This window comes from Ruegeria sp. H7 (assembly GCF_056532945.1).
The window spans coordinates 1-43,463 of record NZ_JBQFNZ010000014.1 but is presented as its reverse complement, the minus strand read 5'-3'; the positions used below and the strand labels follow the sequence as shown (position 1 = coordinate 43,463).

44 protein-coding genes are annotated in these 43,463 nt (G+C 60.6%); 29 read left to right on the top strand and 15 right to left on the bottom strand.

Features of this window, described 5'->3' with window-relative positions; all coding sequences use genetic code 11:
* Positions 1-199, bottom strand: a 199-nt coding sequence (locus ACR0AC_RS20455; protein ID WP_480875754.1) for a DUF4345 family protein, incomplete at its 3' end; no start/stop codon positions are given.
* A 126-nt stretch (positions 200-325) separates the two neighbouring features.
* A complete protein-coding gene (locus ACR0AC_RS20450; protein WP_480875751.1) occupies positions 326-1,888 on the bottom strand; it encodes an arylsulfatase in 1,563 nt (520 codons plus the stop codon).
* A 233-nt stretch (positions 1,889-2,121) separates the two neighbouring features.
* Here ACR0AC_RS20450 and ACR0AC_RS20445 point away from each other — a divergent pair, with 233 nt between their 5' ends.
* The 4 genes from ACR0AC_RS20445 (at position 2,122) to ACR0AC_RS20430 (ending at position 4,755) form a co-directional block, all read left to right on the top strand.
* Positions 2,122-2,910, top strand: coding sequence for an exodeoxyribonuclease III (locus tag ACR0AC_RS20445; protein ID WP_480780955.1), 789 nt, complete (start codon positions 2,122-2,124; stop codon positions 2,908-2,910).
* Between the two features lie 76 nt (positions 2,911-2,986).
* Positions 2,987-3,904: a thioredoxin gene (trxA, locus tag ACR0AC_RS20440; RefSeq protein WP_170455217.1), complete on the top strand. Its 918-nt coding sequence runs from the start codon at positions 2,987-2,989 to the stop codon at positions 3,902-3,904.
* Between the two features lie 27 nt (positions 3,905-3,931).
* Positions 3,932-4,573: an LON peptidase substrate-binding domain-containing protein gene (locus ACR0AC_RS20435; RefSeq protein ID WP_170455215.1), complete on the top strand. Its 642-nt coding sequence runs from the start codon at positions 3,932-3,934 to the stop codon at positions 4,571-4,573.
* Positions 4,570-4,755 carry a Trm112 family protein gene (locus ACR0AC_RS20430; RefSeq protein WP_170455213.1) on the top strand — a complete coding sequence of 62 codons (186 nt, stop codon included), beginning with the start codon at positions 4,570-4,572 and terminating at the stop codon, positions 4,753-4,755. The genes ACR0AC_RS20435 and ACR0AC_RS20430 overlap by 4 nt, the downstream gene beginning before the upstream one ends.
* Here ACR0AC_RS20430 and ACR0AC_RS20425 read toward each other — a convergent pair.
* Positions 4,752-6,014 carry an FAD-dependent monooxygenase gene (locus ACR0AC_RS20425; protein WP_480780954.1) on the bottom strand — a complete coding sequence of 421 codons (1,263 nt, stop codon included), beginning with the start codon at positions 6,012-6,014 and terminating at the stop codon, positions 4,752-4,754. The two genes, ACR0AC_RS20430 and ACR0AC_RS20425, sit on opposite strands and share 4 nt — an antisense overlap.
* Before the next feature lie 52 nt (positions 6,015-6,066).
* Between ACR0AC_RS20425 and ACR0AC_RS20420 the strand changes: the two genes are divergently transcribed.
* The 4 genes from ACR0AC_RS20420 to ACR0AC_RS20405 all read left to right on the top strand — a co-directional run bounded on the left by ACR0AC_RS20420 (position 6,067) and on the right by ACR0AC_RS20405 (position 12,225).
* The gene (locus ACR0AC_RS20420) at positions 6,067-7,395 is read left to right on the top strand and encodes an amidase family protein (RefSeq protein ID WP_170624591.1); all 1,329 of its coding nucleotides are present in this window, start codon (positions 6,067-6,069) and stop codon (positions 7,393-7,395) included.
* 109 nt (positions 7,396-7,504) lie between these two features.
* Entirely contained in the window at positions 7,505-8,686 is a 1,182-nt protein-coding gene (locus ACR0AC_RS20415; protein ID WP_480875745.1) for an aminotransferase class I/II-fold pyridoxal phosphate-dependent enzyme, read from the top strand.
* Positions 8,687-8,700: 14 nt separating this feature from the next.
* The gene (locus ACR0AC_RS20410) at positions 8,701-11,589 is read left to right on the top strand and encodes a DNA translocase FtsK (RefSeq protein WP_480875742.1); all 2,889 of its coding nucleotides are present in this window, start codon (positions 8,701-8,703) and stop codon (positions 11,587-11,589) included.
* A 39-nt stretch (positions 11,590-11,628) separates the two neighbouring features.
* The gene (locus ACR0AC_RS20405) at positions 11,629-12,225 is read left to right on the top strand and encodes an outer membrane lipoprotein carrier protein LolA (protein ID WP_170455204.1); all 597 of its coding nucleotides are present in this window, start codon (positions 11,629-11,631) and stop codon (positions 12,223-12,225) included.
* 10 nt (positions 12,226-12,235) lie between these two features.
* Here the strand turns inward: ACR0AC_RS20405 and ACR0AC_RS20400 are convergent, their stop codons facing one another.
* Both ACR0AC_RS20400 and ACR0AC_RS20395 read right to left on the bottom strand, forming a co-directional pair.
* Positions 12,236-12,817 (bottom strand): transglycosylase SLT domain-containing protein, encoded by a 582-nt coding sequence (locus ACR0AC_RS20400; RefSeq protein ID WP_170455203.1) that lies wholly within the window; start codon positions 12,815-12,817, stop codon positions 12,236-12,238.
* Between the two features lie 61 nt (positions 12,818-12,878).
* A complete protein-coding gene (locus ACR0AC_RS20395; RefSeq protein WP_480586321.1) occupies positions 12,879-13,760 on the bottom strand; it encodes an AEC family transporter in 882 nt (293 codons plus the stop codon).
* A gap of 80 nt (positions 13,761-13,840) precedes the next feature.
* On the opposite strand from ACR0AC_RS20395, the gene hspQ reads away from it, so the two are divergent.
* On the top strand, positions 13,841-14,167 hold the full coding sequence (gene hspQ / locus ACR0AC_RS20390; RefSeq protein WP_170455199.1) for a heat shock protein HspQ: 327 nt from the start codon (positions 13,841-13,843) through the stop codon (positions 14,165-14,167).
* Positions 14,168-14,202: 35 nt separating this feature from the next.
* Here the strand turns inward: hspQ and ACR0AC_RS20385 are convergent, their stop codons facing one another.
* The 3 genes from ACR0AC_RS20385 to ACR0AC_RS20375 form a co-directional block, all read right to left on the bottom strand.
* Entirely contained in the window at positions 14,203-15,780 is a 1,578-nt protein-coding gene (locus tag ACR0AC_RS20385; protein WP_480875737.1) for a gamma-glutamyltransferase family protein, read from the bottom strand.
* 215 nt (positions 15,781-15,995) lie between these two features.
* Positions 15,996-16,445, bottom strand: coding sequence for an ATP-binding protein (locus tag ACR0AC_RS20380; RefSeq protein WP_480875734.1), 450 nt, complete (start codon positions 16,443-16,445; stop codon positions 15,996-15,998).
* Positions 16,446-16,464: 19 nt separating this feature from the next.
* Positions 16,465-16,803 (bottom strand): STAS domain-containing protein, encoded by a 339-nt coding sequence (locus tag ACR0AC_RS20375; protein ID WP_170624586.1) that lies wholly within the window; start codon positions 16,801-16,803, stop codon positions 16,465-16,467.
* A gap of 104 nt (positions 16,804-16,907) precedes the next feature.
* Here ACR0AC_RS20375 and ACR0AC_RS20370 point away from each other — a divergent pair, with 104 nt between their 5' ends.
* The 13 genes from ACR0AC_RS20370 (at position 16,908) to rarD (ending at position 31,716) form a co-directional block, all read left to right on the top strand.
* The gene (locus ACR0AC_RS20370) at positions 16,908-18,080 is read left to right on the top strand and encodes an acetyl-CoA C-acyltransferase (RefSeq protein ID WP_480627130.1); all 1,173 of its coding nucleotides are present in this window, start codon (positions 16,908-16,910) and stop codon (positions 18,078-18,080) included.
* Between the two features lie 93 nt (positions 18,081-18,173).
* On the top strand, positions 18,174-18,623 hold the full coding sequence (locus ACR0AC_RS20365) for a GAF domain-containing protein (protein ID WP_170455191.1): 450 nt from the start codon (positions 18,174-18,176) through the stop codon (positions 18,621-18,623).
* A 226-nt stretch (positions 18,624-18,849) separates the two neighbouring features.
* Positions 18,850-20,334: a peroxidase family protein gene (locus ACR0AC_RS20360; protein ID WP_480780949.1), complete on the top strand. Its 1,485-nt coding sequence runs from the start codon at positions 18,850-18,852 to the stop codon at positions 20,332-20,334.
* Between the two features lie 155 nt (positions 20,335-20,489).
* Complete coding sequence (locus ACR0AC_RS20355) at positions 20,490-21,059, top strand: helix-turn-helix domain-containing protein (RefSeq protein WP_480875730.1); 570 nt, start codon at positions 20,490-20,492, stop codon at positions 21,057-21,059.
* Between the two features lie 13 nt (positions 21,060-21,072).
* Complete coding sequence (locus ACR0AC_RS20350) at positions 21,073-21,696, top strand: LysE family translocator (RefSeq protein ID WP_480586338.1); 624 nt, start codon at positions 21,073-21,075, stop codon at positions 21,694-21,696.
* A gap of 4 nt (positions 21,697-21,700) precedes the next feature.
* Positions 21,701-22,081 carry a GFA family protein gene (locus ACR0AC_RS20345; protein WP_170455183.1) on the top strand — a complete coding sequence of 127 codons (381 nt, stop codon included), beginning with the start codon at positions 21,701-21,703 and terminating at the stop codon, positions 22,079-22,081.
* Between the two features lie 15 nt (positions 22,082-22,096).
* Positions 22,097-24,544, top strand: a complete 2,448-nt coding sequence (locus ACR0AC_RS20340; protein ID WP_480875725.1) for a GcvT family protein — start codon at positions 22,097-22,099, stop codon at positions 24,542-24,544.
* Positions 24,545-24,561: 17 nt separating this feature from the next.
* A complete protein-coding gene (locus ACR0AC_RS20335) occupies positions 24,562-25,038 on the top strand; it encodes a cupin domain-containing protein (RefSeq protein WP_480875723.1) in 477 nt (158 codons plus the stop codon).
* A gap of 3 nt (positions 25,039-25,041) precedes the next feature.
* Positions 25,042-26,094, top strand: coding sequence for a zinc-binding dehydrogenase (locus ACR0AC_RS20330; RefSeq protein ID WP_480875720.1), 1,053 nt, complete (start codon positions 25,042-25,044; stop codon positions 26,092-26,094).
* A gap of 12 nt (positions 26,095-26,106) precedes the next feature.
* Entirely contained in the window at positions 26,107-27,000 is an 894-nt protein-coding gene (locus ACR0AC_RS20325) for a homocysteine S-methyltransferase family protein (protein WP_170455177.1), read from the top strand.
* A gap of 16 nt (positions 27,001-27,016) precedes the next feature.
* Positions 27,017-28,000 carry a helix-turn-helix domain-containing protein gene (locus ACR0AC_RS20320; protein ID WP_170455175.1) on the top strand — a complete coding sequence of 328 codons (984 nt, stop codon included), beginning with the start codon at positions 27,017-27,019 and terminating at the stop codon, positions 27,998-28,000.
* Positions 28,001-28,089: 89 nt separating this feature from the next.
* Entirely contained in the window at positions 28,090-30,543 is a 2,454-nt protein-coding gene (locus tag ACR0AC_RS20315; protein WP_480875716.1) for a GcvT family protein, read from the top strand.
* A 267-nt stretch (positions 30,544-30,810) separates the two neighbouring features.
* On the top strand, positions 30,811-31,716 hold the full coding sequence (gene rarD, locus ACR0AC_RS20310; RefSeq protein ID WP_480875714.1) for an EamA family transporter RarD: 906 nt from the start codon (positions 30,811-30,813) through the stop codon (positions 31,714-31,716).
* Here the strand turns inward: rarD and ACR0AC_RS20305 are convergent.
* Positions 31,707-32,417 (bottom strand): SGNH/GDSL hydrolase family protein, encoded by a 711-nt coding sequence (locus ACR0AC_RS20305; RefSeq protein ID WP_170455169.1) that lies wholly within the window; start codon positions 32,415-32,417, stop codon positions 31,707-31,709. The two genes, rarD and ACR0AC_RS20305, sit on opposite strands and share 10 nt — an antisense overlap.
* A gap of 2 nt (positions 32,418-32,419) precedes the next feature.
* Positions 32,420-32,830: a nuclear transport factor 2 family protein gene (locus ACR0AC_RS20300; protein WP_170455167.1), complete on the bottom strand. Its 411-nt coding sequence runs from the start codon at positions 32,828-32,830 to the stop codon at positions 32,420-32,422.
* 60 nt (positions 32,831-32,890) lie between these two features.
* Between ACR0AC_RS20300 and ACR0AC_RS20295 the strand changes: the two genes are divergently transcribed.
* Positions 32,891-33,574 (top strand): RluA family pseudouridine synthase, encoded by a 684-nt coding sequence (locus tag ACR0AC_RS20295; RefSeq protein ID WP_480586363.1) that lies wholly within the window; start codon positions 32,891-32,893, stop codon positions 33,572-33,574.
* 2 nt (positions 33,575-33,576) lie between these two features.
* On the opposite strand, the gene ACR0AC_RS20290 is transcribed toward ACR0AC_RS20295, so the two are convergent.
* The gene (locus tag ACR0AC_RS20290) at positions 33,577-33,768 is read right to left on the bottom strand and encodes a hypothetical protein (RefSeq protein WP_170455163.1); all 192 of its coding nucleotides are present in this window, start codon (positions 33,766-33,768) and stop codon (positions 33,577-33,579) included.
* 103 nt (positions 33,769-33,871) lie between these two features.
* On the opposite strand from ACR0AC_RS20290, the gene ACR0AC_RS20285 reads away from it, so the two are divergent.
* From ACR0AC_RS20285 to ACR0AC_RS20275, 3 genes are all read left to right on the top strand, one after another.
* The gene (locus ACR0AC_RS20285) at positions 33,872-34,555 is read left to right on the top strand and encodes a helix-turn-helix transcriptional regulator (protein WP_170455161.1); all 684 of its coding nucleotides are present in this window, start codon (positions 33,872-33,874) and stop codon (positions 34,553-34,555) included.
* A 125-nt stretch (positions 34,556-34,680) separates the two neighbouring features.
* A complete protein-coding gene (locus ACR0AC_RS20280; RefSeq protein ID WP_170455159.1) occupies positions 34,681-35,352 on the top strand; it encodes a YiaD family glycine zipper/OmpA-like lipoprotein in 672 nt (223 codons plus the stop codon).
* 87 nt (positions 35,353-35,439) lie between these two features.
* A complete protein-coding gene (locus ACR0AC_RS20275) occupies positions 35,440-35,979 on the top strand; it encodes an NAD(P)H-dependent oxidoreductase (protein ID WP_170455157.1) in 540 nt (179 codons plus the stop codon).
* Between the two features lie 36 nt (positions 35,980-36,015).
* Here ACR0AC_RS20275 and ACR0AC_RS20270 read toward each other — a convergent pair whose 3' ends face one another.
* The gene (locus ACR0AC_RS20270) at positions 36,016-37,050 is read right to left on the bottom strand and encodes an NAD(P)/FAD-dependent oxidoreductase (protein WP_480875711.1); all 1,035 of its coding nucleotides are present in this window, start codon (positions 37,048-37,050) and stop codon (positions 36,016-36,018) included.
* A gap of 55 nt (positions 37,051-37,105) precedes the next feature.
* Between ACR0AC_RS20270 and mnmC2 the strand changes: the two genes are divergently transcribed.
* Positions 37,106-37,771: a tRNA (5-methylaminomethyl-2-thiouridine)(34)-methyltransferase MnmC2 gene (gene mnmC2, locus ACR0AC_RS20265; RefSeq protein ID WP_170523951.1), complete on the top strand. Its 666-nt coding sequence runs from the start codon at positions 37,106-37,108 to the stop codon at positions 37,769-37,771.
* A complete protein-coding gene (locus tag ACR0AC_RS20260; protein ID WP_170523954.1) occupies positions 37,768-38,637 on the top strand; it encodes a DMT family transporter in 870 nt (289 codons plus the stop codon). Before mnmC2 ends, ACR0AC_RS20260 begins: the two co-directional genes overlap by 4 nt.
* Here the strand turns inward: ACR0AC_RS20260 and ACR0AC_RS20255 are convergent.
* Positions 38,611-40,584: a lytic transglycosylase domain-containing protein gene (locus ACR0AC_RS20255; RefSeq protein ID WP_480875709.1), complete on the bottom strand. Its 1,974-nt coding sequence runs from the start codon at positions 40,582-40,584 to the stop codon at positions 38,611-38,613. The genes ACR0AC_RS20260 and ACR0AC_RS20255 overlap by 27 nt on opposite strands.
* Before the next feature lie 135 nt (positions 40,585-40,719).
* Here ACR0AC_RS20255 and dapA point away from each other — a divergent pair, with 135 nt between their 5' ends.
* A complete protein-coding gene (gene dapA, locus ACR0AC_RS20250; protein WP_480875707.1) occupies positions 40,720-41,592 on the top strand; it encodes a 4-hydroxy-tetrahydrodipicolinate synthase in 873 nt (290 codons plus the stop codon).
* A gap of 146 nt (positions 41,593-41,738) precedes the next feature.
* On the opposite strand, the gene ACR0AC_RS20245 is transcribed toward dapA, so the two are convergent.
* Positions 41,739-42,626: a dimethyl sulfoxide reductase anchor subunit family protein gene (locus ACR0AC_RS20245; RefSeq protein ID WP_480586377.1), complete on the bottom strand. Its 888-nt coding sequence runs from the start codon at positions 42,624-42,626 to the stop codon at positions 41,739-41,741.
* Positions 42,626-43,390 (bottom strand): 4Fe-4S dicluster domain-containing protein, encoded by a 765-nt coding sequence (locus ACR0AC_RS20240; RefSeq protein WP_170455142.1) that lies wholly within the window; start codon positions 43,388-43,390, stop codon positions 42,626-42,628. The genes ACR0AC_RS20245 and ACR0AC_RS20240 overlap by 1 nt, the downstream gene beginning before the upstream one ends.
* Positions 43,391-43,463 lie beyond the last annotated feature (73 nt).

The following is a 43,463-nucleotide window of genomic DNA, read 5'->3' as shown; positions in this document are numbered from 1 at the left end:
GTTTCGAAGCAGCTGCCAACCAAAACAGCGCGTTTGCCATGTAAAGACCCATAATCGCTCGGAAGACATGAGTCTGGTTCGTCCCTTCCACTGGAAATCCCAGCAAAACTGGGATCGAACGGCCGGGCATCAGACCGTATGACAACGCAATTGGCACGAGGCCGACGGCAGCAAGCAGAAGGACTAATCTAGCACTCATGGAGGACTCCTTCACGTAGAGGTTTCGCTTTTTGCGAAATTCCTAGTCGGTTATTTTGGGCATCCGATGATCCGAGCCGGATGCCCACGCTGCGGTGAGAAAGGCGTATTGGTTGCCTCGCTTCCTCTACTGAGAGATGCCGCCTTCGGTTGATGTTTGTTCTTCAACATGGTCTTGATTGGCGACCGGCTTCCCGCGCGGAGGGAACTCCTCGAAAGTAGCGAGATGTGCCTGCACTAACCGGGCGGCTGGGCCGAATGCCCACATTTTCTCACCCATCCAGCGGACGTACATACCGCTTTCCTCCGCAGCTTTTTCGTAGGGATCGCGGCGGAGGTTGAAAAGCAAGGGGGCGACCAATTCTTCCTTCGGGCCTGACCAGCCGTGGTTTTGAACGACAAAGTGCGCTTTCCAATCGTTGTAGCGTACTGCTTGGAGGTCCGTACCCTGATAGTAAATCAGCTCGCGGCGATTGCTCTCTTCATCCTCACCCGTCAGGTAAGATAGTTGATTGTAGCCATCGAGATGCACTTTATAGCCTTCATATCCCTCCAGGAGCTTTTCTCTTAGATCTGTCGGACCTCCAGCCGCAGCTACAAATGTTGGCATCCAGTCCATTCCACTGAAGATGCCATTCAAGACTTGACCTTCTGGAATTTTGCCCGGCCAGCGAATAATCGCAGGAACTCTAAAGCCACCTTCCCAAGTAGTACCCTTTTCCCCATGAAACGGAGTCGTACCACCATCGGGCCACGTCAGTGTTTCCGGGCCATTGTCGGCGGTGAACATCACTATTGTATTATCGGCAACTCCCAGATCCTCAAGGTGGCTGAGAACGTTACCAACGTTGTTGTCCAACTCCTTCATGACAACATCCTGAAGTCCGCGCCCATTGCCCAACATAGCTTCGTATTCGGGGCTGAGATGGGTCCAGACGTGTGCACGGGCAGGAGCCATCCAGACAAAAAACGGAGTGTCCGACTCTACTGCACGGGAAATGAAGTCCTTCGTGTAAGATGTCACTTCGTCATCCAAAGTCTTTTGGCGCTCCGGAGGCGCAGGCCCATCATCAATAATGCGCTGCTTCCCGACTTTTCCAAATCGCGGGTCGACTGTTTCGTCTACTTCCTCTGTTGCAAATGAATGAATGATGTTGCGAGGCGCAAATTGCGCGTTGAATTCTGGGTCGTCTGGCCAATCCGGATCAGACGTATATTCCATAGCATTCAAGTGATAGAGCCAACCCCAATACTCGTCGAAACCTTTTGTAGTCGGTAGGAACTCATTGAGATCGCCCAGGTGGTTTTTTCCGAATTGCCCCGTCGTGTACCCCAACTTTTTCAAGAACATCGGAAGCGTTGGGTCTTCTGGGTTTAAACCTATCGGATCGCCGGGAAGTCCTACAGTGTGCATCCCAGTCCTAATGGGCAATTGTCCAGTCATGAAAGCTGATCGACCAGCAGTACAACTTGGCTCGGCATAATAATCTGTGAGACGAGCACCCTCAGAGGAGAGGCGATCCAAGTTCGGCGTCTCGATGCTTTTGACACCTCCGTGGTAAACGCCGACGCTCGCCCAACCTACGTCGTCTGCCATGATGACAAGAATGTTGGGCGGGGTATGATCGTCGGCCCAAGCTCCAGTGAAAGCAAAGCAGACCGCGCCCGCTACTGAGACAAGTTTGTTCATTAAGACCTCCCAAAACGCTATTTCTCACCAACGATAGGAAAAACATCGGCTTGGAGGAACAGTCTAATTTGTTAACTTTTTGGGCACAGCACCTTGGTGCAAGAAATGTCTTCGGCCGCAAAGTCCGCTTAACTGCGATTCAGGTAACGAAGTTGTTCCGCGGCCTTTTCTCATGGCACCTGGTTCTATGTCGCGCTAACCTCCGCCCAATCGCGACAGAGGAATCCCGACCCATGCCCTTCACCCTTGCCACCTGGAACATCAACTCGGTCCGCCTGCGCGAGCCTATCGTGCTGAAATTGTTGCAGGAAGAGGCTCCGGATGTGCTGTGTTTGCAGGAATGCAAGTCTCCGGTCGAAAAGATCCCGACCGAAGGGTTTGCGGAACTGGGGTATACCCACATGGTTGCCCGTGGCCAAAAGGGCTATAACGGCGTCGCCATTCTGTCGCGCCTGCCGATGGAAGAGGTGGGCGACAAGGATTTCGCCGGTCTCGGCCATGCCCGTCACATTGCAGGGCGGTTGGAAAATGGCGTGACGATCCACAATTTTTACGTCCCGGCAGGCGGGGATGTGCCGGATCGTGAGGTGAATGAGAAGTTCGGGCAGAAGCTCGATTACCTTACTGATATGCGCGACTGGTTCCATGCGGAGAAGCCCGAGAAGTCCATTCTGGTGGGCGATCTGAACATCGCCCCGCGCGAAGATGATGTCTGGTCGCATAAGCAACTGCTCAAGGTGGTCTCACATACTCCGATCGAGGTTGACCAACTGGCGGAAACGCAAGATGCGGGCGGTTGGGTCGATATCACCCGGCAGGATATCCCTGAAGGCCAGTTGTATAGCTGGTGGTCGTATCGTGCCCGGGATTGGGACGCGGCAGACAAGGGGCGGCGGCTGGATCACGTCTGGGCGACGCCGGATATCTCGAACGCGGGCCATTCCAGCCGTATCCTGCGCGCGGCGCGCGGATGGGAAAAGCCCAGCGATCACGCGCCCGTCTTTGCAAGTTTCGATCTGTAACCGGCAAACTCAGCCCTTGGTTTCTGCGCCAAGCGGTTGCATATAGGGCGCAAGTTCGAACGAAAGAGTATTTGCCATGGACCTTCTGAACCCGTCAGACAGCACCCCCGCCACCGATCTGATCAAGAACGGCTCTGAGGCCACGTTCATGGCCGATGTGGTCGAGGCGTCGCAGGACATCCCGGTGATCGTGGATTTCTGGGCGCCGTGGTGCGGCCCGTGCAAAACGTTGGGGCCATTGCTGGAAGAGGCCGTAACCGCCGCCAAAGGTGCGGTGAAGATGGTCAAGATCAACGTGGACGAGGCGCAGATGATTGCGTCTCAGTTGCGGATCCAGTCGATCCCAACCGTTTACGCCTTCTTCAAGGGTCAGCCGGTTGACGGGTTTCAGGGCGCGCTGCCGGGGTCCGAGATCAAGGCCTTTGTGGACCGCGTGATCGAAGCTGCAGGCGGCGAAAGCCCCGGTGGCCAGTTGGAGGAGGCCGTTCAGGCCGCCGAAGAAATGCTGGCCGAAGGGGCCGCCGTAGATGCGGCGCAGACCTTTGCCGCCATTCTGGGCGAAGACCCCAACCATGCAGCGGCCTATGGCGGGCTGGTGCGCGCGCATATCGCATCCGACGATCTGGAACAGGCCGAGGCGATCCTGAACGGTGCCCCGGCCGAGATTTCCAACGCGCCCGAACTGGAAGCGGCGCATGCACAATTGGAATTGGCGAAACAGGCGGCAGATGCGGGCCCGGTGGCTGAACTGACCGCTGCGGTCGAGGCCGAGCCCGACAACCATCAGGCGCGTTTCGATCTGGCGCAGGCGCTGCACGCCAACGGCGATGTGGAAGACGCCGTGGCGCAATTGCTGGAATTGTTCCGCCGGGATCGCGAATGGAATGACGGTGCGGCCAAGGCTCAGTTGTTCACGATTTTCGACGCGCTCAAGCCCAATGATCCGATTGTTCTGAACGGGCGGCGCAAGCTCAGCTCGATGATATTTGCCTAATTCCTGATCAGAGCTACACTCGGGTACATGATGCATCCCGCCGACCTGCCGGAAACGGTATCCGTTTTCCCATTGCCCGGGGCGCTGCTGCTGCCCCGTTCTCCCCTGCCGCTGCATATTTTTGAGCCGCGCTACCTGCAAATGGTGGATGACGCGCTGAAGACCAAGGAACGGCTGATTGCGATGGTCCAGCCGAACCCCTCGGCCAACGATGACACCAAGCTGCACCGCATCGGATGCGCCGGGCGCATCACCCAGTTTTCCGAAACCGAAGATGGCCGGTACCTGATCACATTGACTGGCATTTCCCGGTTCCGCATCAAATCCGAACTGGACGCCTTCACCCCGTATCGCCGGTGCGAGGTGTCATGGGATGGGTTTGATCGCGATCTGGGCAAGTCCGAGAACGATGATGGGTTCAATCGGACACGGTTTCTGACCCTTTTGGAACGGTTCTTCGTATCCCGCCAATTGTCCACCGACTGGGGTTCGCTGAAGGATGCCGATGATGAGCTTTTGGTGAATTCCCTGTCGATGCTGATGGATTTCGACCCGGAAGACAAACAAGCCCTGCTAGAAGCTCCGTGCCTGCGCACACGGCGCGAAACCCTTGTGACATTGATCGAATTCGCCCTGCGTGGCGGATCAAATGAGGAAACACTGCAATGAGTGATCCAGCAAACGCGTTCGACCGCCATATGCTTGAGGCGCTGATTTGCCCGCAGACGCATACAACATTGCACTATGACGCGGAAAAGCAGGAACTGGTGTCCAAAACCGCAGGGCTGGCCTTTCCGATCCGCAACGGGATTCCGGTGATGCTGGTGGATGAGGCGCGTCCGCTGGACTAAATCGGGCGGCCTTGCAGCAGTTTCGGCAGATCGCCAGTCAGACCTGCCGCTTCACGCACGAATCCGCGCCGCAATCCGGGCAAGGATCCGACGATCCCCATTCCGATATCGCGACCGATCCGCAGCAGCGGATTGTCGTTTGAAAACAGCTTGTTGAACACATCCGTCGCCATCGCAAGCGAGGCTGTGTCAAAGCGCCGCCACTCCTGATACCGCTGCAATACAAGGGTCGAGCCGATCTCTTCACCCCGCCGTCCGGCCAGTGTCAGCACTTCGGCCAGCGCGCCCACGTCGCGCAGACCGGCGTTCAGGCCTTGCCCGGCAATCGGGTGCATCCCATGCGCCGCATCCCCAACCAAGGCCAAGTGATCCGAGATAAAGGAATTGGCGATGGTCAGGTTCAGCGGATAGGTGAAGCGGTCGCCTTGCAGGCGGATGTCACCCAGAAAATCTCCGAATCTGGGCCGCAGAACCTGTAGGTACTCGGCCTCGGGCAGCGCGTTGATGCGATAGGCGGTGTCGGTGCGTTCGCTCCAGACGATGGAACTGCGATTGCCGGTCAGTGGCAGAATCGCCAGTGGCCCGGGGGGCATGAAGAACTGATGCGCGACGCCGTGATGGGGCAGGTCGTGCTCGATGGCGCAGACAAGGGCGGTTTGACCATAATCCCACCCGCTGCGCTTGATGCCCGCCCGCGCCGCCGTACCGCTGCGCCGACCGTCGCACCCGACGACCAGTTGCCCTGCAACCGTGCTGCCGTCATCCAATGTCAGGGTGACGCCGGATGTACCCGTTTCCTGCGCCACAACGGTCTTGCCGCTGATCTGGGTGATGCGCTTTTCCTCTGCCATCGCCTCAAGAAAGGCGCGGCGCAGGTGGCGATCCTCGACCATATAGCCCATCGGGCCTTCTTCGATCTCGGCATGGTCGAAATGCATGAAAAAGGGCGACGGGCCGGAACCGGCATGGCCGTCGGTCACCTTGATCTCAAGCATCGGCTGGGCGTGGTCCGCGACCCGCTCCCACACACCAATCGCGTCCAGCAACCGTTTCGAGGCCAGCGCCAGCGCATAAGACCGCCCGTCAAAGTCTGCGTCTGTACGGACCGTCTCGGCCAGAGAATCAATCACGCTGACCGCATGACCGGTTTGCGCCAAGGCCAGTGCCAGGGCGGGGCCATTCAGGCCGCCGCCAACGATCAGGATATCCGATGCCCGTGTCATGCCCTGCAGTATGCGCGCCCTTTCGGGATTGTCCATGTGCGGTCCTGTCGCTACCGTCCCGTTCAGGCAGAAAAGAAGGAGGGGTGAGATGCAGGAATGGCTAACCATGACGGCCTGTGATCTGGGTCGGGGCATCGGCATGGGGCAGATCGACCCTGTGGACCTGACCGAGACCTACCTGAGCGCCATTGACGCCCACCCTCATCGCGACCGTATCTTTGCCCGCGTCACCCATGACCGCGCGCGGGCCGAGGCGAAGGCCGCAAAAGACCGCGCTGCTTTGGGTCTGCGCCGGTCCCTGCTGGATGGTGTTCCGATCAGTTGGAAGGACCTCTTTGATACGGCCGGTATCGGCACCGAGGCTGGATCGGCCCTGTTGAAAGGCCGTGTTCCGGATGCGGACGCCGTGGTTGTGCGCAACGCCACGTCCATGGGGGCGGTTTGTCTGGGCAAAACCCATATGAGCGAGTTGGCCTTTTCCGGTCTTGGCCTGAACCCGATCACCGGGACCCCGCCCTGTATCGATGATGAAGAGGCTGTGCCGGGCGGCTCATCCTCGGGCGCCGGGGCCAGTGTTGCCTGGGGTTTGGCCGCCTGTGGGATTGGGTCGGATACCGGCGGGTCGGTGCGTATCCCGTCGGCGTGGAACAATCTTGTGGGTCTGAAAACCACCGCGGGCCGGGTCAGCCTTGAAGGCACCGTACCGTTATGTCTGCGGTTTGACACGGTCGGCCCCTTGGCCCGGTCGGTCGAGGATGCGGCCCATGTTCTGGCGCTGCTGGAAGGCGGTACCCCCGCCGATTTGCGCGGCGCGTCTTTGGCGGGTCGTCGTTTTGCGGATCTGCAGAATGTCGCGAAGGACGATCTGCGAGACGCCCCGCGCGCGGCCTATGAGGATGCGCTGGCCCGTCTGGCCGATGCAGGGGCAGAGATCGTCCCGCTGGACGTGCCCGAGCTGAATGACGCGATGGGCCTGACCGGAGTGCTTTATACAACCGAGGCTTATGGCTTGTGGAAGGACGTTATCGAGGCCAACCCCGAGGCAATGTACCCCGAGATTTTGGAACGGTTCCGCATGGGTCAGGCTTTTTCAGGCCCCGACTATGTTGCGGCCTGGTCCAGACTCAAAGCCTGCCGTGCCGCATGGGATGCGGCCACTGCCGGATTTGATGCCGTTCTGGCCCCGACCGCACCGATCCTGCCGCCAAATCTGGACCGACTGCTGAGCGATCACGACTATTACGTGACCGAGAATCTGCTGGCCCTGCGCAACACCCGCATTGGCAACCTGATGGGGCTGGCGGCTTTGACTTTGCCGACCCAGACACCCGGTTGCGGGCTGATGATGCTGGGTTATCCGGGGTCCGAAGAGGCCCTGTTGCGGCTGGGCTCAGCGGCGGAAACCGCATTGGCGTGAATGCCACAATCCCCTGATTCGGCACCTCTTTGTCTGGACGGGGCGGGGTCTGATCTGTAATCTGCCAAAAAAGACGGGGCGAAATGACCCCGATATTGAGGCAGTAGTTATGATTTTCCCCGAGCGGTTTTCGAACCTACCGGAATATGCATTCCCGCGTCTGCGCACCCTGTTGGACCATCACCAGCCGGGGGGTGACGTGATTCACATGACCATCGGCGCGCCAATGCACGACTTCCCCGCTTGGGTGACGGATGTGATCACCGAAAATGCGGCTGGATTTCAGGGCTATCCACCGAATGAAGGCTCGCCCGAGTTACGTGGGGCAATCACCGACTGGATCAAACGCCGTTATGGCGTGAGTATGGACCCCGACACCAACGTCATGGCGCTGAACGGCACCCGAGAGGGGCTGTACAACGCGGCCATGGCGTTGTGCCCGGAACAGAAGAACGGCCAAAAGCCGGTCGTTCTGTGCCCGAACCCGTTTTATCAGGTCTATATGGTCGCCTCGATCTCGGTCGCAGCCGAGCCTGTTTTTGTCCCTGCCACAGCGGCCACCGGACATTTGCCCGACTATGCGGGCCTGCCCGAAGACGTGCTGAACCGCACCGCCATTGCCTATATCTGCTCGCCCGCCAACCCGCAGGGGGCCGTGGCATCGCGCGATTATTGGGCCGAACTGATCGCCCTGGCCGAGAAATACGATTTCCGCATCTTCGCCGATGAATGCTATTCCGAGATTTACCGGGATGAAGCCCCCACGGGCGTGCTGACCGTCGCGCAAGAGATGGGGGCAGATCCCGAACGGATCACGCTGTTCAACTCACTGTCGAAGCGGTCCAATCTGGCGGGTCTGCGGTCCGGTCTGATCGCGGGTGGACCCGAAACGATCAAACGTGTCAAACAGTTGCGCAACTATGCCGGTTCGCCTTTGCCTTTGCCATTGCAGGCTGCTGCTGCCAGGGTTTGGGCTGATGAGGCGCATGTTGTCGAAAACCGCGCGCTCTATCAGGAAAAATACGCCATTGCGGATGGGGTCTTTGCCGGTGTGCAGGGTTATATGCCGCCCGAGGCTGGGTTTTTCCTGTGGCTGCCCGTTGAAAACGGCGAGGAGACCGCATTGAAGCTGTGGCTGGAGACCGGAGTGCGGGTCCTGCCGGGCGCATATCTTTCTCAAGGCGATCCGGGGCAAAACCCGGGCGAGCACTTTATCCGGGCCGCTATGGTGGCCCCAAAAACAGAGTTGCAGCGCGGGCTGATTACGCTCCGCGACTGCATCTATTCGTGAGGTACGAGGGCAAAATGGCATCATTGAACGCGCGCAACCGCGATCCGCTACTGGACAGCACGACTCAGGCCGCGATCGAGCGGCGCAGCAAGGAATTGATCGGGATCGCCCTAATCCTGCTGGGCTTTGCCGCCGCGGCGATGATCTGGTCCTACACGCCGGACGATCCGAACTGGATGGTCTCGACCGACGCGCCGGTGCAGAACTGGATGGGGCGGATTGGGGCTTCGATTGCCGCGCCGTTGTTCATGATCGTTGGCTGGGGCAGTTGGGGTATTGCGCTGGTGCTGATCGGTTGGGGTGTGCGATTTGCCGGTCATTTCGGTGAAGATCGTGCCGTTGCCCGTTTGATCTTTGCCCCGATCTGGATCGCAATTGTCTCGGTCTACGCCGCGACTCTGGTGCCCGGTGCCGAATGGCGCGCGACCCACAGCTATGGGCTGGGCGGGCTGTTTGGCGACACCGTAATGGGGGCGTTGCTGACCCTTCTGCCGATTTCCTCGCATTTCCTGGTCAAGCTGATGTCGCTGGCCATGGCCGTCGGGATGATCGCGCTGGGTGTCTTTGTGCTGGGCTTCACCAAGGTTGACGTGCGCCGCGGAACGCGTGCTTTCCTGCTGGGTCTGGTGATGGCCTACGATCTGTTGATGAACCTGCTGGGCCGTGGGGCCTCGGCCACTGCGCAGGCCGCGCGGGATCGCCGGGCGCAGTGGAAAGAACACCGCGCCGCGCGGGTTGAGCCGGTTTTGAATGATGAGATTGCCTTTGGGGATCCCGTCTTTGAAGACCTGGAAGAGGAAGCGCCGGAACCTGCCCCAAAAACCGGCCTGCTGGCCCGTATGCCCGCCCTGATCCGCCGCCCTGATCCGATGCCCGAACCCGAACTGGTTGAGCCCATGCCGGTCGAAGGCTTCGATGAAATGCCGGGTGAGGATCGCATCCGCTCGAAAATCTCGGCCGCTGTGCGCAACCGCAAGGTGGCAACCGGTGAGGTGACGCCCGAGCCCGATCCGAACCTGCCGCTGACCAAAGGCCGTGGTCGCGGGCCGGACCCGTTGATCCTGAACGCAGGGCCAACAGGTGGCCTGCCGCCTGAACCGCCTATGACCGCGCCCGAGTTGCCACCGGAACCGATGCTGACGGCTGACCCCGCGCCCGAGTGGCAGGAGCCTCTGCATCAGGACTTCGCGCCCGAGCCGGATTTTGACGATGACGCCGTGTTCGAGGACTCCCCCGAACCCGCGCCGCAATCGCGCCCGGCGATGAAAATCCCGGTGGCCGAGCCGCGCAAGCCGGTGGTCGCACAGCCGGTGCGCCGCGCGCCGCAACCATCCCGCCGCGCGCAGGCCGAGGCGCAACCGGCCCTGTCTTTCGAAGAACGGCATTCCGATTTCGAACTGCCGCCGCTGGGCCTGTTGTCGAACCCGGCCAGCATTCAGCGCCATCACCTGAGCGATGAGGCGCTGGAGGAAAACGCGCGGATGCTTGAAAACGTGCTGGATGACTATGGCGTCAAGGGTGAGATCGTCAGCGTCCGCCCCGGCCCGGTTGTCACCATGTATGAACTGGAACCGGCCCCGGGCTTGAAAGCCAGCCGGGTGATCGGTTTGGCCGACGATATCGCACGCTCGATGTCGGCGCTGTCGGCGCGGGTTTCGACCCTGCCGGGCCGTTCGGTGATCGGGATCGAACTGCCCAATGAAAACCGCGAGATGGTGGTGCTGCGCGAAATCCTCGCCAGCCGTGATTTCGGCGATGGCAACCACGCGCTGCCGCTGGCATTGGGCAAGGATATCGGCGGTGAGTCCGTCGTGGCGAACCTTGCGAAGATGCCTCACCTTCTGATCGCGGGGACCACGGGTTCGGGTAAGTCGGTGGCGATCAACACGATGATCCTGTCGCTGCTCTATAAGCTGACGCCGGATGAATGCCGCCTGATTATGATCGATCCCAAGATGCTGGAACTGTCGGTCTATGACGGCATCCCGCACCTGCTGTCGCCCGTTGTGACCGACCCGAAAAAGGCGGTTGTCGCCCTGAAATGGGTCGTGGGCGAGATGGAGGATCGCTATCGCAAGATGTCCAAGATGGGCGTGCGTAATATCGCCGGTTACAATGGCCGTGTGAAGGACGCTCTGGTCAAGGGCGAGATGTTCAGCCGCACGGTGCAGACCGGGTTCGACGACGAAACCGGCGAGCCGATGTTCGAGACCGAAGAATTCGCCCCCGAAGCGATGCCCTATATCGTTGTCATCGTCGACGAGATGGCCGACCTGATGATGGTTGCGGGTAAAGAGATCGAAGCCTGCATCCAGCGCCTGGCGCAGATGGCACGGGCCTCGGGCATTCACCTGATCATGGCCACGCAGCGCCCGTCGGTTGATGTGATTACCGGCACGATCAAGGCGAACTTCCCCACCCGGATTTCGTTCCAGGTGACCTCGAAAGTCGACAGCCGCACCATTCTGGGCGAGATGGGTGCCGAGCAACTGCTGGGGCAGGGCGACATGCTGTATATGGCGGGTGGTGCCAAGATCACCCGCTGCCATGGGCCGTTTGTCTCGGACGAAGAGGTCGAGGAAATCGTTAACCACCTGAAACAATTCGGCCCGCCGGATTACATGAGTGGCGTGGTCGATGGTCCGGCCGAGGAAAAAGCCGACAATATCGACGCCGTTCTGGGCTTGAACACCGGTGGCAACACCAACGGCGAAGACGCTCTGTACGATCAGGCGGTGGCGATTGTGATCAAGGATCGCAAATGCTCGACCTCGTATATCCAGCGGAAACTTGCCATCGGCTACAACAAAGCCGCGCGGCTGGTTGAGCAGATGGAGGACGAAGGCGTTGTTTCGGCGGCAAATCACGTCGGCAAACGCGAAATCCTCGTCCCCGAGCAATAGGATATTTAATAACAAGGGCAGAGCGCATATCTGTGAAGCATGAAACAGATTGCTTTTGCCCTTGCTTTGACACTGGCCGCGCCTGCGGCCTGGGCTGCTGATAAGCTGCCGCTGTCGGAAATCTCAAATTACCTGAACCAGCTGAAAACGGTTCAGACCAGTTTCACTCAGGTCAACGATGATGGCTCGCTGAGTACCGGCAAGCTGTGGATGCAGCGACCCGGTAAAATGCGGTTCGAATATGACCCGCCGGACAGCGCCGTGGTGCTGGCACGGTCCGGCAGTGTCATGATCTTTGATCCCAAATCGAACCAACCGCCCGAACAATACCCGCTAAAGCGGACACCGCTGTCTCTGGTTCTGGCGCGGAATGTAAACCTTGGTCAGGCCAATATGGTGGTAGGGCACGAGTTCGACGGCACCGCAACCGTAGTGACGGCGCAAGACCCCAAGAACCCGGACTCGGGCCGGATTGAGCTGATGTTCACCGACAACCCGGTCGAACTGCGGAAATGGGTGATCCACGACAATGCAGGCACCCAGACCACGGTGCTGCTGGGCCCGTTGACCGAGGGTGGCAGACTGAATCAGGATCTGTTCTCGAACAGCAAAAGAAGTGGGTCAGCCGACCGCTGACCCCTTCACCTCAGTACCGGCAATTTGCCAGTTGCGACTGATACAGGTTCGCGCGCGCGTCCACATCGCTGGCCACGTTCAGCAACCATGATTTCTTGTTATGGCTGCCGCGGGCAAAGCCCGTGTGACCTTCGTGATAGGCCAGATACTGATTGCGCGTGTCTGCGGGGTGGATGCCATTCCGCTCGTAGCTTTTGTTCATGTACCAGCCAATGAAATCCGACGCGTCGCGAATGCGATCCCGCTTGGCGCGGCGTTTGCCGGTTTCGCGCTGGTACTGCTCCCACGTGCCGTCCAGCGCCTGACCGTAGCCATAGGCGCTGCTTTGGCGGCCCATCGGGATCACGCCCAGAACATAGCGGTGCGGCGTGCGCGCATCGTGGCGATAGCGGCTTTCCTGATAGATCGTGGCCATCTGAACGTGAACGGGAACGCCCCATTTACGCTCGGTGCTTTTGAAAGCCCGGATATAGTCGGGCTTTTCGCGCGCAATGCTGCACGCGTCGTTCAATCTGCTGGGCGGCTGTTTCGAGCCGCCCCCACAGGATGCCAAAAGCAGCACCCCTAGGAGTACGAAAAGAATTCTGCTCATGTGCCTCGTGCCTTTTTTCAGGCATTCTAGCGCAGATTGAGCGCTGAGGAAATCACAATCGCTACAGAATCAGCGCCAGAACAAGGGGTAACGCTGCGACTGACAGCAGGGTCGAGACCATGACCATCCCCGCAACGGCATCTGCGTCGGCCTGAAACCGCTCTGCCAGCAGGTAGGATGTGACCGCGACGGGGGTGCACATCTGCAATACCAGCACGCCAAAGGCGATGGCTTCCAGGTCAAAAGCGGACGCTATGGCCCAACCGAGGGCAAAGCACACCACCACTTTCAGGATCGACAGCCAGATGGCTTGCCCCAGACTGCGGGTGGTCAGGCGCGCGATGGCAACGCCCAAAGTGACCAGCATCATCGGAACCGCCATTTGCCCTAGCAAATCCAATGTGTTGGTCAGAAACAGCGGGGTTTCCCAATCCTGCCACAGGAACAATGCCCCAAGCAGCGTTGCCCAAACCATCGGTTGCCTGATGACCTGCCCAAACGCCCCTTTGCCTGCGACAAGATAAATGCCGTAGGTAAAGGAAAACAGCGCCGTCACCGACAGGAAAATCACGGCATATCCCAGCCCCGCCTGTCCAAAGGCAAAGATGCATAACGGCAGGCCCAGATTGCCGGTATTGCCAAAGATCAAAGGCGACAGGTAAGTGCGCTGTTCCAGCCTCAGAACCCGAACGATCCCCCAGAACACGACCGCCAGACCAAGGTTGGCGACGATGGTGGCCACGGTGAATCGCGACAGGTCGCCACCCGGTATTTCGGTCTGCATCAGCGCCACGAAGATCAGGCTGGGCACCGCCAGCATCATGGCGAAACGGGTGACGAATTGCAGGCGGTATTCAAACCCCAGCTTGACCCAGGCAAATCCAATGCCCGCCAGAATAAACACCGGCGCGACAATTTCGAACACTGTCAGTAGAAGGTTCACAGACTGTTTCCCTGAATTTCAGATCAATGATTGGATTTTCCGCCCGGAAAGAGGTAGTAACTGCTTTGGGGGCTGAAACAATGCTAAAGACACATGCCAAGTACGGCTTGGGACAAGTAGTGCGACATAAAAAACATCCCTTCCGAGGGGTGATTTTTGACGTGGACGCGGAATTTTCCAACACCGAGGAATGGTACGAAGCCATCCCTGAAGACAGTCGGCCGATCAAGGATCAGCCGTTCTATCATCTGCTGGCCGAGAATGATCAGTCCTTCTATGTGGCTTATGTTTCAGAACAAAATCTGATCGCCGATCAATCGGGCGAGCCGGTAGAGCATCCCGATATTCCCAATATGTTCGGGCCGTTCGAGGACGGGTCCTACCCGCTGCACTTCCATCTGAACTGATCCACCGGGCCAACCCGGCCCGGACGCTGATGTCCCTAATATCCCAACGCACACCCGTCTTTGCGCGGATCGCTTGCGCCCTCTAACACGCCGTCGTTTCGGATTCGGATTGCCTGCGCGCCGCCAAGTGGGGTTTCTGAAATCTCAACAGTGTGCCCAAGTTGCGACAATTGTTGCGCCACCTGTTCTGAGAACCCGCGTTCCAGTTTCAACACACCCCCGTCGGCAAAGGCGCGGGGGGCATCGATGCTGTCCTGTAGGCCCATGTCGAAATCCGTGAGGTTTGACAGGAAGCGGGCATGACCGGTCGGCTGATACGCGCCGCCCATGACCCCAAAGGGCATCATCACGCGGCCGTTTTCTTGCAGCATTCCGGGGATGATCGTGTGCATTGGGCGTTTGCCACCACCCAATTCATTTGGATGGCCGGTGTCCAGAGTGAAACCGGCCCCGCGGTTCTGCAGCAGAATGCCGTATTTCTGGGATGCGATGCCCGATCCGAAACTGTGGAAGATCGAATAGATCAGCGAAACTGCCATCCGGTCGCGATCGACCACCGTGAAATAAACGGTGTCCTTGTGAACGGCTTCGGTTAGCGGCGCTGCTGCTTGCATCGCGCGTTTGGGGTCGATCATGGCGGCCAGCGATGCGGCGATTTCGGGATCAAGGAACCGTTCCGCGCGGGCCATATGATCCGGGTCCGCGATAAAGCGGTTGCGGGCGTCATAGGCCAGTTTGGTGGCTTCGGCCTCGATATGAACACGCTCAGCCCCGAATGGGTCCATGCTGGCCAGATCAAAATGCTTCAGGATGTTCAGCAGCAGGATGGCCGTCGCCCCCTGACCGTTGGGCGGATGTTCGACCAGATCGATGCCCTGATAGGTGCCGCTCATCGGGTCGGTCACGGTGCATTTCGTGTTCGCGAAATCATCCGCGCCATGAACACCGCCTAGTTGGGTCAGCGCCGAAAGCATATCCTCGGCAATTTCACCGGTGTAGAAGGCGTCGCGCCCGTGCTTGGCAATCTGGCGCAGAACTTCGGCCTGACCCGGAGACCGGAAGACCTGACCGATCTCTGGGACGCCGCCGTTGATCAGATAGTGCTGCCTGGCGGCCCCGTGCAGAGTGCGCGCGCCGCGTTGCCAGTCAAAAGCGACCCGGGGCGCAACCGGTACGCCGAGTTCAGCATAGTGAATCGCCGGTTGCAGAATGGCGTCCAGTCCCAGACGACCTTCATTCTCTGAAAGATGACAGAGCGCATCCACCGCGCCGGGGATGGTGACGGCGTCAGGGCTGGTCAGAGGTACCGCAGCCAGCCCTTTGGCGCGCAAAGCCTCGGCATCTGCCTGTGCCGGGGCGCGCCCGGAACCATTCAAAGCGCGAATCCTGTCTTCACCTGCCCGGTTGAACAGCACAAAGCAATCGCCGCCCAAACCCGTCATCTGTGGTTCGCAAATGCCCAACAGGATGGCCCCGGCAATTGCGGCATCCATCGCATTGCCGCCCCGACCCAGAATATCCAGCGCCGCCTTTGCGGCCAGAGGATGCGACGTTGCACATATCCCTTCGGTTGCCAGAACTTCAGACCGGCCCGGCAGATGCAGATCCCGCATGGTATTCCTCCTCCCCATCGACGGGTCGAACCTAAGACGCGGCCTGTGTTTGTCCAGTAATATTAGGGAGAGAAGTTCCTCGGCGCCGTTCACTGGGTGGGGGCTGTGACACTTGGCGCCGAGGGAAGCTATCTGAGCTACAAGTCACTGTATGACGGGGGTTTGCGGCGCGACAATGGTTCGAAAAAGGCCTTATTATGGCTATTGCTTGCCGGTCAGTCCTGCGGTTTAAAGTCAAACCGCAGCGACAGGCGATTGCATCCGTCCCGCCTTTCATACCAGATATCGCTGGTTAGCTGGTGGATCAGAAACCAACCAAACCCGCCTTCGGGCAGGTCCTGAACGCCTGTCTCGACCGAAGCAGGAATACCGTCGGGCAGTTTGTAGCCGGGCAGGGGATTGCCGGTATCGGAAATCAGGATGTCCAGCCGGTTGTGGTCCAGCCTGCACGTCACCTGCACCTTGGCCGGGGCGATGCCTGCATAGGCATGTTCGACCACGTTGTTGATCGCCTCAGCCAGCGCGATCTTCACATCATCCGCCATATGCGCCGGCAGCCCCTGCCGCGACAGGCCGGTGCTGAGTTGCGAAATTCCCGCGCTCGCTTCGACCTCAGTGGCCGGGAAGGTCAGTTCAAGGCAGGTTTTGGTCCCTATCGGCTTCACGCAGTCCACTCCGCCCAGATCAGTCGATGGAACCGGCCAGGGCGTCATCCAGGGTGGCAAACAGATTGAACACCGTGTCCATGCGGGTCAGGCGAAACACCTTTTCGACCACCGGTTGCAGCCCGGCCAGATCCAGCCTGCGCCCGGCCCCAAGCTGCTTCATCGAGGCGACAATTGCGCCCAGCCCGCTGGAATCGATAAATTCGACCCCGCCAAGATCCAGCACCACCCGGTTGCATCCCGATTCGGTTGCGCGCCGCATGTCTTCCTTGAACTGAATGGCCATGGCGGCGTCGATCCGGTCGGTCTGGACCGTGATGATCTGAGTCTCACCGGATGTTGTAGTGGTCAGGCCCATGTTTGACCGCCCTCTTTCCTGGAATTGCTTCGTAGAAATACGCTAGACGGCAAATCTTACCATTCGGTATGCAGAAGCCGGAAAATGAACAAAGGAAGACCGTGATGAATGAGGTTGTGATCGCAGGGGCCGCCCGCACGCCGATGGGTGGATTTCAGGGCATGTTCGACGGGGTCGCAGCCGCGGATCTGGGCGGGGCCGCAATTCGCGCCGCATTGGAACAGGCAGGCACCGAAACCGTGGACGAGGTGCTGATGGGCTGCGTTCTTCCGGCAGGGCAAGGGCAAGCCCCGGCACGTCAGGCCGGTTTCGCCGCCGGTCTGGGCCAAGAGGTGCCGGCCACGACACTCAACAAGATGTGCGGATCGGGCATGAAAGCGGCCATGATGGCCTTTGACCAGATCGCACTGGGACATGCCGATCTGATGGTTGCGGGCGGAATGGAAAGCATGACGAACGCCCCCTACCTGTTGCCGAAAATGCGCGGCGGCGCGCGTATCGGGCACGGTCAGGTCGTCGATCACATGTTCCTCGACGGGCTTGAAGATGCGTATGACAAAGGCCGCCTGATGGGCACCTTCGCCGAAGACTGTGCCGAATCCTTCCAATTCACCCGCGAGGCGCAGGACGAATACGCGCTGCAATCCCTGTCCAATGCTCTGGCGGCGCAGGACAGCGGCGCGTTCGATGGCGAGATCGCCCCGGTTTCGGTACGCACCCGAAAAGGAGAGGTGATCCAATCGGCGGATGAGCAGCCAAAATCAGCCCGGCCCGAAAAGATCCCAACCCTGAAGCCGGCCTTCCGCAAGGATGGCACGGTGACCGCTGCCAATGCATCGTCGATCTCGGATGGCGCGGCGGCGCTGGTTCTGGCGTCTGCCTTGGCTGCTGAGGCACAGAATCTGTCCGTTCGTGCGCGTATCCTTGGCCACGCCAGCCACGCGCAGGCCCCGGGCCTGTTCACCACAGCCCCGGTCCCGGCTGCGCAAAAGCTGCTGGCCCGCATCGGCTGGAGCACCGAAGATGTCGACCTTTGGGAGGTGAACGAAGCCTTCGCCGTTGTCCCGATGGCCTTCATGCATGAAATGGGTCTGCCCCGGGACAAGGTGAACGTGAACGGCGGGGCCTGCGCGTTGGGCCACCCAATCGGCGCGTCTGGCGCTCGGATCATGGTTACACTGCTGAACGCATTGGAGAAGCGGGGCCTCAAACGCGGCGTCGCAGCGATCTGCATCGGCGGCGGCGAAGGAACGGCCATCGCCATAGAACGCATTTGACCCTTCTTCTTGTTTCAAATACGGCGGGGGTGAATTGAGCCAAAGGCTCAAGAGGGGGCGGCGCCCCCGCCCCTGATAGACAAAAGCGCAACCATGACCGCCGATTACGACACGCTTGCCAAAACCATCGCCGCGCTGACCGAAGGCGAGACCGATCAGGTTGCCTTGATGGCGACCATCGCCTGCGAAGTGCATCACGCCGATGATCGGTTTGACTGGACGGGTTTTTACCGTGTGACTGAGCCGGGGTTGTTGAAGATCGGCCCGTATCAGGGCGGACATGGCTGCCTGACCATCCCGTTCGATCGCGGTGTCTGCGGTGCTGCGGCGCGTACGGGAGAGGTTCAGCTGGTTCCCGACGTAGATGCGTTTCCCGGCCATATCGCCTGTGCCTCCTCTACCCGGTCCGAGCTTGTCTTGCCCGTGCGGGATGCCTCGGGCGAGGTGATTGCGGTGTTCGATATCGACAGTGACCAGCCTGATGCGTTCAACGATGCGGACGCGGATGCGCTGGGAACAATTCTGGCGCGGGTCTTTGGCTGATCGCCACATCCGGTACCGGCTGCCCCGACCCGTCTGACGCCTCTTCACCTCAGGTTCTTTAAACCTGAGCTTGTGCTGCCAAGTATCGGAAAGGTCTGAAAGACCCTTTCTCGTCGGCGGATTCGCGCGCCGTCAAATTGAGAATCTTCCCTATTTCTGCTATGAATCGACCTGTCGGATTTTTATTTTCACCGACATTTTTTATTTGTTTCAGGAGTATTTTGTTATGGCAGGTATGCATCACGGCCTTACGCGGCTTGATCAACTCACCAAGGTTTGTCTCAACGGCGCGGGCCCCTCCAGACCCTTTGTGCAGACCCTTGGGCGTCTCAAGCCACCAAACCCGGTTCATATCGTCAAGATCACCCATGCGGATGTGATCCATGCGCTGGACGACTTGTCTCAGTCCATGCGAGCCAAGGAAAACCATGATGGTCCGGCGGATGCGGGCATGACCTTTCTGGGTCAGTTCGTTGACCACGACATCACACTGGATGCGACATCGGCCCTGGGCACCCGGATCGATCCGGCCACCATCCCGAATGTCAGAACGCCCAGCCTGGACCTCGACTGCGTCTATGGTGCCGGGCCCGAGGCGTCACCGCATCTCTATGGAGCCGGGGATCAGGATCACATGCTGATGTTCGGGCGCAAGGAAAACCATCTGGATCTGGCCCGCACCTGCGCGGGCAAGGCCCTGATCGGTGATCCGCGCAACGACGAGAACATCATCGTCGCACAAGTGCAGGGCATCTTTATCGAGTTGCACAACATCCTGATGAGCAAGCTGAGCGAGGGCGGGTCCGAAGCCAAGGATATTCACGCCTGCGCCCATGAAGGGATCAGTGCCAAAATCTGGAAGGATCACGTATCCCCCGGATTAAGCAACTTTCAGGAAGTGCGGCGGTTCATTCGTCTGCATTACCAGTGGATCGTCTGGAACGAGTTGCTGCATGCCTTCGTAGAAGACAGCTGCCTGACGGCAGCGATGAAACGTCCGATCTTTGGCTGGGATGCGCCGGTCATGCCGGTTGAATTCACCGGTGCTTGTTATCGTTTCGGCCATGCAACGACGCAATTCGAATACAAGCTGAACGCGTCCGGCAGCCCCGTCAGCCTGTTCGCAACGCAAGGCTTTGGCCCAAGGGACAAGGCAGCCAATATCGACATGGACCTGTATTTCTCGATGAACGGCAAGACCGCGTCGCAAAAGGCCCGACCGGTTGGGCCCAAAATGGGCGCGCCGCTGCTGGAGCTGCCCTTCGTCACCGGCCAGATCGCGTTGGAGGATATCGGCGAGACGCTGACCGAGGCGCAATCCAAGAATCTGGCGCTGCGCAACATGATCCGCGACCGGTATACGTATCAACTTGCCAGCGGTCAGCACTTTGCCGCGCATCTGGGAACCGCCCCCGTTGCCGTGCCGCCAGAGCTTGCCGCCAAAGGGTTTCAGAAAACGCCCTTGTGGTTCTATGCGCTGCAAGAGGCTGAACAGCACGGGCACGGTAAACTCACCGGTGTTGGCGGTCTGATCGTCGCCTCGGTCTTTGCCAATCTTCTGCTGCGGGATCCGACGACCTTTGTGCACATCCCGCACTTCAAACCATGGCCGGGATTTGGTGGCCAGCCGTCCTGTATGGCCGGCATTATCGCCTATGTCGAAGCCAACCGGGGGCATATCCGCGATCCGCACAGTCTGATGTGTGGCTGAAGACGTGTGAAAACCTGTCGGGCATCCGGTGCCCGACAGGTCCAACGATACTGTTACCGGCTCGATGAAATTGCGTGAAAAAATGCTTTGAAATTTCACGAACCTCTGGCATCGTGAAAAACAGGGAGAAATTTTCACGAGATTCGGAGCGGCCAGTGAACAGCCAAGCCCCTCAGAGTGCCACATTGGGTGCCGATATTCGCGCGCTGCGAAAGGCGCGTGGGTTGACGCTGACCGAGATCGCGGCACGTTTGGATCGCTCTGTCGGGTGGCTCAGCCAGGTTGAACGCGACAAATCCGACCCGTCGATTTCCGACCTGCGCCAGATTGCGGAATCGCTGGGCGTGGCAATGTCGATGCTGTTTGCGCATTCTGCTGTTCCCAGCGACGAACAAGGCTATGTGGTGCGGGCCGGAACCCGCAGACCCATGGGATCGGGTGAAGAGGGCCTGATCGAAGAACTGCTCTCGCCCGATCTGACCGACGATTTCGAGATGGTGCATTCCACTTTCGAGCCTCGGTCGCAAATGCAGACCCCGGCCAACCGACCGACGCAGGAGGTCGGGTATATGGTATCCGGGCATCTGGACCTGACCATCGGCAGCCGCCAGTTCACGGTGGGACCGGGCGATAGTTTCCGCATCAAGCATGAACCCTATCAATGGGCGAACCCCTATGATGAGCCCGCCGTGGCGATCTGGGTCATCGCCCCGCCGGTGTATTGATGAGAGCGTATTGATGAGCTTTGAGGCCTGGACCATATTCGCGCTGTTCTGGGTGGTGTTCGTCACTACGCCCGGACCAAATGCGGTCAATTGCATCTCGAACGGTATGAGCCTGCCGTTTCCCAAGGCGATGCTGGGGGTGTTGGCGATCCTGACGCAGGCCAGCGCGTTTTTGGTCCTGTCGGCGCTCGGCATCACCGCGCTGATCACGGCGTCTCCGACCGGATTCTTCATCGCCAAACTGGTGGGGGCTGGGTTCCTGATCTGGGTCGGTATCCGTGGCTGGATGAACGCCACCAAGCCCGCGCCTGCATCTGAACGGCCCGCTCGGCATGTCTATCTGCACGCGCTGGCGGTGGCGACGATCAATCCCAAAAGTGTGGCCGGATACCTTGCCGCCTTTTCGCAATTCGTGCAGCCGGACGTGCCGATCTGGCAGCAAATGGGGGTCATCATGCCCACCGCGCTGGTCATCACCACGCTCAGCTATACCGGGTTCACCCTGCTGGGCGCGCTGATGGGCAAGGCGGCGCTGGGGGCGGTGTTCAACATCTGGGTGCGCCGGATCATGGCCGCCTGTTTCATCATCTACGGCGTGTTGCTGGGCACCAGCTCCACACCCGTTGCAAGGGGGTAATCACATGCACAAAGGTTCCTGCCTGTGCGGCGCGGTCGCCTTTACCATCGATGGGGATCTGTCGCCGACCTCGGCCTGTCATTGCGGCCAGTGCCGCAAGCAATCGGGCCATCACTGGTCCTCGACCTCGACCCATCAGGACAACCTGAGTTTCACCGCCAGCGACACGCTGCGCTGGTTCCGTGCCTCGGACATTGCCCGGCGCGGGTTCTGTGCCCAATGCGGCTCGTTCCTGTTCTGGCAGCACAATGACGAGGACACGATTTCGATTTCCATGGGGGCGTTTGATGAGCCCACCGGATTGATGCTCTCGCAGCATATCTTTGTCGCCGACAAGGGCGATTACTACGACATCACGGACGATCTGCCCCAACGGGCACAGTAACAGGGATCAAGACGAATGAGTGACTTTCCGACAAAAGCCCGCGTGGTTGTTATCGGTGGCGGTGTGGTGGGGACCTCCTCGCTGTATCATCTGGCCAAGAAAGGCTGGACCGACTGCGTTCTGCTGGAAAAGAACGAACTGACCGCCGGGTCTACATGGCACGCGGCGGGCAATGTGCCGACCTTCTCGACCTCATGGGCGATCATGAACATGCAGCGCTATTCGACCGAGCTGTATGCGCGTCTGGGCGAGGAAGTCGATTATCCGATGAACTATCACCAGACCGGGTCCATCCGTCTGGCGCATTCCAAGGAACGCGTGCAGGAGTTCGAGCGCGCCTGTGCCATGGGCCGCTATCAGGGCATCGAGATGGAGATGTGGACGCCCGAGCAGGCCAAGGAGAAATACCCGTTCCTGGAAACTCACGATCTGGAAGGCGTGCTGTTCGACCCCAGCGATGGTGATATCGACCCGGCGCAGCTGACACAGGCGCTGGCCAAGGGCGCACGCGACATGGGCGCGAAAATCCTGCGCTTTACGCCCGCAACCGGCGTGACACAGCATGAGGATGGCAGTTGGACCGTCAGCACCGAAAAGGGCGATATCGACTGCGATTACGTGGTCAACGCCGCCGGGTATTACGCGCAGCGTGTCGGTGAATGGTTCAAGCCCTATGGCGGGCGCACCGTGCCGATGATGGTGATGAGCCACCAGTATCTGCTGACCGAGGAAATCCCCGAGATTGAGGCTTGGTCGAAGCAATCCGGCCAGAAGCTGCCGCTGCTGCGCGACGTGGATGTGTCCTATTACCTGCGTCAGGAAAAGCACGGCTTTAACATCGGCCCGTATGAGCCCAACTGCCGCGCACATTGGGAAACCGATTCCGACCCGATGCCCGACGATTTTAGCTTCCAGCTCTGGTCCGACGATCTGGACCGGATCGAAGACATCGTGGCCGACGCGATGGAGCGTGTGCCACTTTCTGGTGAGGCCGGTATCTCGCGTATCATCAACGGCCCGATCCCCTATGCGCCTGACGGTCTGCCGCTGATCGGCCCGATGCCCGGTGTGAAGAACGCGTTCGAGGCCTGCGTCTTTACCTTTGGCATCGCGCAGGGCGGTGGTGCTGGCAAGGTGCTGGCGGAATGGATCGTCGATGGCCACACCGAATGGGATATGTGGTCGGTCGATCCGCGCCGTTACACCGACTACACCGATCACGATTACTGCGTGAAAAAGGGGATTGAGGTTTACGGCAACGAATACGCCATGCACTTCCCCCACCACGAATGGCCCGCCGCGCGCGACAAAAAGCTGTCGCCGGTGCATGACAAGGTCAAGGAACTGGGCGGTGTCATGGGCGCCTATAACGGCTGGGAGCGCGCCAACTGGTTCGCGATGCCGGGCGACGACACCTCGCTTGAGGCGACGCACACATGGGGCCGGTCCGGTCCGTGGGAGAGCCGCATCAAAGAAGAATGCGAGGCCGTGCGCGACCATTGCGGCGTGCTCGACCTGCCGGGCTTCTCGCGCTTCATGGTCAAAGGCGAGGGTGCCGCCGAGGCGCTGCGGGGTCTGGTCACGGGCGGCCTGCCCAAAGCGGGCCGGATGAACCTTGTCTATATCTCGGACGACCGGGGCCGCATCCTGACCGAGATGTCCTGTATCCGTCTGGGCGAAGATGAGTTCGTGATGATTACGGCGGCCACTGCGCAATGGCATGACCGCGATATCCTGCTGAAGGCGATGCCTGCCAGTGTGTCGGTCGAGGATATCACCACCACCCGCGACACGCTGATCGTGACTGGCCCGAAATCGCGCGAGATCCTGTCGGGTCTGACCGATGCGGACCTGTCCACCGGATGGTTGACCCACCAGTCCGCTACCGTCGCCGGACAACCCGCCTATCTGATCCGCGTGTCCTTTGCCGGTGAACTGGGTTGGGAGGTTCATGCCCTGAACGAGCATATGCCCGCGATCTACGGTGCGATCATCGACGCCGGGGCCAAGCCGTTTGGCATGTATGCGCTGAACAGCTTGCGTATCGAAAAGGGATACCGCGCGTGGAAAGGCGATCTGTCGACCGATTACTCGCTGCTGCAAGGCGGGTTGGAGCGGTTCGTCAAGCTGGACAAGCCGCAGGACTTCCCCGGCAAGGCCGCAATTCTGAACGAAAAGCAGCAGGGCGTGAAGAAGTCGTTCGTTACCCTGACGGTCGAGGCCGGGGATTGCGATGCGCCCTATATGTCCTGCATCTGGCAAGGTGATCAGATCGTGGGTGAGACGACCTCGGGCGCATGGGGCTATCGCGTGGGTAAATCCATTGCGCTGGGCATGATCAGGACCGAGCTTGCCAATCCCGGCACCGAGCTTGAGGTCGAAATCTACGGTCAGAAACACCGCGCTGTGGTACAAGAGGACCAGCCGCTCTGGGATCCCGCGAACGAGCGGCTGCGCGCGTAGCCCGCACGGAGACCGCCATGAGCAAACGATACGCCAAACTGGGACCCGGAGAGGGTCCCAACTATGACTGGGAAAATGACCACACCTTCGTCAAGGTGTCCGGTCAGGACACCGGTGGCGCATACGCGCTCATGGAAGACAATCTGAAGGCCAGCTTCGCGCTTGGCCTTCATCGCCACGACAGCCATGCCGAGACCTTCTATTTTCTGGAAGGTGCGGTGGATTTCTACGTCGATGGCGACTGGCATAGATGTACCCCGGGTACGACGATGCATGTCCCGCCCGGGGTGCCCCATGCCTGCCGGGTGGCCGATGCGGCCCCCGCCAGAATGCTGATGATCTTCCAACCCTCGGGCTTCGATGGCTTTCTTGCCGAACTGGCCGGGATGGATGAGGCTGACTTTGCCGATGAAGCCAAAATGGCCGCGCTCAACGCGCGGTACGACATTGTGCCGATGGGCCCGGTTCCGGCGCATCCCGATGATGCGGGCTGACAGATGACTTTGCCCGAAACCATGTCCGGCGTTTACCTGACCCGTCACGGTGGGCCAGAGGCGCTGGAATGGCGTCAGGATATTCCCGTTCCTCAACCCGGTCCGGGGCAGGTGCTGGTGCGTGTCGCGGCTGCCGGGGTCAACAACACCGATATCAACACACGGGTTGGCTGGTATTCCTCGGACGTCACAAGCGCCACAGGGGAGGTCGATCAAGATGTCGAGGCCGGTGGCTGGGGCGGTGCGCTGCGCTTCCCTCGGATACAGGGCGGTGATCTGTGTGGCATCGTCGAAATGGTTGGCGCGGGGGCCGGGTTTCAGCCGGGCCAACGTGTGACCTGCCCGATCAACCTGCCGCGCCCACGTCCGGGTCATCCGCACGGGTTCATTGCCCTGGGGTCCGAGATCGATGGCGCGTTTGCGCAATATTGTCTGGTTGAGGCGGATGATCTTTATGACGTCAGTGCCTCGCCCCTGTCAGATGAGGAAATCGCCGCCATTCCCTGCGCTTTCGGCACCGCCGAGAACCTGCTGACCCGGGCGGGTGTGACTGCGGGCCACAAGGTCCTGATCACCGGCGCATCGGGCGGCGTTGGACTGGCCGCCGTGCAACTGGCCAGCCTGCGGGGCGCGTCGGTCTGGGGCGTGACCAGCGCGGCCAAGGCGGATGTGGTGAAAGCGCAGGGTGCGGTCCAGACCTTTGACCGGGATGCGGATTTGCCCGCCGACATGTTCGATGTTGTGATCGACGTGGTCGGTGGCCCGGCTTGGGCGGCGGTGATCCTGGCGCTGAAACCCGGCGGGCATTATGCCGTTTCAGGCGCGATTGCCGGTCCGATGGTTCAGGCCGATCTGCGCGACATCTATCTGCGCGATATCACCATCCACGGCTGCACCTATCAGGCGGCCGAGGTGTTTGGGCGTTTGGTCGAGTTGATGAATGCAGGGCGTATCAAGCCGTTGATTTCCCGCACATACCCCTTAGAGGACATCATCACGGCGCAAGAGGATTTTCAATCCAAGGCGCTGCCTGGAAAACTGGTGCTGATCCCGTAAGGAGCTGGAAACATGGCCGATATCACCCTACTGGATGGCTCGATCGGGCAAGAGCTGGTGAAACGCAGTGGAAAACGCCCCACGCCATTGTGGTCGACACGGGTGATGATCGATCACCCCGAACTGGTGCACGACGTTCATGCCGAATATTTCCGGCGCGGCGCGACCGTGGCAACGACCAACACCTACGCCGTTCATCGCTCGCGTCTGGTGCGGGAAGGGATCGAGGATCAGCTTGCAACCCTGGTTGAAACAGCCGTCGCGCAGGCAAACGCCGCGCGGCAGGGTACGGCAGGGCGGGTGGCCGGATCGCTCGGCCCGCTTCTGGCAACCTACCGGCCTGATCTGAAACCTGACCCAAAGGATGCGGCACGGAAGTTCGGCGAACTGGTCTCGTTGATGGCGGACGACGTAGATTTGTTTTTGATCGAAACGGTGTCTTCAGTGCTCGAGGCCGAAGGCACCCTGCGCGGCACGGAAGGCTGCGGCAAGCCGGTGTGGCTGGCCCTGTCGGCCATGGATGATGACGGAACGCGGTTGCGCTCGGGTGAGGCTTTGGAGCTGATCGCGCCTTTGGTCGCGCAGTACCAACCGCAGGCTTTGCTGATCAACTGCACCCGGCCCGAGGCTGTTCCCGCAGCACTGGACATCCTGTCCGGTATGGGGCTGCCCTACGGGGCCTATGCCAACGGTTTCACCCATATCGCCGACGGGTTTTTGCAGGATGCGCCAACCGTTGACAGCCTTCAGCAGCGCCATGACCTTGGCCCCGACGCCTATGCAGATCACGCGATGGCTTGGGTGGAACAGGGGGCCACGATTGTTGGCGGATGCTGCGAGATCGGCCCGGACCATATCGAGGCACTGGCCCACCGCCTTGTGGCTGCCGGTCATCAGATCGTCTGAACCGAATGGGGGCTGAATGAAAAAGAAAAACAATTCAGCTTCGGCGGATCAGACCGCTGACCCGATCCATTTTGACATTCTGGTCGCGCCCGGATTTGTGCTGCTGGAACTCGCGTCACTTGTGGATGTTCTGCGCATTGCCAACCGGGTGAGTCCGACGCCACCATTCTCGTATAGCTACCGATCTCTGCGCGGCGGTGCTGTGGCCAGCAGCAGCGACGCGACAGTCGCGACCGAGGTCGTGTCGGCGCACCCCAACGCGGCTTATCTGTTCGTTATCGGCAACTCGAACCCGGACCACCCGGATCTGTCCCTGGGGCGGATCGTCTCGGACTATACCTATCGCGGCGCGCAGGTCTTCTTGCTGGCCGAAGCCGCCAGCCGGTATATCGACGAACAGGGCACTGCGGATCTGGCAACCCATTGGGAAAACGCCTCTTTCCTGCGTGAACGCGGTGCCCGGTTCGAGGCCACGTTGTCCATCGCCACCGAACGGGGCGGGGTGGTGACCTGCGCGGGCATGAGCGCGACCACCGATATCGCCCTGTCTGTGATCGGTCGCCATATCTCGGGTCCGACACAGATGACCGTGGCCGACATCATGCTGCACGAGAACATTCGCGACTTTGCGTCGATGCAGCCCTTCTCGGGCGCGAAAACCACGGCAACAGGCGATGCCAAGCTGGATCAGTGCATCAAGCTGATGCAGGCGAATATCGAAGACCCATTGCCCATCCACGAACTGGTCGATGCGCTTGGCATCTCGAACAGATCGCTTGAGCGGAAGTTCAAGGCCTTCTTCGGCACCACACCCAACGGGTTCTACCGTGAAATGCGATTGGCCAAGGCCAACAACCTGCTGCTGAACACCACCATGAGCGTCCGCGAAATCGGACTGGCCTGCGGGTTCCCGAACGGATTCTCCTCGGTATACAAAAGTTTCTTCGGCGTCACGCCCTTCGTGATGCGTCGGCAAAAGAGACAATCCGCACAAAGATGATTTTTGCGGATGCGGTGACGTTTTTGATGGATTCTGTGTCGATCTTTCGTGTCATGCAGATGAAAACCTGACAAAGCGGAGTCGTCAGAATGGTTGATCTTCCCAACAAGGCCCGCGTGGTCATCATCGGCGGTGGCGTCGTCGGATGTTCGGTCGCGTATCACCTGACCAAGAAAGGCTGGAACGATGTTGTCCTGCTTGAACGCAAGCAACTGACCAGCGGCACCACATGGCACGCGGCGGGCCTGATTGCGCAGCTGCGCGCGACGGCCAACATGACCAAGCTGGCGAAATACAGTCAGGAGCTTTACGGCGCGCTCGAGGAAGAAACCGGCGTTGCCACCGGGTTCAAGCGGGTCGGTTCGATCACCGTGGCCCTGACCGAAGACCGCAAGGAAGAGATTTACCGTCAGGCCGCCATGGCCCGCGCCTTTGGCGTTGAGGTCGAGGAAATCTCGAACGAGCGCGTGCAGGAGATGTATCCGCACCTGAACCTCGACGGTGTCACAGGTGCCGTCTACCTGCCGCTGGACGGGCAGGGCGACCCGGCAAACATCGCGCTGGCGCTGGCAAAGGGTGCGCGTCAGCGGGGCGGGATCGTCAAAGAACGGATCAAGGTCACAGATATTGTCAAAGAGGGCCGCAAGGTCACGGGTGTAGACTGGGTCGCCGATGACGGCAGCGCCTCGGGTCATATCGAATGCGACATGGTGGTGAACTGCGCAGGCATGTGGGGGCACGAGGTTGGCCGCATGGCCGGCGTGAACGTGCCGCTGCACGCGTGTGAACACTTCTACATCGTCTCGGAACCCATCGACGGTCTGACGCAATTGCCGGTGCTGCGCGTGCCGGACGAATGCGCCTATTACAAGGAAGACGCGGGCAAGATGATGCTGGGCGCGTTCGAACCCATCGCCAAGCCCTGGGCGATGGATGGCATCCCCGACAGTTTCGAGTTTGACCAACTGCCCGAGGATTTCGATCATTTCGAGCCGATCCTCGAGGCCGCCTGCGAGCGGATGCCGATGCTGGCCGAGGCGGGGATTCATACGTTCTTTAACGGCCCGGAATCCTTCACGCCCGACGACGCCTATCATCTGGGTCTTGCGCCCGAGATGGACAATGTCTGGGTCGCCGCCGGGTTCAACTCAATCGGTATCCAATCCGCTGGCGGTGCGGGTATGGCGCTGGCCGAATGGATGGACAGCGGCGAGAAACCGTTCGATCTGGGTGACGTGGATATCAGCCGGATGCAGCCGTTTCAGGGCAACAAACAGTACCTGTATGAGCGCTCGAAAGAGACGCTGGGCCTGCTTTACGCCGACCACTACCCCTATCGTCAAAAAGCAACCGCGCGCGGCGTGCGCCGGACACCGTTCCATCACCACCTGAAGGAACACGGGGCGGTATTCGGCGAAATCGCGGGTTGGGAACGCGCCAACTGGTTCGCGAATGAAGGGCAGGAACGCGAATACCAGTACAGCTGGAAACGTCAGAACTGGTTCGAAAATTCGGCTGCCGAACACCGGGCGGTGCGCGAGAATGTCGGCATGTATGACATGTCGTCCTTCGGCAAAATCCGCGTCGAAGGCCCGGATGCCGAGGCGTTCATGAACTATATCGGCGGCGGTGATTACGCGGTGCCCAATGGCAAGATCGTCTACACCCAGTTCCTGAACCGCTCGGGCGGGATTGAGGCGGACGTGACCGTCACCCGCCTGACCGAGACATCCTATCTGGTGGTCACCCCGGCGGCGACGCGTCTGGCCGATCAGACCTGGATGCAGCGCAATGCCGGTGGTTTCAACGTGGTCATCACCGACGTCACCGCAGGCGAGGGCGTGCTGGCCGTCATGGGCCCGAATGCGCGCAAGCTGCTGGAAAAAGTCTCTCCGGCCGATTTCTCGAACGCGACCAACCCGTTTGGCACCGCGCAGGAGATCGAGATCGGTATGGGCCTGGCCCGCGCCCATCGCGTGACCTATGTAGGCGAGCTTGGGTGGGAGGTATATGTTTCCTCCGATATGGCGGGGCACGTGTTCGAAACATTGCACGAGGCCGGTCAGGACATGGGGCTGAAACTGTGCGGTATGCACATGATGGACAGTTGCCGGATCGAAAAGGGCTTCCGCCATTTCGGCCATGACATCACCTGCGAGGATCATGTGGTCGATGCGGGCCTTGGCTTTGCCGTCAAGGTCGACAAGGGCTGCGACTTTATCGGGCGCGAGGCTGTGATCGCGCGCAAGGAAAGTGGGCCGAAGAACCGTCTGGTGCAGTTCAAGCTGACCGATGCAGAGCCATTGCTGTTCCACAATGAACCGATCCTCCGCGACGGAGAATATGTCGGCTATCTGAGTTCGGGCAACTATGGCCACACGCTGGGCGGAGCCATCGGCATGGGCTATGTGCCTTGCGAGGGCGAGAAAGCGGCGGATGTTCTGGCCTCGACCTACGAGATCGACGTCTGCGGTGTGAAGGTCAAGGCAGAGGCCTCGCTCAAGCCGATGTACGATCCAAAATCGGAACGTGTGAAACTGTGACGAAGGGGGCAGGGGGCGCTGCCCCCGCCGCCCGTTCCGGGCGACTCCCCCGAGGTATTTATAGCCAGATGAAGCAGGGGATCCGCTCTTCATCTGGCCAAAAATATCTCGGAGCGCGAGGCAGAGTCTCGCATTCGCAACAGCGTCTTTTACGCGACGTTCGTGGGTGACCCATCACAATTCGTTATGTGGGACTTCACGGTTTTCAGAGTTTTCAAGCGCCGCTGATCTGCCGTAAACCGGTCCGGTATCATCCGGAGTTCCCCCGTGGCAGACACGCCCGTACCTTCCCAGAACGTGGACACGCCCAAGGGGCTTGCTCTGGCTGTCACGGCCTATGTTTTGTGGGGGTTTCTTCCGCTTTACATGAAGGCGCTGGATCATCTGGGTCCCTTTGAGGTGGTGGCGCATCGTGTGATCTGGTCAGTGCCGGTGGCGGGGTTGTTGCTGGTTGCTCTTGGACGCACGCGGGATTTGAAGGCGGCGCTTGGCAATCCCAAGATGCTGGGCATGGCCGCTGTGACGGCAGCGCTGATTTCCATTAACTGGGCGATCTATGTCTGGGCGATTTCAACCGGCCACGCGCTGGATGCCGCTTTGGGGTATTATATCAACCCGTTGTTCAGTATCGCATTGGGTGCCCTGCTGTTGCGAGAGTCGCTGACGCGTACACAATTGCTGGCCATTGGTCTTGCGGCGTTGGGCGTTGTGGTTCTGGTTCTGGAAGCCGGGCGCTTGCCGTGGGCTGCGCTGAGTCTGATGGTGACCTGGGGCTTTTATGCGTTTTTCAAACGATCTTTACCGATTGGCCCAAATCAGGGTTTTCTGCTTGAGGTTCTGATCCTGCTGATCCCCGCGCTGGTCTATGTGACCTGGCTTGGTGTTCAGGGCTCGGGCCATTTTGGAGCGAGGCTGTCGGACACGCTGTTGCTGTCCTGCGCAGGGGTCGTCACCGCGGTGCCGCTTTTGGTCTATGCCAACGGGGCCAAGCTGGTGCGCCTGTCGACGATGGGAATTCTGCAATACATCGCGCCCACCATGATCTTCATCACGGCTGTAACCGTGTTCGGAGAACAGATCGACCGGGGCCGCATGATCGCCTTCCCGCTGATCTGGTCGGCGCTGGTGGTGTATTCGATCCCGATGATCCGGCAGGCGCGGGCTCAGGCCTGAAGCAGAAGCCGGGCGGCTTTGTCGGCCCAGATCGCATAGGCTTTGGGGCTTGGGTGGTACCCGTCCGGTGCGGCGAGTGCCGGATCGTCGGGTAAGTCCAGTGTCAGATGCTTGAGTTGCGGGTGGGCCGCTGCGACCTGTTGCAATCCGCGATCCAGCCGGGCGGATTGTCGCCCCAGAACCCAGGCCAGGGGATGTGGCAAGGCAGGAAAGCGGTGCATCTGGGGTACGCCAGTCACCACAACCTTACGCGCGCCAAACCGCTGCGTCAGCAGTTTCGCCAACTGGCTCTGCCGGTCGAGGAAGCGACGGTATGTAACCCCACGGGTCACGTCATTGACCCCAAGCGCGGTAATGACGGCGTCGAATTCGCCCTGAATCCCAAGCAGGCGGTCGATCGTGTCCTGAGTCGTATGCCCCGTCGTGGCCTCCAGCCGCCATTCGACCGAGTGATGCCGGGACAGTCGGTTCACCAGTTGACCCGAAAGCGCCTGATCCTGCGTGCCCGCACCGACCCCGGCGGCAGAGCTGTCACCCGTGATCAACAGACGCAGACGCGGCCCGCGCCCGGTGCGCCCTTCGCGCGGCCCGATGGGTTCGGGCAACATCTGGGCCTTGCGGCGCACGGTCAGCCCTTGAACTGCCAGAACAGGCAGCAGAGGCAGGCGCAAAATCTGATCGGCGGCAATCGGGTTTGGCATGTTCAGCTGAGCGCGGATTTGAATTCCAGAAAGCGCGGGTCGCTCATTACGCGGGCCATCATCGCCTCACGCAGGGCTCCGATGGTCTTGTGGGGGCGCATGGCGACCTCGAATTGCTGTATCAGGCCATCGTTGTTCAGGGTGATCAGGTCCACGCCGACTGCATCCAGATCGCCGACCTTGCATTGGAACTCCAGCGCCCAATCGTTGCCGTCGCCCATGACCCGGCGATAGCGAAAATCGGAAAAAACCTGTCCGACGTGACCCAGCACAGCCGCAACCGGGGCGCGGCCTGTCCACGTGCTGTAATAGGTCGGTGGCATGAACCGGACGTCTTCGGCCAGAAGCTCATGGATCAGCGTCTCGTCGCCCTTGGCGACAACCTCTTGCATACGTTGGATTGTTGGATGCATGTCCTCTCCCCTTGCTGATCTCAAAGGTTTACGATCACTGCGCGGCACGCAAGGACGACGTTGCGGGAAGGGGCACTCTGCGATAGGCACAGCCGCATGAGCGAGACCTATGATCCCCCCCAGACACCGCTGGATATATTGCACGAAGATGCGCAACTGATCGTGGTGAACAAACCCTCGGGCCTGTTGTCCGTGCCGGGGCGGGGCGAGCATCTGGCCGATTGCCTGCTGACCCGGGTACAGGCGGCGTTTCCGCAGGCCCTGTTGGTGCACCGGCTGGATCGGGATACCTCGGGCGTGATGGTGTTTGCCCAGACACCTCATGCGCAGCGGCATCTGAGTATGCAGTTCGAGCAGCGCCAGACCCGAAAAACCTATGTCGCGCGCGTTTGGGGGCACCTTGAGGCCAAGACGGGGACGGTAAACTTACCGCTGATCGTCGATTGGCCCAACCGACCGCGCCAAATGGTGTGCCATGAGACCGGCAAGCCGGCCGTCACAGATTGGCGCGTGGTGAAATACGACGGCGACACGACGCGCGTGCGTCTGTTTCCCAAAACCGGACGGTCGCATCAGTTGCGGATTCACATGCAAGCGTTGGGCCACCCGATTCTGGGTGACCCGTTCTATGCCGAAGGTGCGGCTCGGGATTACCCGCGCCTGATGCTGCATTCCGAGGAGTTGCGATTGAAACATCCCGAAGGTGGTGTTTCGATGAAATTCAGGGCACCTGCGGATTTCTGATCTTAAACGGCGCTGCCCCACAGCATTTTCAGATTGCCGAGAGAAAAGCGCCGTGTGCGTTTGCGCGGCGTTGCCTTTTCGCAATGCCGCGCGGATGCCAGTTCGCGCTCGATCTCAAAGGCGCGCAGGCTGTGGTCCTGTGACCAGCGGTCCAGTTTCAGGGTCATCATCACGTGATTGTCGCGGCTGGGCATGGTTGCCTCCTTTTCTTGTGCTGACCCAGCCTCGCCCAATACTCCTGACACCACCCTGTCAGGGGGCTGTGCTAAAGTGTCAGTACTTGTCACGGAGATCACCATGCGCCGTTCGTCCCGGTTGTTTGAAATCATCCAGATCCTGCGCGCCTCGGATGTGCCGGTCACGGCGGATGCACTGGCCGAACGGTTGGAGGTATCCGTGCGCACCGTCTATCGCGACATTTCCGAATTGCAGGCCCAGCGTACGCCGATCGAGGGCGAGGCCGGGGTTGGCTACATCATGCGGCGTGGCTATGACCTGCCGCCGCTGAATTTCGACGCCGAGGAGGTTGAGGCGCTGTGGGTGGGTCTGTCGATGCTGGCCCGAACAGGCGACAGCCACCTGCAGCGGGCGGCCAACCGGATCTGCCAGAAGATCGACGCGCTGCATTGCCCGGCGGACTGGCTACAAGTCGCAACCTGGGGAGCACCGCTCGATGATCCGGCCAAGGGTTGCATTCCGGTCGCGCAATATCGCGAGGCAATCCGGGCCGAGCAGAAAATCCGCATCACTTATGTCAGCGGCGAAGGCCAACGCTCGGAACGGATCGTCCGGCCCGTGGCCCTGATCTATCACATCGAATGCACCATGCTGGCAGGGTGGTGCGAGCTGCGCAGCGCCTTCCGGCATTTCAGAACCGACCGTATCTGGGCCTGCGAGGCTACGGGTCAGAGCTTTGGCGGCCAGGGTGCATCCCTGCGCGATCTGTGGAACGAACAGGAGGGTGTGACCGCAGCCCAGTAACCCGTCTTGGCGGGGAATCGCCGACCTCACCGCATTGTTGCTTGAGCCTGCCTGCAGACGCCGTGATATACTGCGCTGAACAAGGCAAACCCGAACAAACGGGGGCCAGAGCAGAAGGTGACATCATGACGATTTCCAAGTTTTTTATGGCAAGTGGGCTGTGCTCGGCGATGGCATTGGCGGCGTGTACCGATCCGGGCACGCTGAACCTGCCCAGCGATCCCAACCAGAACGCCAGACAGGGCGCCATTATCGGTGGGCTGGTCGGCGCGGGTGTTGGCGCGATTGCCAATGATTCCGACCCTCTGCTGGGTGCATTGGCCGGAGGCGCCATTGGCGCGGCGGGCGGTGGCCTGATCGGCAATCAACTGGACAAGCAGGCGGCTGAACTGCGCCAGCAACTGGCCAATGACGGGATCACCATCGTCAATGCCGGGGATCGCCTGATCGTCACCGTGCCGAATGACATCACCTTTGACACCGACAGCGCCACCGTGCGCCCGGCCCTGCGCGCCGATCTGACGCGCGTTGGCCAGAATCTGGTGAACTACCCGAATTCGAACGTGCAGATCATCGGGCACACAGACAGCGATGGCGACGCCGCCTATAACCAGGGCCTGTCCGTACGTCGTGCGAATGCGGTGGCCGATATTCTTCAGGCCAACGGTGTGAACTACAACCGCATTCGCACCATCGGGCAGGGTGAGAACAACCCGGTTGCCTCGAACCTGACACCTGCGGGCAAGGCACAGAACCGCCGGGTCGAGATTGTGATCGTTCCCAGCGGCAACGCCTGATCGCGCAGCACCTGTGCAAGAAACGGGGTTTGGATCGAGCCTGTCCCGGTCTAACTATGGGGAAACAACGAAACGGAGTTTCCCCCGATGTCCAACCCCACGCTGCTGGGCCTGTCCGGGTCCCTGCGCCAGAACGCAACCAACCGCAAATTGCTGCGCGAGGCCGCGCGCCTGTTTGACCCCGCCAGCTTTGTCGAAGCCGATCTGAACCTGCCGCTTTACGATGGTGATCTGGAAGAGGGTGAGGGCATCCCGGCCATGGTCCAAACGCTCAGGGATCAGATCGAGCAGGCGGATGCGGTGATCATCTCGACCCCGGAATATAACAAGGGGCCGTCGGGCGTTTTGAAGAACGCGCTGGATTGGGTCAGCCGGACCGAGGGCAACCCATGGGCCGACAAGCCGGTTGCCGTGATGTCGGCGGCGGCGGGCCGCGCGGGCGGGGAACGGGCGCAGATGATCCTGCGCGCCTATATGGTGCCGTTCCAGCCGATGATCCTGCAAGGCCCCGAGATTCATCTGGCCAACAGTTCGAACGAATTCGACGAACAGGGCAGGCTGGTCAGTGCGCGGTATGAAAAGTCACTGGGCACCCTGATGCAGAAGCTGCGTGGCCTGATCGCATAACGCGCGGTCACGGCCGCCCCACCGGTGGTGCCAGTGTTACAGCGAGGCTTCGGGCCGGAAATCATCCGGGATCGTGTCGCGCTCGTCCAGGATCAGATCGGCCAAGACCTCGGCCACCTTCGGGGCCATGCCGAAACCGATCTTGAACCCTCCGTTGGCGATGAACTGCCCTTGGTGCAGCGGGTGTTCCCCAAGCATTGGCGCGCGGCTTTTGCTGCGGGGGCGAACACCGGCCCAACGCTCGATCACTTCGGCCCCGTGCAGCACGGGAACCGCCTGCATCGCCCGTTCGATCACATCGTCCAGCGCGCTGTCGGTGCTGGTGGGATCGTCGTAACCGCGTTCCGAGGTCGAGCCGATGGCCAGAGTTCCGTCCGCATGGGGTACGATATGGATCGCATCCGCAAACAGCTGCGGCACCGGGCCCGCATCAAACCGCAACAGCGCCGCTTGCCCTTTCACGCCATTGCCGACCGTTTTGCCGAAAGCGTCGCTCAGCTCTTGCAGACCGGCCAGCCCGGTGGCGTGCACGACATGGCCTGCATCGGGTGCGTCGGCGACAACCTCGACCCCCATGACCGCCAAAGCCGCTACAAGCGCGGCACAGGCGCGGCGCGGGTGCATGCGGGCGGTCAGGGTGTCATGGATAACGTAACCGGTCGGGCTAGGCGGGCACCATGATCCGGCCTCGGCCACGTCGATCACCCTCCACGCGGCCCGACCGTGCCACAGTTCCTGTGCCGTGAGTTCCCGCGCGCGCGCCAGATCAAGGCTGCGCTGGTCCGCAATTGGCTGGATGCGCCCCAGCCGCCCGTGTCCCGCTGAAACGCCCCCGACGGCCTCGACCTGCGTCCAGAAGGGTTCGGCCATGATCAGGCTGTCGAACTGAAAGGCCTTCTTGGCGTTCCAGTTCTCGGGCACGTGCGGAGCCAGCGCCCCGACCAGACCGCCGCTGGAGCCCGCGCCCGGGCCAAAGGGGTCGACAACCTGCACCTTCGCGCCGCGTCGCGCGCAGGTCCAGGCGATGGACAGGCCGAAAATCCCAGCGCCGCGGACCGTCACATCGACCATTGCCAAATTCCTTTTCCTTGTTCAGTGTCGCGCCGCTTAGCTACAGGATTCCCCGATGGCAGACCAGCGCGCCGAGGTCACATGGACCGAGGATCAGATACCCGTCTCGGATCGTTTCGACGACCCATATTACTCGCTGCAAAACGGGGTTGAAGAGACGCGCCATGTGTTCCTTGCGGGCAACGACCTGCCTGCGCGCTTTGCGCCCGGTTTTCACATTGCCGAACTGGGCTTTGGCACCGGGCTGAACATGCTCACCGCTTGGTCGGTATGGGAGCAGTCAGGTCACACGACCCCGCTGAGGTTCACAAGCTTCGAAGCGTATCCGATGGAGCTCGAGGACATGCGGCGGGCCTTGGCGGTATTTCCCGAATTGACGCCCTGGGCGGATCGATTTCTTGCACAATGGGCGGGGGGTGGATGCCAGTTGGAAACGCTGGACCTGACCGTTGTCGTAGGCGATGCGCGTCAGACCTTGTGCGACTGGCAGGACAAGGCGGATGCGTGGTTTCTGGATGGCTTCTCGCCCGCCAAAAACCCCGAGCTTTGGGGCGCAGACCTGATGCAGCAGGTTGCCGACCACACGGCCAATGGCGGCACCACCGCAACCTACACCGCTGCCGGATTCGTGCGGCGGGGACTTGAGGACGCCGGTTTCGACGTGACCCGAACCCCCGGCTATGGCCGCAAACGCCACATGACACGGGCGGTCAAAGCATGACGCAGCAAAACAACGTCCGTGCAGGCATTGCCCTGATGATCGGTGCCACCATCGTCTTTGCTTTGCAGGACGGAATCTCGCGCCATCTGGCCGGGACATACAACACCTATATGGTTGTGATGATCCGCTATTGGTTCTTTGCGGCCTTCGTTATCACTCTGGCCGCGCGGTCACCGGGCGGGCTGGGCGCGGCCACACGAACCAGTCAACTTGGATTGCAGATCTTTCGCGGCATCCTGCTGGCAGGCGAGATTTGCGTCGCCGTGTTCAGCTTCACCGTTCTGGGCCTGATCGACAGTATGGCGGTCTTCATCTGCTATCCGCTGCTTGTCGCGGCCCTCAGCGGCCCTGTGTTGGGCGAAAAGGTGGGTTGGCGCAGATGGGCGGCGATTGGTGTTGGCTGCATCGGGGTCCTGATCATCCTGCAACCGGGCGTCGGAGTGTTTAATCCCTGGGCCATCATCCCGCTGATCTCGGCCCTGATGTTTGCCCTGTATGGCCTTCTGACGCGCTATGCCGCGCGCCGCGACAGCACGGCCACCAGCTTTTACTGGACCGGCGTGTCCGGCGCGGTCGCAATGACGCTTGTCGGTATGTGGTTCTGGGAACCCATGGCCCCGCGCGACTGGGGCTGGATGGCGGTACTGTGCGTCAGCGGCGCGCTTGGGCACTGGCTACTGATCAAGTGCTATGAAATGGCCGAGGCCAGTGCAGTTCAACCCTTCGCCTATTTCCACCTCGTCTGGAGCGCGATCCTGGGCATCTCGATCTTTGGTGAGGTGCTGCGCCCCGAAGTTGTCGTCGGGGCCGCCTTTGTCGTCGCCGCAGGCCTGTTCACCCTATGGCGCGAACGCCGCCAGAGTTGACCCGGTCAGTTCTTGCGAGAACGGGATCGGCAGGGCCGGTTTACCCAGCCGCGCCCGATAGACCGGCAGGCTTTCGGCCACACGCATCACATAGTTGCGGGTTTCGCTGAAGGGTATCGTCTCGATCCAGTCGACCACATCCACCTGCCCCCGGCGCGGGTCGCCATAGCGCTGCATCCACGAAATGGGCCGTCTAGGCCCGGCGTTATAGCCTGCCGCCATCATGACCACATTGCCGTTGAAATCCGCTGCCAGCCCGGACAGGTAATTGGCCCCCAGCTTGGCGTTATATTGCCAGTCCGAGGTCAACCGACCCGTCTGATGCCCGCTGAGTATCCCCAATTCCTGCGCCACCAGTTTCGCCGTGGCCGGCATCACCTGCATCAGACCCCGCGCGCCCGCACCGCTGATCACAACCGGATCAAACTCGCTTTCGCGGCGGGCAATGGCCAGCGTCATTTCCTTGGCCATGGGCAGGCCCATATCGGCGACGGGATGGACCGGGTAATAAGCCGCTGGCAGAACCGTCCCGGTGGTGGCCGCCCGCTTGGCGATCATCACCGCCAGATGCGGTTCGTTCAACTCAATCGCCAGATCGCCAAGCTGATTGGCCTGAACCGGGTCGAGGCCTTCGACCAGATGGGTCAAAAACCGTTCCGACAGATTGTCCTCGCCCGCTTTCAACAGCAGCAACCCCGCCTCCAGAACGCTGGAATCGGCGAACCCCGCCTGCCGCCAATGCGGTGCACGGCGGGGGGTGGCCAGTTCAGGATCAAACGGACGCCCGATCTGTTCAGCCGCCAGCAGCCCGTAGAATGAGGTCTGATTGTCGGCCCCGACCGCATAGGCCTCATAGGCTTTCTCGGCATTGCCCTGCGCGGCATAGGCGCGGCCCAGCCAATACCCTCCACGCCCTTTCGAGATTGGGGACTGCACGGCGGTCGAGAAATTCTGGAAATGGCGCACGGCAGTTGCCGGGTCGTCCAGCCTGCGCAGGGCCAGAAACCCGGCCAGCCATTCCAGATCGGCATAGGCATAGCCCATCTCAGGCGTCATATGGTGGTTGGCGGCGATCTGATAGGCCCGCGCGGCGCTGCCCTGCCGCATCTCCAGCCGCGCCAGCCTGCGCCGCCCTTCGGCCCATTTGTCCGGCTCACCCAGGGCTTCGGGGCTGGTCGATCGGGCCAGCATCAGATCGATGGCGCTGTCGTCCAGTTCCTTCCGGTCGCGCCAGACAAAACGATCAAAGGCAAGTCCCGGCGCGTCCGCGACCGTCTTTGGAACCGCCGCAACCTTGGCATCGACCCCCGGCGCGCGCTTTTGCAACGCGATCCGCGCCTCGGCCAGTTTTCGGTCATCGGCATTCACCAACGGCAACATCTGCGCCGCGCTGACCAGATGACCATCCCACAGCATCCGGTCCAACCGCGCCGCATGATGAGGCTTCAACAGCTTGCCGAAATTCTCAAGGTAATCCTTCTGCAACCCGGACCCCATCGGCATCGTGCGCCATGCGGTGACGATATCGGCCTGCGCCTCGCCCTGTTGCCCCTTGGCCATCAGTGCCACGGCATGGTTCAACGCGCCTTCCGCTGTCTGTGGCGGTGTGTCGGCATAGAACCTAAGAACCCGATCCGGGTCCGCGCCCGTAAAAGACGGCTCGCTTTTCCGGCGTAGCCAGGCGAGGCCTGGCCAGTCCGGGCGGCGATCCAGAAACACCAGCACATCGCCGGAACTGCCAAACCCTTGCCGCAACCAGTGCCAGACAATGATATCGCGCGAAACAGACCCGCGTTGCCCGGACACACGCAGTGCCTCGTTCCAGTCCCCTTTGCGCATCTCGTTGAGCCCGGCACGCAGATCGGCGGCGGCATCTGCCTGCGCTGGGTGTGTTGACAATGTGGAATACAGAATCACGGCCACCAACAGGCCCAGAACGCGTGTCATGCCTTGCATTTCCCAACCAACCAAGGATAGAGGCTGTGAGGATAAACCTTGCGCCGCCGGGATCAACTCACAAAGCCTAAATCGTGATGGCCCGCGATGTAAAAAACACGAAAACTGCACCCTAAGGAGCGTGTCATGTTCAAAGGCTCTATGCCAGCCCTCGTCACCCCGTTCAGCAACGGCGAGTTGGACCTGGATACGCTCAAACATCTGGTCGAATGGCAGATCGAGTGCGGATCGACCGGGCTGGTGCCGGTGGGCACCACCGGGGAAAGCCCGACGCTCAGCCATGATGAGCATGAGACCGTGGTGGAACAGGTCGTCAAAGCCTCGGCAGGCCGTGTGCCGGTCATCGCAGGTGCCGGATCGAACAACACGGTCGAGGCCGTGCGCTTTGTGCAATTTGCCAAGAAGGTCGGCGCCGACGCGGCTTTGGTCGTGACACCCTACTACAACAAGCCAACCCAGCGCGGCCTGATCGAACATTTCGCGACCCTGCACGCGTGTGCAGACATTCCGATCATCATCTACAACATTCCAGGCCGCTCGGTCATTGACATGACGCCCGCCACCATGGGTGAGCTGGCCAAGTTGCCACGTATCGTCGGCGTCAAAGACGCCACCGGCGATCTGGCGCGGGTCAGCCAGCAACGCGCCAGCTGCGGCGCTGATTTCTGCCAGCTGTCGGGCGAGGATGCGACGGCGCTTGGCTTCAACGCCCATGGCGGTGTCGGCTGTATTTCGGTGACCGCCAACGTGGCTCCGAAACTCTGCGCCGAATTCCAGCAGGCCACCTTGTCGGGCAATTATGCGACAGCACTGGCCTATCAGGACCGCCTGATGCCACTGCACGAGGCGATCTTTATCGAACCCGGACTGGCCGGCGCAAAATACGCGCTCAGCAAGCTGGGCCGGTGCAGTGAAGAAGTTCGCTTGCCGCTGACCACGCTGGAAGACAGCACAAAAGCGGCCATTGACGCAGCCATGGCCCATGCCGGTCTGATCTGAGCCAAAACAAATCCAAGCAAAAAGGGCGGCCTCGATCCCCGAGCGCCGCCCTTTCTATTTCCGCCCGGATCCAAGCTTCATCTGGCCAGAAATATCTCGGGGGGCGAATTGAGCCGCAGACTCAAGAGGGGGGCTGGCCCCCCTACCTATCGCTTGCCATAATAAAGCCCGACCACATGTTCGGCCTGCGCAAAAAACAACCAGCGCGACATGGCAACGCCCGCCAGATGAGAGGCCACAGCCAGCAGCGCAAACAGATGCTTCACGATGACGCCCTCGACCGGCAGGACGATCAAGAGAAGCGGCAGGACAAACCCCAGACCGAACGACATCACACGCAGCTTCTGCGCATGTTTGCGCCCCACCACATGCACGAACTCGCGCAGCAGGTAGTTGGTGCCGGTATGGGGTGGCTCAAAGGCCCGGACATCTCCGCGCGTGCCCAACCCGGTCGCGGTTCCAAGGTTTGTTCCGGACCGTGCAAAGGCGCTGTCGCCTTGCTGCCAGTACAGAATCTGGATCAGCGCCGCGATCAGAAGCAGCGGCCAGGCGATTGAGGTTTGCCCGGCCAGCAAGGCCCCACCGGCCAGGCTGAAACTCAGAAACATTGCAGGGGTCAGTTTCATGTTCCAGCGCGGGATGGTCTTGAGCTGGGTGTAAATCATCGACGTGGTGAACACGGTCGCGAGCGAGAACAGCGAGCCCAGCAGTCCAAGCAAGCCCCACCGCTGACCCAGAAATACCGCGCCAATCGCATAAAGCCCCATGACGATCAGCGCGAGAACGGCACACCAGCCTTCACGGCTGAGCCAGCTGGAACGCCATTGGGTAAAGGCCTTCCAGGCCCGTTCCGGGTGACCAAGGTGAAAGGTCGAGGCCATCAGCCCGCCGACGGCCAGCGCATAGGCAATGGCAAAGAAGACAAAGGCCACCACGCCCGAGACGTCAGGCAGGCCGAGCCCCAGAAAGAACAACAGACCAAAGCCCAGACCGGACAGGGTGGTAAAGATGATGACGGATGGTGCGGGATGCATCAGCTTGTCCCTCCGGGCAATTTGTCGAGGGCTTTGTCGAGCCAGCCCATGAAGCCTTTGGGTTCTTCGGCCACGGGGGCCAGAAGCGGGGCCAGAATATCGATCTGATCCTCGACTGTATCCTTGGGCCGTGGCGGCAGGTATTTGTTGACGGGTTTGGTGCCCATCTCGGGCATCAGGTCCATGCCGTCACGCTCGGCCACCAGTTTGCTGACATCGCTGTCGGGATCGCCGAGATCACCGAAATGGCGGGCTCCGGCCGGGCAAGTGCGCACGCAGGAAGGCACGCGGTCCACCTCGGGCAGGTTTTCATTGTAGATCCGGTCGACGCAGAGGGTGCATTTCTTCATCACACCTTCGGCCATGTCCAGTTCGCGTGCGCCATAGGGGCAGGACCAAGCGCACAGGCCACAACCGATACAGTCGCTTTCGTTGACCAGAACGATCCCATCCTCGACCCGCTTGTAGCTGGCCCCGGTGGGGCAGACGGTGACGCAGGGGGCGTCTTCGCAATGCAGGCAGGATTTGGGGAAGTGAATCAGTTGGGCATGACCTTCGGCGGGTTGCACCTCGTATGAATGCACGCGGTTCAGGAAGGTGCCTGACGGGTTTGCGCCATAAGCGTCCTGATCAGACAGGGGCGCGCCGTAGTTTTCGGTGTTCCAGCCCTTGCAGGAAATCACGCAGGCGTGGCAGCCGACGCAGGTGTCCAGGTCGATGACCAGACCCATTTTGCGGTCAGTGGATTGAGGGAGCTGGGTCATGTCAGTGAACCTCTGCTTGTGAGGGTGGGGGAGGGGGCCAGCCCCCTCTTGAGCCTGCGGCTCAATTCACCCC

Excerpts from the sequence above, each read along its gene's own strand:
- ACR0AC_RS20430 (WP_170455213.1), top strand. The coding sequence starts at position 4,570 with ATGAGTGATCCAGCAAACGCGTTCGACCGCCATATGCTTGAGGCGCTG.
- dapA (WP_480875707.1), top strand. The coding sequence starts at position 40,720 with ATGTTCAAAGGCTCTATGCCAGCCCTCGTCACCCCGTTCAGCAACGGC.
- ACR0AC_RS20435 (WP_170455215.1), top strand. The coding sequence starts at position 3,932 with ATGATGCATCCCGCCGACCTGCCGGAAACGGTATCCGTTTTCCCATTG.
- ACR0AC_RS20285 (WP_170455161.1), top strand. The coding sequence starts at position 33,872 with ATGCGCCGTTCGTCCCGGTTGTTTGAAATCATCCAGATCCTGCGCGCC.
- ACR0AC_RS20365 (WP_170455191.1), top strand. The coding sequence starts at position 18,174 with ATGACCGCCGATTACGACACGCTTGCCAAAACCATCGCCGCGCTGACC.
- ACR0AC_RS20270 (WP_480875711.1), bottom strand. The coding sequence starts at position 37,050 with ATGGTCGATGTGACGGTCCGCGGCGCTGGGATTTTCGGCCTGTCCATC.
- ACR0AC_RS20330 (WP_480875720.1), top strand. The coding sequence starts at position 25,042 with ATGACTTTGCCCGAAACCATGTCCGGCGTTTACCTGACCCGTCACGGT.
- ACR0AC_RS20335 (WP_480875723.1), top strand. The coding sequence starts at position 24,562 with ATGAGCAAACGATACGCCAAACTGGGACCCGGAGAGGGTCCCAACTAT.
- ACR0AC_RS20360 (WP_480780949.1), top strand. The coding sequence starts at position 18,850 with ATGGCAGGTATGCATCACGGCCTTACGCGGCTTGATCAACTCACCAAG.
- ACR0AC_RS20370 (WP_480627130.1), top strand. The coding sequence starts at position 16,908 with ATGAATGAGGTTGTGATCGCAGGGGCCGCCCGCACGCCGATGGGTGGA.
- ACR0AC_RS20240 (WP_170455142.1), bottom strand. The coding sequence starts at position 43,390 with ATGACCCAGCTCCCTCAATCCACTGACCGCAAAATGGGTCTGGTCATC.
- ACR0AC_RS20300 (WP_170455167.1), bottom strand. The coding sequence starts at position 32,830 with ATGCATCCAACAATCCAACGTATGCAAGAGGTTGTCGCCAAGGGCGAC.
- ACR0AC_RS20315 (WP_480875716.1), top strand. The coding sequence starts at position 28,090 with ATGGTTGATCTTCCCAACAAGGCCCGCGTGGTCATCATCGGCGGTGGC.
- ACR0AC_RS20325 (WP_170455177.1), top strand. The coding sequence starts at position 26,107 with ATGGCCGATATCACCCTACTGGATGGCTCGATCGGGCAAGAGCTGGTG.
- ACR0AC_RS20340 (WP_480875725.1), top strand. The coding sequence starts at position 22,097 with ATGAGTGACTTTCCGACAAAAGCCCGCGTGGTTGTTATCGGTGGCGGT.
- ACR0AC_RS20410 (WP_480875742.1), top strand. The coding sequence starts at position 8,701 with ATGGCATCATTGAACGCGCGCAACCGCGATCCGCTACTGGACAGCACG.
- ACR0AC_RS20345 (WP_170455183.1), top strand. The coding sequence starts at position 21,701 with ATGCACAAAGGTTCCTGCCTGTGCGGCGCGGTCGCCTTTACCATCGAT.
- ACR0AC_RS20415 (WP_480875745.1), top strand. The coding sequence starts at position 7,505 with ATGATTTTCCCCGAGCGGTTTTCGAACCTACCGGAATATGCATTCCCG.
- ACR0AC_RS20255 (WP_480875709.1), bottom strand. The coding sequence starts at position 40,584 with ATGACACGCGTTCTGGGCCTGTTGGTGGCCGTGATTCTGTATTCCACA.
- ACR0AC_RS20275 (WP_170455157.1), top strand. The coding sequence starts at position 35,440 with ATGTCCAACCCCACGCTGCTGGGCCTGTCCGGGTCCCTGCGCCAGAAC.
- ACR0AC_RS20350 (WP_480586338.1), top strand. The coding sequence starts at position 21,073 with ATGAGCTTTGAGGCCTGGACCATATTCGCGCTGTTCTGGGTGGTGTTC.
- trxA (WP_170455217.1), top strand. The coding sequence starts at position 2,987 with ATGGACCTTCTGAACCCGTCAGACAGCACCCCCGCCACCGATCTGATC.
- ACR0AC_RS20290 (WP_170455163.1), bottom strand. The coding sequence starts at position 33,768 with ATGCCCAGCCGCGACAATCACGTGATGATGACCCTGAAACTGGACCGC.
- mnmC2 (WP_170523951.1), top strand. The coding sequence starts at position 37,106 with ATGGCAGACCAGCGCGCCGAGGTCACATGGACCGAGGATCAGATACCC.
- ACR0AC_RS20385 (WP_480875737.1), bottom strand. The coding sequence starts at position 15,780 with ATGCGGGATCTGCATCTGCCGGGCCGGTCTGAAGTTCTGGCAACCGAA.
- ACR0AC_RS20375 (WP_170624586.1), bottom strand. The coding sequence starts at position 16,803 with ATGGGCCTGACCACTACAACATCCGGTGAGACTCAGATCATCACGGTC.
- hspQ (WP_170455199.1), top strand. The coding sequence starts at position 13,841 with ATGCTAAAGACACATGCCAAGTACGGCTTGGGACAAGTAGTGCGACAT.
- ACR0AC_RS20450 (WP_480875751.1), bottom strand. The coding sequence starts at position 1,888 with ATGAACAAACTTGTCTCAGTAGCGGGCGCGGTCTGCTTTGCTTTCACT.
- ACR0AC_RS20260 (WP_170523954.1), top strand. The coding sequence starts at position 37,768 with ATGACGCAGCAAAACAACGTCCGTGCAGGCATTGCCCTGATGATCGGT.
- ACR0AC_RS20280 (WP_170455159.1), top strand. The coding sequence starts at position 34,681 with ATGACGATTTCCAAGTTTTTTATGGCAAGTGGGCTGTGCTCGGCGATG.
- ACR0AC_RS20420 (WP_170624591.1), top strand. The coding sequence starts at position 6,067 with ATGCAGGAATGGCTAACCATGACGGCCTGTGATCTGGGTCGGGGCATC.
- ACR0AC_RS20405 (WP_170455204.1), top strand. The coding sequence starts at position 11,629 with ATGAAACAGATTGCTTTTGCCCTTGCTTTGACACTGGCCGCGCCTGCG.
- ACR0AC_RS20400 (WP_170455203.1), bottom strand. The coding sequence starts at position 12,817 with ATGAGCAGAATTCTTTTCGTACTCCTAGGGGTGCTGCTTTTGGCATCC.
- ACR0AC_RS20425 (WP_480780954.1), bottom strand. The coding sequence starts at position 6,014 with ATGGACAATCCCGAAAGGGCGCGCATACTGCAGGGCATGACACGGGCA.
- ACR0AC_RS20445 (WP_480780955.1), top strand. The coding sequence starts at position 2,122 with ATGCCCTTCACCCTTGCCACCTGGAACATCAACTCGGTCCGCCTGCGC.
- ACR0AC_RS20320 (WP_170455175.1), top strand. The coding sequence starts at position 27,017 with ATGAAAAAGAAAAACAATTCAGCTTCGGCGGATCAGACCGCTGACCCG.
- ACR0AC_RS20305 (WP_170455169.1), bottom strand. The coding sequence starts at position 32,417 with ATGCCAAACCCGATTGCCGCCGATCAGATTTTGCGCCTGCCTCTGCTG.
- ACR0AC_RS20245 (WP_480586377.1), bottom strand. The coding sequence starts at position 42,626 with ATGCATCCCGCACCATCCGTCATCATCTTTACCACCCTGTCCGGTCTG.